Raw genomic sequence first — 55,872 nt, 5'->3', positions numbered from 1 at the left:
CGGGCCTGGGCGCGGGCGTCGCGCCCGCGGGCCGCGCCTGCTGCTCGATGCGCTCGGTCTTGAGCAGCCGCACCTGCACGGGCACGTGCACTTTCGCAGCCGACGGCGGCGCGCCGTGATGACGCTCGAACCACTCGGCGGCGAGCCAGTGCAGCGCCGTCACCGCGACGAACACGGCCACCCAGCGCCAGGGGCGCGCGCGGCTCGTTCCGGCGTGGTCGCTGCGGTGGTCGGTGGCGGAGGTGGACATCGGTTGGCGGTGGCGGCGTCGGATTGGGTGAGCGGTAGCGTGAGAATCGGTCGCTTGAGTCCTAGGCGTTACTGTGACACGGCGCGTCAGACCGCTGCAAAAAGGGCGCGTGAACGCGTCGGTGAGCGCGTTGGTGAGCGCGCCGGAAATGCGCCAGAAACCGCGTTGGTAAAAACGCGCACGGCTACACGCGCAAAACTGCAATTCGGGAGCACGTCGCGTGCCTTTGCCCTGAAGGCGCTCAGCGCTCCACAGGGCTGTACCCCAATTCGTACGAAAGCTTGTCGGCGCACGCGCGCAGCGCCATGTCCACCGCGCCGTTCCAGCCGATATCGAACGCGCCTTCGTGGCCGAGCGCGATCAGCCCGAGCGCCAGTTCGCCGCTCGCGTCGAACACCGGCGTGCAGAACGCGTGGATGGTCGGCAGCAGCATGCCTTCCACGCGCGCCGCGCCGTGCTCGCGCACTTCGGCGAGCGCGCGTTCGAGTTCCTCGGCCGTGCGCGGCGTCGAGCCATAGGAGAAGTGCTGCGCGCTGCCCAGTTCGCGCTCGATCATCGGCGCGGTCTTGCTGCGCGGCAGGTAAGCGGCGAACAGCAGGCCGGTCGCGGAGCTGAGCATCGGCATGACGTCGCCGAGCTTGAGCGACGCCTTGGCCGGATGCGTCGATTCGAGCCAGTGCACGACGGTCGGCCCCTGGTTGCCCCACACGGCGATGCCCACGGTGATGTCGAGCGCATCGCGCAGTTCGGTCAGCGCGATGCGCGCGAGCTTCACGCCGTCCACGCGCGCGAGCCGCGCAAGGCCGAGCTGCAGCGCGAAGCCGCCGAGTTCGTAGCGCCCGGAAAGCGGGTCCTGCGCGACCATGCCCAGACGCAGAAAGCTCACCAGATAGCGATGCGCCTTCGCCGGGCTCATGCCCGCGCGCTGCGCGAGGTCGCGCAGCATCATCGCGCGCGGCTCGTTCGTGAGCACTTCGAGCAGCCGGAAACCGACTTCGATCGACTGGATGCCCGAACGCTGCTTTTCCTCGCCGCCTTCGTCGCCGCTTTCACTGCTTTCACCGCTTTCGCCGCCTTCACCGGCTTCGTTGATGTCGTCGAGATCGGCATCGGCGAGCGGCTGGGCCGCAGTGGCGGCGAGAGGCGGGGCGCTGGGCGCGGGGCGGGCGGACTTCGGCATGAAAGCGTCGATGAGTGTCGATGAGTGTCGATGGATGGCGATGAAGCGTGAAGCGGCGCCGGAGGCGGCCGGCGCGAAGGGATTCAGTGCGCCGCTTGGGCCGCGCCGATTCACCATCGTAGAATACATTTCCTCTATCGTCATCCACGCCTCACCACATGAAACTTGCCACGCTGAAGGACGGCACCCGCGACGGCCAGCTGATCGTCGTTTCCCGCGACCTGCGCAGCGCCGCCATCGCCGATGCGATCGCGCCCACGTTGCAGCGCGTGCTCGACGACTGGCGCTTCTACGCGCCGCAACTGCTCGATCTCTACGAAGCGCTCAACCAGGGCCGCGCCCGCAACACCTTCAGTTTCGACGCCCGCGACTGCATGGCGCCGCTGCCGCGCGCCTATCAGTGGGCCGACGGCTCGGCCTACGTGAACCACGTCGAGCTGGTGCGGCGCGCGCGCGGCGCGGAGATGCCGCCCGAGTTCTGGACCGATCCGCTCATGTACCAGGGCGGCAGCGACGACTTCATCGGCCCGACCGACGACATCGTCTGCGCCTCGGAAGCCTTCGGCATCGACTTCGAGGCGGAAGTGGCGGTGATCACCGGCGACGTGCCGATGGGCGTGAGCGCCGAGGAAGCGCTCAAGGCCGTGCGCCTCGTCGGCCTCGTCAACGACGTGTCGCTGCGCAACCTGATTCCCGCCGAACTCGCGAAGGGTTTCGGCTTCTTCCAGAGCAAGCCGGCCACCTCGTTCTCGCCGGTTTTCGTCACGCCCGACGAACTTGGCGAGCACTGGCGCGAAGGCCGCGTGCATCTGCCGATGCTGGTCTACTGGAACAACAAGAAGGTCGGCCAGCCCGACGCGGGCACCGACATGGTGTTCCACTTCGGCCAGCTGATCGCGCACGCGGCGAAGACGCGCAATCTGCGCGCGGGCGCGATCGTCGGCTCGGGCACGGTCTCGAACAAGGACGCGAAGCGCGGCTACTGCTGCATCGCCGAGAAGCGCTGCCTCGAAACCATCGAGCACGGCGAGGCGAGCACCGGCTTCATGAAGTTCGGCGACAGCGTGAAGATCGAGATGCTCGACGAAGCGGGCAAGTCGATCTTCGGTGCGATCGATCAGGGCGTCGCGCCGCTCGGCGGCGAATAAGCGAGTTTGGGCGCGCATCGACGTATATCGTCGCGCGCAAGACGCCTGAAAGGGTTTCGCCGGATGCCGCGCGCGCCGCGTGCGGCTACACTGGCGAACGCGTTGGAGAACGCGCGCCGCCTGGCGCGGCGCGCGTCGACATGCCGGGGGAATCCCGGCGCAGAAAGTCGTAAAACAAGGCTGTAAAACCAGGCCGTAAAACAAGCTGGAAAAGCTGTAGCCGCATCGAAGCCGTACGCAGAATACGCTCGTCGAACATTACGCGATCCGCGCCGCCGCGAGGCCACCGCGCGATCGACCGGAGACACCATGCCGCGCTCTCGCACCCGCCGCTTTTCCCTGGGCTTTGCCCTGCCGCTCGCCGCTTTCATTGCATCGTTTTCCGTACCCTCGGTCGCGCTCGCGCAGATCAAGATCGGTCTCGTGCTCTCGCTGACCGGACCTGCCGCGTCGCTCGGCATTCCCGCGCGCGACACCGCCGCGATGCTGCCCACGCAGATCGCGGGCCAGCAGGTGCAATACATCGTGCTCGACGATGCGTCCGACACGACGCAAGCCGTGCAGGACACGAAGAAGCTCATCGACGAACAGCACGTGGACGCGATCATCGGTTCGTCGATCACGCCCAACACGCTGGCGATGCTCGACGTGATCGCGCAAGGCGAAACGCCGACGATCTCGCTGGCGTCGTCGGCGAAGATCATCGAACCCGTCGACGACAAGCGCCACTGGATGTTCAAGACGCCGCAGACCGACGCGATGATGGCGGGCGCGATCGCCGAACACGCCGCCGCGCACAACGTCAAAACGCTCGCCTACATTGGCCAGGCCGACGCGCTCGGCGACGCGTTCTACGCCGAAGTCGCGAAGGCGGCGCAGGCGCGCGGCATCCGCATCGTCGCGAACGAGCGCTTCAACCGCACCGATGCGAGCGTGACGGGGCAGGCGCTGCGCATCGTCGCCGCGAAGCCCGACGCCGTGGTGGTGGGCGCGGCCGGCACGCCCGCCGCGCTGCCGCCGAAGGCCCTCAAGGAGCGCGGCTACAAGGGCCTCGTCTATCACAATCATGGCGTGGGCAATCGCGATTTCCTGCGCGTATGCGGCGCCGACTGCAACGGCACCTTCCTGCCCGCGAGCCCGGTGCTGGTCGCCGCGCAACTGCCCGAGGACCGGCCCGAGCGGCGTCTCGCGCTCGACTACATCGCGCGATTCGAAGCGCGTTACGGCGCGGGCTCGGTGTCGGCGTTCGGCGCTTACACGTGGGACGCGGGCCTGCTGCTCGGCAGCGCGATTCCCGTCGCGCTGAAGTCGGCGGCGCCCGGCACGAGCGCGTTCCGCCACGCGCTGCGCGACGCCATTGAAGCGACGCGCGGGCTGCATACGACCAACGGCGTCGTCAACATGAGCACGACCGATCACCTCGGTCTCGATGCGCGCGCACGCGTGATGGTCGAAATCGAAAACGGCAAATGGATCTATCAGCCGCAGCGTTGACGCGCTCACGCACGCGGCGATTGGCGATTCGCCTGGTAATCCGAATCAATTGACGGGGCATTGACCATGCGCCTCGCGAAACCGGCAAGGAGCCGCTGATGAACGATCCTTTTTACGCCCGCTATCACGCCTTGCACGTGCGGCGGCACGAACACGGCATCGTCGAGATCGTGATGAGCGGCGCAGGCACCAACAAGAGCGGCCTCGCCACCGCCGACGCGAACATGCATCGCGAACTCGCCGAAATCTGGCGCGACGTCGACCGCGACCCGGACGCGCGCGTGGCCGTGATCCGCGGCGAGGGCAAGGGCTTTTCGGCGGGCGGCGATCTCGCGCTCGTCGAGGACATGGCGCTGCATTTCGACGTGCGCGCGCGCGTCTGGCGCGAGGCGCGCGACCTCGTCTACAACGTCATCAACTGCAGCAAGCCGATCGTTTCGGCGATGCACGGGCCGGCCGTGGGCGCGGGCCTCGTCGCGGGGCTGCTCGCTGATATTTCGATCGCCGCAAAGAGTGCGCGCATCATCGACGGACATACGCGTCTGGGCGTGGCGGCGGGCGATCACGCGGCGATCGTCTGGCCGCTTTTGTGCGGCATGGCGAAGGCGAAGTACTACCTGCTGCTGTGCGAGCCGGTGAGCGGCGAGGAGGCGGAGCGCATCGGCCTCGTGTCGCTGGCCGTCGACGAAAACGATCTGCTGCCGAAGGCGTTCGAGGTGGCGAAGCGTCTGGCGAGCGGCTCGCAGACGGCGCTGCGCTGGACCAAGTACGCGCTCAACAACTGGCTGCGGCAGGCGGGGCCGAACTTCGACACGTCGCTTGCGCTCGAATTCATGGGCTTCTCGGGGCCGGACGTGCGCGAGGGCGTGCAGTCGCTGCGCGAGCGTCGCGCGCCGGACTTTCCGGGCGGCGATCCGTTCTGAGCGGTGACGGGGCGAGGCGCGTCGCGCTTGTTATCGCTTTATCGCTTGTCGCCGCTTGTCGCCGCTTGTTTCCGCTTGTTGTCCCTGCTCACGCGCGCGGTATCATCGAAACGTGCTGTGCATACCATGAGTCACACGGGCGCGCCGCGCGCGAGCCCGTTCATCATTGCGAGGGAGATCCGCATGACCGATTCCGCAGGCGCCGTTCCGCCGTTCCCGGGCTTTCCCGGTTTTCCGCCCGCCGAAATGCTCGACCGCATGTGGGGGATGATGCGGCTCACGCCGTTCGGCAGCGCGTTTCCCGGCAGCGAGCCGGGCGCGGGCCAGGGGCTCGGGCCGTCGCTTTCGATGATGTCCGACATGATGACGCCGCTGACCAACATCGAGGAACTCGACAAGCGCATCACCGACCTGCGCGCCGTCGAGCAATGGCTCAAGCTCAATCTGAGCATGTTGCAGTCGGCGATCCAGGCGCTCGAAGTGCAGCGCGCGACGCTCTCGACGCTGCGCGCGTTCGGCGCGTTCGCGCAGGCGCAGATGAGCCCGCCGCCCGAGCCGGAGCGCGCCGCGCCGCATCAGGCCGAAGCGAAGCCGGGCGCGAGCGCCGACGGCGACGCCAACGCGCCGGACGATGCCGCGCCGCCGCCGGGCTTCGATGCGTCGGGGTGGTGGAATCTGCTGCAATCGCAGTTCAATCAGCTCGCACAGTTCGCGATGGCGCAGCCGGCCGCAGCGGCGCAGGCCGCGCAGGCGGCCGCCGAAGCGGCGGCATCGGCGGGGGCGGCTGCGGGGTCGGCGACAGCCGGTGCGCACGGCGGCGGCGAGCAGGCCGCGCCGCGCGCGAAGCCGTCGACGAGGCGTAGCGGCAGCAGCAGTACGGGTGGCGCGAGCCGTACGGCGGCACGCGGCACGAAGAAGGCGCCCGCGCAGCCCGGCGAGGGCTGAGGGCTTGGGGCTGAGGGCGCGCGCGGCTTCGGCGGCGCGCGCCGGAACATGAGGAACGGGGAGCGTCGGCATCATGCGGCTCGCGCTCGTGATGATGGGCGGCGGCGCACGCGCGGCCTACCAGGCCGGTGCGTTGCGCGCGCTCGCGGAACTCGCCGCGCAGGCCGAGCCGCTGCGCCGCGCCATGCCGTTCACGGTGATCTGCGGCACTTCGGCGGGCGCGATCAACGCCACTTCCATCGCCAGCCACGCCGACCATTTCCAGCACGGCGCGGCGCGTCTCGTTGACGTTTGGGCGGGTTTGAGCGCCGATAAGGTCTATCGCACCGACTGGCCCGGCATCGCGGCGGCGGGCGGCCGCTGGCTCGCGGCGCTCGCGTTCGGCTGGGCCACCTTCGGGCTCGGCGCGCGCCGCACGCCGCGCACGCTGTTCGACAACGCGCCGCTCGCGCACTTTCTCGCCGCCACGCTCGACTTCCATCGCATCGAGCAGATGCTCGACGCGCGCCTGCTGCACGCGCTTTCGGTCACGGCGCTCAGTTATTCGTCCGGGCGGCATCTGACTTTCTATCAGGCGAGCGAGCCGATCCAGGCCTGGCGGCGCGCGCAGCGCACGGCGCGCATGGTCGCGCTCACGCCCGCGCATCTGCTCGCGTCGGCGGCGATTCCCTATGTGTTTCCCGCCGTGCGCCTCGAACTCGACGGTCATCACGAGTATTTCGGCGACGGCTCGATCCGCCAGATCGCGCCGCTTTCGCCCGCGATCCACTTCGGCGCCGAGCGCATCGTCGTGATCGGCGCGAGCGCGCCGACGCCCGGTGCGCCCGCGCCCGAAGCGCCGGAAGTCTCGGTCGCGCGCCCCGACATCGACGTCTATCCGACGCTCGCGCAAGTCGGCCAGCAGGTGCTCGCGAGCGTGTTCCTCGATGCGCTCGGCGCCGACATCGAGCGCGTCGAGCACGTCAACCGCATGGTCCTGCAACTGCCGCACACGGTCGAGCCGGAAAGCGGCTGGCGGCATATCGAGGTGCTCGCGATCGGTCCGAGCGAGCGTATCGAGCTGATCGCGGCGCGCCATCTGCAGCGGCTGCCGCGTTCGGTGCGCATGCTGCTGGGCGCGGTGGGCGGCAACCGCGCCTCGGGCGCGGCGTTTGCGAGCTATCTGCTGTTCGAGCGCGAATTCACGCAGGCGCTGATCGAACTCGGCTACCGCGACACGCTCGCCCAGCGCGAGGTGCTTTTGAGCTGGTTGAAGACGCCGACAGCGGCGCCAGCAGCAGCGCCGACCGTGGCGCCGGCAGCGCCGCCGGACCCGCCGTCGGGCGTCGTCACGGCGCACCCGGAGGCGCCCCGGAACTGAAAGATCGGCGTGCTATCATGGTGTAAGGTTTTTCTGGCCGTCCAGTCAGAGCGTCGGAGCGCCGCGAGCCTTATGGCACGTGCCTCCACGCGATTTCCGATGCGATCATCGGGAGATGGCGCTGCGTCATTCTGTCGCAGCGCTGGGACGGTCCGCCGGGGCCGCCGCGTATCACGCGGGCGAGGCGGCCAGGCGGCGTGGGCATCGCGAACCGGCGGCCCCGCGGACATTTCGGCAGCCGGGTTCGAGGCACGGTGCAACTACCCAGAACCCACGACGGCGCCTTACACCCCGGCAGCGCGGATTGCCGCTCGACAGGAAACAATCTGTTTAGCCGCGGTGAGATTGCGTCCAGAGGGCCGGTTACCGCGTAAAATTAAACGCTTTTCGCCTGTGCGCCGCGTGATGGCACGCGCAGCAGGCGGCACGCTACAAGTCGTCATGCGCAGAACAGGGGCGGGACTATGAACACGATGCTTTATCCGGAACTTTACAAGTCGCTCGAATCGGTCCGATGGGACATGGAGAAGGACATTCCGTGGGACCAATTCGACGCGTCGCTCCTGACCGACGAGCAGGCCGCGACCATCAAGATGAACGCGATCACCGAGTGGTCGGCGCTGCCGGCCACGGAAATGTTCCTGCGTGACAACCATCACGACAGCGACTTTTCCGCGTTCATGAGCGTGTGGTTCTTCGAAGAACAGAAGCACTCGCTCGTGCTGATGGAATACCTGCGCCGCTTCAAGCCGGAAATGGTGCCCACGGAAGAAGAACTGCACGCTGTGCGCTTCGAATTCGATCCGGCGCCGCCGCTCGAAACGCTCATGCTGCACTTCTGCGGCGAGATCCGCCTGAACCACTGGTACCGCCGCGCCGCCGAATGGCACACGGAGCCGGTCATCAAGGCCATCTACGAAACCATTTCGCGCGACGAAGCGCGTCATGGCGGCGCGTACCTGCGCTATATGAAGAAGGCGCTCGTGAACTGCGGCGACGTCGCGCGCGCGGCGTTCGCGAAGATCGGCGTGCTGATGGCGTCGGCGCGCCGCACCGAAAAGCCGCTGCACCCGACCAACCTGCACGTGAACCAGGCGCTGTTCCCGCGCGACACGGTGCAATCGCGCCTGCCCGACCCGGAATGGCTCGAGCGCTGGCTCGACGAGCAGATCCGCTTCGACGACGGCTGGGAAAAGAAGGTCATCGAGCGCATTCTGCACAACCTGTCGATCCTGTTCGAACGCACGTTCAGCACGGCGCAGGAACTGAACCGCTACCGCAAGGAAGTGGTGCAGCGCCTGCAGGCCGAGCAGGGCACGCAGCAACCGGCCTGAGCGCCGGCGCCTTCGGGCGCGCGCCTCGCGGCGTGCCCCGAAGCGCAAAACGCATGAATCGAAAACGGCCCGGCACGCTTGCGCGTCCGGGCCGTTTTACGTTGTGAGTCCAGCGGCTAATCCCGCCGTCAGTCCCGCAGTTAGTCCCGCAGTCAGTCAACTTCTTTTCGAGTCACATCCGATGCCCGCTTCCTTCGAACGCAAGATCACGACGCGCGAGGCGCTCGCGCAGATGCGCGCCTCGCTGCCCGGTCCGGTGGTGTTCACCAACGGCGTTTTCGACATCCTCCATCGCGGTCACGTGACCTATCTCGCCGACGCCAAAGCGCTCGGCGCAACGCTGATCGTCGGCGTGAACAGCGACGCTTCGGTGAAGCGGCTCGGCAAGGGCGACGATCGTCCGATCAACAACGAAAACGACCGCATGGCGCTGCTGGCGGCGCTCGAAAGCGTGGACTGGGTGGTGCAGTTCGGCGAGCAGACGCCGATCGAGCTGATCGAGGCCGTGCGCCCCGACATCCTCGTGAAGGGCGGCGACTACGACATGGATGCGCTGCCCGAGTCGGCGCTCGTGCGCGGCTGGGGCGGCAAGGCGCTGGCGATCGCGTTCGAGCACGACCGCTCGACCACCAAGCTGTTGCAGAAGGTGCGCGCGCAATCCTGATCGATCGCGCGATGAGGTAAGCGACGCCGCGCCTGGTGTGTCACTACTGTGTAACCCCTACATGATCACTGCGTGAGCGTCGACGCCTGGATGGCCGGCTCGGCCACCGGGCCGCCGACCACGGGCACGTCCACGGACTCCGACGGCTTGATTGGCCGCACCGTAAGTCCTTCCGGGTGAATCTGCCGGTTCAGATGCTGCCGTTGCAGCGAGCCCGAAGCGGGCATGGGACCGAACAGGCCGCGTATCGCCGCGAAGGCGAGCAGGTTGGCGAGAATCAGGATGGCGATTAGCCAGCGCAGCATCGTGTGAAACTCCGTCGAAATCGTGGTTCGGATGGGCGGGCGCCGTGCAATGCGGCGTCCAGCAGGGCTTGGGCCGGGCTCAGGACTGCGCGATCAGCGCGAGGCCGGCGAGCACCAGCGCGTCGTGGCGAGTATGCGGCACCTTGAGCGCCGCTGTCACTTCGGCTGCCGCGCCGCCGCTCACCACCAGCCGGACCGGCATTGTCCACGCATCTTGCAAATCCGCCCACGCGCGCTCGATGAGGCCCGCCTGCGCGAGCGCGCAGCCCGCCGAGATCGAGCGCTTCGTGTCGGTGGCGAAAAGCGGGCCGGGCTGCTCGCCTGGCGCGCGCGCGGGCGCGTCGATCAGGCCGCGCGCGTGCTGCGCGTCGAGCACCGGCAGTTGCGCGGTGTGCTCGCCGAGCGCGCGCATCATCAGTGTCCAGCCGGGCGCGATCAGGCCGCCGACGAAGGTGCCGTCGGCGCGCAGCGCTTCGAGCGTGGTGGCGGTGCCGAAGGTGGCGATCAGGAGCGGTTCGCCGGGAAACGCCGCGCGCGCGCCGATCATGCCGGCCCAGCGGTCGCTGCCGAGCGCGTCGGGCGTGCTATAGCCGTTGGTCACGCCGCATTGGCGTTCGCAGGCGCGGATCACCGTGCGCGCGAGGCCGGGCCAGCGCGCGTCGAGCGCGGCGTCGAGGCGGCGCGCGACGGCTTCGCCGGCCACGTTCGAGATCCATGCGCCGCCGGGCGCGGGCAGCGTCGCCCAATCGGCGAAATCGAGACGGGGATCTTGCGCTTCATCGTGACTCGCATGATCCGCCGCGCCCGCGTGCAGACGCGCGCCGTCGGCGGCCACGAGGGCCCATTTGATGCGGCTGTTTCCGGCGTCGATCAGCAGAAAGGGCGCGGCCGCGCGGCTCATGCGCCGCCGCCCGCGAGACGCAGCGAGACGTCGCCGGTCGTGACCGCTTCGCGTCCGCGCGCGGTATCGACGAGCAACTGGCCGCGCTCGTCCACGCCCACGGCAATGCCGCGCATCAGCTCGGCGCCTTGTTCGTAGAGCGCGATTTCGCGGCCCGCGTAGGCGTGGCACGCGTTCCAGCGCGCCTGGAACGTGGCGAAGCCGCTTTCGCCGAAGCGCGCGAGCGCGTCTTCGAGCGCGTTGAGTTCGGCGGCCAGCACGTCGGTGAGATTGGCGCCGGGCCACACGCGCGAGAGCGCCGTGGGCGCCGCGCCGGGCACGGGCGCGGCCTGCTGCGCGGCGGTGTCGGCGTTGAGCGCCTGGACTTTCGCAACCAGCGCGTCCGCGCCGCGCACGTTGGTGCCGATGCCGATCACCACCGCCGTCGCGTCGGGCGTGCTCCACGCCGTTTCCACCAGAATCCCCACCAGCTTGTCGCCTTCGAGCAGCACGTCGTTCGGCCATTTCAGCGCGATCTGGCCGGGTGCGCTCACGGGCAGCGTGCGCAGGCCGTCGACGAGCGCCGAGCCGACCGCGAGGCTGAGCCCCGCGAGTCCTTCGATCGGGCGCGGGATCACGCAGGCGAGCGAGAAGAGCAGCGCGTCGCCGGGCTGGGCGACCCAGCCGCGGCCGCGCCGTCCGCGTCCGGCGGTTTGCAGATAGGCCACGCGCACGAGCGGGCGCGCGAGCGCGTTGGTGCGATGGGGCAGCGCTTTCAGGCGCGCCATCAGGTCGGCATTGGTGGAGCCGGTTTCCTCGACGATTTCGATCGGCCAGTCGTGTGCAGCCGGGCCGAACAGCGTCACCGCGCGGTCGCGGTCGATGCGCCAGTCGTCGGCGCGCGGAGCGGGGGTGGGGGGCGTCGCATTCATGGTGCGTATTGTAGTGGCTGGCCGTGGCTGTGCGGCGCGCGGGCGGCGCGGGAACGGCGCGGCCGATGGGCTGACAGAGGAGGCGGCCGACGCGATCCGTCCCTCGTGCGTTTTTATCGCCGGAATGCCCGCTTTTTAGGCAAATTCACAGCCCACCCACAGGCTGCCAACAGCTTATCCACGGATTCATCCACAGGCGCGAACGATTGTGATGATGAGAATCGCGCTGACGGTCCGCGAATTCCCCATCGTGCCCACAGGGTGCCAACAGGTCATCCACAGAATTGTCCACAGCCTCGCGCGCCCTCGCACGCACCCTCGTGGCGCGATGCGAAATCGGTGCGCGCTCGCACCGCCGAAACGGGGCGCGTTCGATACAATGTTTGATCATTTCTTCCGTCCGAGCGCCCCGCCTTGACTCAAGAGACGCCGCCTGGCCTCGAAATCGCGGCCGGCAACCAGGGAAAGATCGTGCGCCTGTCCGGCCAGTGGACCGCGCTCGCGCTCGCACGCGACCGCGATCAGGGCGGCGCGGCGCAGCGGCTGCGCGCGCTGCTCGGCGAGCGCGTCGGCCAGTGGGATCTGTCGCGGATCGAACGCATGGATCACGTCGGCGGCCAGGCGCTCTGGCGCGTCTGGGGCCACAAGCTGCCCGCCGATCTGGTCGCGCTCACGCAGACGCAGCGCGACATCTTCGAGCGCATCGCGCTGCTCGATTCGGTGCGCGAGGCGCCGGAGCGCGTCGTCAAGATCGATCCGGTCACGAAACTCGGCCTCGCGATCTTCTCGTTCTGGGATCACCTCTACGGCGGCATTTCGATGCTCGGCCGCGTGATCCTCGATCTGCTCTTTATCCTGCGCAAGCCGAAGGCCACGCCCTGGATCGAGATTTCCGCGAATGTCTACAACGCGGGCGCGCGCGCGCTGCCGATCACGGCGCTGGTGGCGTTCCTGATCGGCATCGTGCTGTCGTATCTCTCTGCGCAGCAGTTGCGGCTGTTCGGCGCGAACCAGTTCATCGTCAATATTCTCGGGCTCGCGGTGATTCGCGAACTCGGTCCCGTGCTTGCGGCCATACTGGTGGCTGGGCGCTCCGGTTCGGCCATCACCGCGCAGATCGGCGTGATGCGCGTGACCGAGGAGCTCGACGCCATGCGCGTGATGGGCATCTCGCACGGCCTGCGGCTGATCCTGCCGCGCGTGGTCGCGCTGGGCGTGGCCATGCCGCTGCTGGTGATCTGGACCGATATCATCGCGCTGCTCGGCGGCGCGCTCGCGGCCAAGGCGGTGCTGGGCATCGACGTGTCGTATTTCGTGCGTTCGCTGCCGGGCGTGGTGCCGATCGCGAACCTCTGGATCGGGCTCGGCAAGGGCGTGGCGTTCGGCATGCTGGTGGGCATCGTCGGCTGCCACTTCGGCTTTCGCATCAAGGCGAATTCGCAGAGTCTCGGCGAGGGCACGACCACCTCGGTCGTGTCGTCGATCACCATCGTGATCCTCGCCGACGCCGTGTTCGCCATCCTGTTCCAGAACGTGGGGCTGTCATGAACACGTTGACCACGACCGGCACGCTGGGCACGCCGCTCAAGGAAGCCGTCGAGGACCTGCCGCTGCCGGCGATCGGCGAGCCGATCATCGAGGTGCGCAACCTCACGAAGCGCTACGGGCGCAACATCGTCCATCAGCATCTGAATCTGGATATCCGGCGCGGCGAAATCGTCACGATCGTGGGCGGCTCGGGTTCGGGCAAGACCACGCTGGTGCGGCAGATTCTCGGGCTCGAACGGCCCACGTCGGGCACCATCAAGATGTTCGGCGAAGACATCACGACGACCGATCCCGAGCGCGCGCGCCTGATGCGCACGCGCACCGGCATGCTCTTTCAGCACGGCGCGCTGTTCTCGTCGCTGTCGGTGTACGACAACATCGCGCAGCCGGTGCGCGAGCTTGGCAAGGTGCCGGCCGACCTGCTGCGCGACATCGTCATGCTCAAGCTGGAGATGGTCGGGCTGCCGTGCAAGCACGCTTCGAAGATGCCGGCCGCGCTCTCGGGCGGCATGGTCAAGCGCGTCGGGCTCGCGCGCGCGATCGTGCTGGAGCCCGAACTGCTGATACTCGACGAACCGACGGCGGGGCTCGATCCGCGCTCGTCGGACGAAGTGGTGGAACTGATCAGCACGCTGCACCGCGCGCTGGGCCTGACCGTCGTGCTGATCACGCACGATCTGGACGCGATGGTCGCGCTCTCGACGCGCGTGGCCGTGATCGCGGAGCGCAAGGTGCTGGTGGCCGCGCCCGTGGAAGAGGCGGCCGGCGTGGACGATCCGTTCATCCGCGAATATTTTCTGGGCATGCGCGGACGGCGCGCGCTACAGGCGCTGCCGCCCGAGCGCCGCGCGAAGCTGCCGCCGGCGGCGCTGCTGCCCGCATCCGTGGGCGTGAAGCCGTGCTGACGCGCGGGCGTGTCACGAGGCGCAAGGTCGCCAACAAGGGAATCTGACGATGGAAAACAAACCGCATGCGTTCTGGGCCGGCCTCTTCACGATCGGCCTGCTGGCGGCCATCGCGCTGGCGGTCTTCTTCTTCAGCGCCAATCATTCGGTGCGCGTGCCGTACGACCTGATTTCGCGCAGCAGCGTCACGGGCCTGTACCCGGACGCGGCCGTGCGCTATCGCGGTCTCGACGTGGGCAAGGTGCAGTCGATCCGCTTCGACGCGGCGCATCCGGGCCAGATCCGCATCCGCGTGCTGGTCGACCAGAAGGCGCCGATGACGCGCTCGACCTTCGGCACGCTCGCGCTCCAGGGCGTGACCGGCATCGCCTTCGTGCAGCTCGACGACAACGGCCTCGACCAGTCGCCGCTCGCGTCGTCGGAGAAGAATGTGGCGGAGATTCCGCTGCGGCCCGGCCTGCTCGACCAGCTTCAGCGGCGCGGCGACGTGCTGCTGCGCAAGCTCGACAGCATCGCCACCGACGTCGACCAGATGCTCAGCGAGGAAAACCGCAAGCAGGTGATGGCGACGGTGGTCTCGCTCCAGCAGGCCGCCGACAGCGTGAACACGCTCGCGCAGCAGTTGCAGCCGACCGCGAAGCAGTTGCCGGGCGCGGTCGCCGATCTGCAGAAAACCTTGCAGTCGACCAATCAGCTCATCACCAGCGTGAACCGCCCGGACGGCCCGTTCCAGACCAATCTGAACAAGGCCGGCACGGCGGCGGCGCAGGCGGGGCAGGCGCTCGCCTCGATGGACATGTCGATCCAGGAACTCTCGGCGCGCGTGGGCTACGACACGCTGCCCCGCGTCGATTCGCTGACCGACGACGTGCGCTCGGCGATGCGCTCGGTGGACCGCGCGGCGGGCACCTTTAGCAGCAGCCCGCGCAGCGTGCTGTTCGGCGGCGCGCCGCAACCCGCGCCGGGGCCGGGCGAGCCGGGCTTCGCCTGGCCGGGCACGGGCGCGAAGTAAGTCCGCGGCGAGGCGGCACGACGCAGCGGCACGCGTTCTGGCCCCTCGCAAAAATCGCTATGCTGCTGCGCGCGCCGCGAACTGCTGCGCCGCAACCGAGTCGGAGTCCATTCGACCTGGGCGGCGCCTGTCAGAACGGCGCCGCATAACCGCAAGAACCGGAAGGAACCGCAATGTCACGCCAAGCCACCCCGTCACGCTCGCTCCTGCGGCTTTGCTGCGCCGCGCTCGCGGCGCTCGCCATCGGCACGCTGGCGGCGTGCGCCGGCAATCCGGCCGCGCTCTCGGACATCCGCTACGACCTCGGGCCGCAGGAAGCGCCGCCCGCGGCGCCCACGCTGCCGCCGCTCAAGGTGCTCGAAGTGAGCGCGCCGGCCACGCTCGATCACGACGGCATCGTCTATCGCATCGGCGGCGACTCGCAGCGCTCGGCGCGCTACGCCGACAGCCGCTGGACGATGTCGCCCGCGCGCCTGCTCACGCAGCGTCTGCGCACCTCGCTCGCCACGCGCGTGACGGTGCTCTCGGGCGCCGACGCCGTGCAGGCGCCGATGCTCAAGGTCGAACTCACCGAGTTCGAACAGGTCTTCGACACCCAGTCGGAAAGCTCGGGCGTGCTGGCCGCGCGCGCGACGCTGATGCAGGGCGGCAAGGTGATCGCGCAGCGTTCGTTCCTTGCGCGCGCGCCGGCGAGCACGCCGGATGCGGCGGGCGGGGCGGCGGCGCTGCGCACGGCGAGCGACGACTTCGCGAGCCAGATCGGCGCATGGCTGAGCGTGCAGGCATTCGCCGGCACGCCTTGAGGAACGCGGCGGGCGGCGCGCGCGGCGCGCGGCACGCGGCTCCAGTGGGACCGGTTGGATGAGCGGCAAAGCGGGTAAGGACGGCAAGGACGACGAGAGCGGCATCGGCGAATCCGGCGGCGGCGAGGCCCGCGCGCGGGAGGCGTCCGCTGCGTCTGCGCAATCCGGCTCGCTCGATCCTGCGCGCGATGTCGCCGTCGATTCGCGCGGCGGTTCCGCCAACAGTCCCCCCAACAGTTCATCCCGCAGTTCACCCGATCTTTCGCGCGAGAACCTGCCGCGCCAGGCCTCCACGCTCTCGCGCCAGGCGCTGGCGCTCTACACGGCGCTGATCGTCTACGGCTCGTGGTATCCGTTCTCGGGCTGGCGCTCGCTCGGCCTCGGTCCGTTCGACTTTCTCAACGATCCGTTTCCGCGCTACTGGACCGTCTTCGACGTCGTCACCAACGTGCTCGGCTACATGCCGTTCGGCGCGCTCGCGGTGCTGGCGGTCTGGCCGCGCTGCCGCGCGCTGGCGGCCGTCGCGCTCGCGACGCTGGGCGGCACGCTGCTCTCCAGCGCGATGGAAGCGGTGCAGACCTATCTGCCGACGCGCGTCGCGTCCAATCTCGATCTCGCCACCAATGCGCTCGGTGCGCTGCTGGGCGCGGCGCTCGCGGCGCCGCTCACGGGCGCGCTGCTCGAACGCGGCTTTCTGCGGCGGCTGCGTTTTCGCTGGTTCGAGCGCGATGCCGGCGCGCTGATGGTGCTCGCGGCGCTCTGGCCGTTCGCGACGATGTTTCCCGCGCCGCGCCTGTTCGGCATGGGCGACTGGCCGCGCGCGATCTGGCAGCGCTTCGACGCCTCGATGCAGGACGCCGTGCTCGCCTGGACGCCCGCCGCCTGGCATCTGCGCGCGCTGCCCGACGCGCTCGCCGCGCGCCTGCCCGACAGCAGCTGGGAAGCGCTCGTCACGACGCTGAACCTGTTCGGCGCGGCGGCCTTCGCCTCGCTGCCGATGCGCCAGCGCGCGCCGCGCGCGCGGATGATCGTCGTGCTGCTGGCGGCGACGCTGGTGGTCAAGGCGGGCGCGACCTTCCTGCAATCGCAAAGCGGGCTGATCTTCAACTGGGCGACGCCGGGCGCGCTCGGCGGCCTCGTCTGGGGCACGCTCGCGGCTTTTCTCGCGCTGCGCCTGCCGCGCGCGGCGCGCGCGGCGGCGGCGAGCGCCGCGCTGGCCGTGGCGCTCGTGCTGGTCAACGTGCTGCCCGTGAATCCGTATTTCGACGTGGTGCTCGCCGACTGGCGTCAGGGCCGCTATCTGCATTTCAACGGCCTCGCGCACTGGCTCGCGTGGAGCTGGCCGTGGGCCGCGCTCGGCTGGAGCGCGTTCTCGCTGGAGCGCGCGTGGCTCGCGCGGCGCTCGCTATAATCGACCGCACATTCCAGAACCGCCTTCAGCGATCCGATCAGGCACGCCGCGCGCGCATCGTCACCGGTTTCCGGTTCCGATCCTCCGGCAAGCGCCGCCCCCACTTTCACCGCCTTCACCGGTATTCAGCCATGACCGATTCCTTCTACAAACACCATGTGTTCTTCTGCCTGAACCAGCGCGAGCCCGGCGCCGAGCGTCCGAGCTGCGCGAACTGCAACGCGCAGGCGATGCAGGAATACGCAAAGAAACGCGTGAAGCAACTGGGCCTCGCGGGTCCGGGGCAAGTGCGCGTCAACAAGGCCGGCTGTCTCGACCGCTGCGAGGAAGGCCCGGTCGTCGTCGTGTACCCGGAAGGCACCTGGTACACCTATGTCGACGAAACCGACATCGAGGAAATCGTCGTGTCGCATCTGCAGAACGGCCAGGTGGTCGAGCGTCTGCTGATCGACCGTCCGTGATGCACGCCGGGATAAAAACGACTGTAAAAACGACAGCAAGGACCGTAGCCCGATGAACGCCCAGACGCAGAAATTCCATATCGACGGCCCGATCGGCCAGATCGAATGCGCGCTCGACACGCCCGACGCCGGCACGCCCGTGCGCGGTATCGCGCTCGTCGCGCATCCGCATCCGCTCTTTGGCGGCACGATGGACAACAAGGTCGCGCAGACGCTCGCGCGCACGCTCGTGCAACTCGGCTATACGACGTACCGCTCGAACTTTCGCGGCGTCGGCGGCACGGCGGGCACGCACGACAACGGCATCGGCGAGCAGGACGATCTGCTCGAACTGATCCGCTACATGCGCGCGCAGCCGGGTCAGGCCGATGTGCCGCTCGTGCTCGCGGGCTTTTCGTTCGGCACCTTCGTGCTCTCGCACGTCGCGAAGCGCTATCTGGAAGCGGGCGGCGAGATCGAGCGCATGGTGTTCGTCGGCACGGCGGCGAGCCGCTGGGAAGTCGCGCCGGTGCGCGAGGACACGCTCGTGATTCACGGCGAACTCGACGACACCGTGCCGATTCTGTCGGTGTACGAATGGGCGCGGCCACAGGAACTGCCCGTTGTGGTGATTCCGGGGGCGGAACACTTCCTGCATCGCAAGCTGCATATTCTCAAGCGCATCATCGTCGAGGCCTGGCGCTGAGCGCTGCGCGTTTGCATATCGGTTTCACCCGCGCACGTTTTTAGGGTCCACATCGTTCGCACGCAATGGCTGTAAGCCGTGCGTCGGACGATCGTGAGAAAACATCGCGCGGCGCCGCAAAAAATGCGCGCGAAGCGTTAAAAATGCACGACAGGTGCGCGCAAACGTGTGCCCACTTCGAAAAACGCCTGCACGCGACGCGTATAATGGGCGCTCTTTTTGCGGCCGCCGCGCCCGCCTGAAATCTCATCAGGCGTGTGAGCGAGGCGGCGCAATCCGCCTCACCCGACCGTGCGCCGCATGGCGCGCCACGTTCATCCCGACCCCAATCCCGTCCGACCTGAACCCATGCGTTTTCTCTCCAACGGCCAGCAGTCCTCCTTCGTTTCTCCCTCCATCGTCCGTAAAGTCACGCTCGGCGCGCTCGTGCCGGCCTCGCTGCTCGCGAGCGCCAGCGCCTTCGCGCAAGTGCCGCCGCCGGCCGTGAACGCGCGCTCGTGGGTGCTCGTCGACGCCACCGCGAACCAGGTGCTCGCCTCGGGCAACGCCGACGAGCGCGTCGAACCGGCCTCGCTCACGAAGCTGATGACGGCGTACCTCACGTTCGAGGCGCTGCAGTCGAAGAAGATTTCGATGGAGCAGATCGTCACGCCGAGCGAAGCCGTGCGTCGCGTGAAGACCGACGAATCGCGCATGTTCATCGAAGCGAACAAGCCGGTCTCGGTGCACGACCTCGTGTACGGCATGATCATCCAGTCGGGCAACGACGCGGCTATCGCGCTCGCCGAACTGGTCGGCGGCAGCGAAGCGAACTTCGTGAACATGATGAATGCCGAAGCGCAGAAGCTCGGCATGGCGCACACGCATTTCGCCGACGTCAACGGCATGCCCGACCCGAATCACTACACGACGGCCGGCGACCTCGCCACGCTGTCGGCGCGCCTGATTCGCGACTATCCCGAGTACTACAGCATCTTCTCGGTCAAGGAATTCAAGTACAACAACATCAAGCAGCCGAACCGCAACCGCCTGCTGTGGATCGACCCGACGGTCGACGGTCTGAAGACCGGCCACACGCAAGCCGCGGGCTACTGCCTGATCGCGTCGGCCAAGCGTCCGATGGCGGGCGGCGGCGATCGCCGTCTGGTCTCGGTGATGATGGGCGAGCAGAAAGAGCACGACCGGGTGCAGGACAGCCTGAAGATGCTCAACTACGGCTATAGCGCCTACGACACCACGCGCATCTACGGCGCGAACCAGGCCGTGGCCACGCCGCGCGTCTACAAGGGCGCGGCGGACGCCGTGAAGGTCGGCGTGAAGAAGGATCAGTTCGTTACGCTGCCGAAGGGCGCGGCCGACAAGGCCAAGCCGCAGATCGACATCACCAGCCCGCTGATCGCGCCGCTCGCGGACGGCCAGCAAGTCGGCACGGCGAAGTTCGTCGGCGCGGACGGCAAGGTGCTCGCGCAATTCCCGCTGGTCGCGCTCGAAGCGGTGCCGCAAGCCGGCATCGTCGGCCGCGTGTGGGATTCGCTCATGCTGATGTTCAACAAGAAGAAGTAAATGGCCGGGCCGACCTCGACTTCCGCGCCGCAAGACGGCGCGCTTGACCCGCACGACGAGCACGATGCCTTCGATGAGCACGATGCCGATGACGAGCACGATACCGGTGACGAGCACGAAGGCGAGCCCGTCGTCTGGCTGAACGGCGAGTTCACGCCGATCAGCCTGGCGCGCGTGCCGGTGCTCGACCGGGGCTTCATTTTCGGCGACGGCATCTACGAAGTGGTGCCGGTCTATGCGCTCGAAGTCGAGGGCGTCGAAAGCCACGATGACGATGACGACGCCGCGCCGCTGGTGCACGTGCCGTTCCGGCTCACGCAGCATCTCGCGCGGCTCGCGCGTTCGCTGGAGAAGGTTGGCATCGCCAATCCGTTCAGCGACAGCGGCTGGCGTGCGCTGATCGCGCGCGTGCTCGACGCCAACGTGCAGGCCGGCGCGCTCGCGCCCGATGCGCACGCGAACGTCTACGTGCAGGTCACGCGCGGCGTCGCGAAGCGCGCGCACGCGTTTCCGGCGGCGAGCGTGCCGCCCACGGTGCTCGTGATGGTGAACCCGCTCGTCATGGCGGGCGAGGCGCAGCGCGCGACCGGCGTGGGCTGCGTGACCGCCGAAGACCGCCGCTGGCTGCATTGCGACATCAAGTCGACGTCGCTGCTCGGCAACGTGCTGATGGCGCAGCATGCCGCCGAACACGGCGTGTTCGAAACGATCCAGCTGCGCGACGGTTGGGTGACCGAAGCATCGTCGTCGAATGTGTGGATAGCGAAGGATGGCGCGCTGTATGCGCCGCCGCGCAGCCACAAGATTCTCGAAGGCATCCGCTACGGGCTCGTCGAAGAACTGGCGCAGGAATGCGGGCTGCGTTTCGAGGCCCGCGAGATCGACGAGGCCACGCTGCGCGCCGCCGACGAGGTGCTCTTGACCTCGGCGACCAAGGAAGTGCTGCCGGTCGTGACGATCGACGGCCAGGCCGTGGGCGACGGCAAGCCGGGGCCCGTCTATGCGGCGATTTACGCGGCGTACCAGCGTGCGAAGGCGCGCGCGGCGCGTGAGGTTTATGAGGCGGAATCGCTGGCGCAATCGCACGCCGAAGCCGCCGCCTCGCTACAGGAAGTGGACAAATGAGTGCATCGCAAACGAACGGCGCGGCCAGCGCCGAAGAAAAGACCTCGCTGATCGAGTTTCCGTGCGACTTCCCCATCAAGGTGATGGGCAAGACGCATCCCGAGTTTCAGGACACGATCATTGCCGTGCTGCGTGAATTCGACGGCGGTTTCGATACCGCGACGATCGAAACGCGCCCGTCGAGCGGCGGCAACTACACCGGCCTCACGGTGACGGTGCGCGCGACGAGCCAGCCGCATCTCGATGATATCTATCGCGCGCTGACCGGGCATCCGATGGTCAAGATCGTGCTGTAAGGGCGCGCTCCCGCCACTCGGGATCGACATGAAGCAAGGGCCGCTTTCGAGCGGCCCTTGTTGCGTTTACCGGCTATTCAGGGCGCCTCGCCCGTCGTCGCGCGCATCGCCGCGGCGGCGGCCGTGATGACGGGGCCGGCCTCGCAGGCGTCTTCGTAGAGCCGGCGAAAGCGCGCCACCTCGTCGAACACCCAGTTGCGGAACGCGGTCACGCGCTCGGTTTGCAGGCGCTGCGGCTGGCAGATGAAGTAGTAGCGCCACGGGCTCGGGCCGTCGATGTCCTTGAAGAGGCGCACGAGGCGTCCGCGCGTGATTTCGTGCATCGCGAGCGAGCGGCGCACGAGCGCGATGCCCTGGCCGTCCATCGCCGCCTGCAGCAGATTCGACGAATCCTGATAGAGCACGCCGCGCTTGGGCTCGGGCAGATCCTGCAGGCCGGCGGCGTCGAACCACGGGCGCCAGAGCTCGTCGTCGGAACGCAGCAGCGGCAGCTTTGTCATCTCGCGCGGGTCTTCGGGCAGCTTGCCGCCGTTGAAGTCGGGCGCGCAGGCGGGAAAGAAGATCTCGTCGAGCAGCAGTTCGGTGTGCAGGCCCGGATAGTGGCCGAAGCCGAAGCGGATCGCCACGTCCACGTCGTCGCGCGCGAAATCGATCAGCGAATTGGTGGATTGCAACTCGACGTCCCACTGCGGATGCGCCTCGATGAAGCGGCCGATGCGCGGCGTGACCCAGCGCGCCGCGAACGACGACAGCATCGACACGACCAGCCGCCGCTCGCGGTCGCCCGCGCGGATTTCCTCGGTGGCGCGCGCCAACTGGTTGAGCGCGTCGCGCACCTGGGTGGCGTAGCGGCGGCCCGTGTCGGTCACGCGCACGCGCTTGCCGTCGCGCGCGAACAGCGCCACGCCGAGTTCCGCCTCCAGCGCGCGGATCTGATGGCTGACCGCGCCGTGCGTGACGAACAGCTCGTCGGCGGCGCGCGAAAAACTCTCGTGGCGGGCGGCCGCCTCGAAGGACTTGAGGGCATTGAGGGCCGGAAGCGTGCGCAGGTCCATCGTAATTTTTCTCACATAGCCGTGAAAAATGATCGTTTTGCTCGATCCCTTGCAGTGTCTAGGATTGTAGCCATTGGAGCAGGTCATTCGGAGTCGAAAATGAGAGAAATTTCTTCGGATATCACCTTCGAGGTGGAGGCGCATCAAGTGGCTTCGGTGCGGGTTTCGCGCAGCACGCGGCTGACGGTGCATTGCGGCGCGGTCTGGCTCACGCGCAGCGACGACACGGCCGACTACTGGCTCGAACCGGGCCAGACGGTGCGGCTGCGGCGCGGCGAGCGGCTGTGGATCGGCGCGGAGCAGGGCGCGCCCGCGTGGGTGGCGTTCGCGACGCCCCAGCGCGTGAGCGAGCGCGCGCTCGACTGGGCCGCGCGTACGGCGGCGCGCCTCGGCGTGCATACGGGCGACGGCTGGCGCACGGTTTGATGCGTCGTGCATAGGCGTGCGGAAATGCGCCTGGATCGTGCTGAAATCGCGCGAAAACCACGTTGAAACCGCGAAATCGGGCGATCCCGGCGCGATCCCTGCGCGATCCCGACGAGGCGCCGCTGCGCGCAGGCTGATCCCGGCCATGCCGCAGCGTCCTCGGCGCGCTTGTCCCGAATTGGGTAAACTTCGGGAATCATGTGTGCCACCCCGGTTTCACCCCTGTCCATGTCATCCGACCCCGCGCTCTCCGCGATTCCCACGATCGCCGAGGCGGCGTCCAGCAACGCATCCAGCGCACCGGTTTCCGCCGAGGTTTCACTCCGATTCGCCGCGCCCGTCGTGCGCTGGCGCGGCAACGAAGCCTACCAGGCGAGCTTCGACGCCATGCGCGCGTTCACCGAACAGCGCGACGCCGATACGCCCGACGAAATCTGGCTCGTCGAGCATCCGCCCGTTTTCACGCTCGGCCAGGCCGGCAAGCCCGAACATCTGCTCGTCGCCAACAGTGGCATTCCGCTCGTGCAGATCGACCGCGGCGGCCAGATCACGTATCACGGGCCGGGCCAGATCGTGGCCTATTTGCTGCTCGATCTGCGACGCCGGAAACTGATGGTGCGCGAGCTTGTTACGCTCATCGAGCAGGCCGTGATCGACACGCTGGCGGCGTATAATCTCGCGAGCGAGCGCAAGGCCGGCGCGCCCGGTATTTACGTGCCGGAACACGCGCAAGGCGCGGCCGCGACGCACCGTGGCGCGAAGGTCGCGGCGCTCGGTCTGAAGATCCGCAACGGCTGCTCCTATCACGGCGTCAGCCTGAATGTGTCGATGGATCTGAGCCCCTTCCTCGCAATCAATCCGTGCGGCTACGCGGGCCTCGAAACCGTCGACATGGCGTCGCTCGGCGTCGCGGCGGACTGGCGCGAGGTGGCCGCCACGCTGGCGGCGCAGCTCGAGACGCAACTCGCTGCGCACGCGGCAACTCTTCCGGTGGCCGAAGCGGCCGCCACAGACCCGGCGGCCGAAGCGGCTGCAGTGGACCCGGCTGCTCAGGCGGCCTCAGGCGGGCAACCGCCGCAACCGCAGGCTGGCGCTGTTCCGGCGGCCTGACTGGATCGAACGAATGACTGATGTAACCGCGAACCCCGCCGCGAATTCGGTGCCGAACCCGGCCACGAGCCCGGTCCCCGCCGACGTCCCCTACGACGCCACCGCGAAACAGAAGGCGCAGGCCAAGACCGCGCGCATTCCGATCAAGGTCATCCCCATCGAGAAGCTCAAGAAGCCCGACTGGATCCGCGTGAAAGCGGCCACGGGCACCTCGCGCTTCTACGAGATCAAGAACATCCTGCGCGAGCACAACCTGCATACGGTGTGCGAGGAAGCGAGCTGCCCGAACATCGGCGAATGCTTCGGCAAGGGCACCGCGACGTTCATGATCATGGGCGACAAGTGCACGCGCCGCTGCCCGTTCTGCGACGTCGGCCACGGCCGTCCCGATCCGCTCGACCCGGACGAACCGGCGAACCTCGCGCGCACCATCGGCGCGCTCAAGCTCAAGTACGTCGTGATCACGAGCGTCGACCGCGACGATCTGCGTGACGGCGGCGCGGGCCATTTCGTCGAATGTATCCGCCAGGTGCGCGAGCATTCGCCGGAAACGCGCATCGAGATTCTCACGCCCGACTTCCGCGGCCGTCTGGACCGCGCGCTCGGCATCCTCAACGCCGCGCCGCCCGACGTGATGAACCACAACCTCGAAACGGTGCCGCGTCTGTACAAGGAAGCGCGCCCGGGTTCGGACTACGCGCACTCGCTGAAGCTCCTCAAGGACTTCAAGGCGCTGCACCCGGAAGTCGCGACCAAGTCGGGCCTGATGGTCGGTCTGGGCGAAACCGAGGAAGAGATTCTTCAGGTCATGCGCGACCTGCGCGCGCACGACGTGGACATGCTCACGATCGGCCAGTATCTGCAGCCGTCGGAGCACCATCTGCCGGTGCGTTCGTACGTGCACCCGGACACCTTCAAGATGTACGAGGAAGAGGCGTACAAGATGGGCTTCACGCACGCGGCCGTCGGCGCGATGGTGCGTTCAAGCTATCACGCCGATCTGCAGGCGCACGGCGCGGGCGTGGTCTAAGCCGCATCGCTTCGCTGCATCGTTCAAGCTGCATCGCTTCGAAAAAAGCCCGCTGAAAAGCGGGCTTTTTCGTTGGCGCGCGGCATACGCCGGAACACGCAAAGCAATGCTCCAGCAGCGTCATTAGCTATCGCGGATAAATTAGAACCGGACGCCGCGAGACTCCCTATAGTCGGAACCTTCCATTCAACCTCAGTGGTTCCGCCGGAGTCTTTCGATGAGTCATCGCGCCCGTCAACGTGTCCTTTCCTCGCAACGTCCGCGCGGGCTCGCCGCCGCGCTGGCGGCCACGGCGCTGTTCGCCGCGTTCGGCGCGCCGCGCGCGCAGGCCGAGACGCGCGAAGTCGTGATCGCGTATCAGGACATGGTGGTGCCGTGGCGTTACGCGCAGGCGACCGGCGAAGTCGAAAAGGCCACCGGCTACAAGGTCACGTTCCGCAAGCTCGCGAGCGGCGCCGATGTGATCCGCGCGCTCGCCTCGGGTTCGGTGCAACTCGGCGAAGCGGGGTCGAGCCCGATCGCGGCGGGGCTCTCGCAGGGCGTCAATCTCTCGCTGTTCTGGATTCTCGACAACATCAACGATGCCGAAGCGCTGGTCGCGCGCGACGGCTCGGGCGTGACGAGCATCGCAGGGCTCAAGGGCAAGACGATCGGCGTGCCGTTCGTGTCGACCTCGCACTTTCATGCGCTGGTGGCGTTGCAGAACGCGGGCGTGAATCCCGCCGACGTGAAGATCGTCAACCTGCGTCCGCCTGAAGTGGCGGCGGCCTGGCAGCGCGGCAACATCGACGCCACCTATATCTGGGACCCGGTGCTCGCGCAGGTGAAGAAGAACGGCAAGGTGCTGATCACGTCGGGGCAGGTGGCGAAGGCGACGGGCAAGGCGACCTTCGACGGCTTCGTGGTCGATCGCGGTTTCGCGAAGGATAACGGCGACTTCGTGGCGAAGTTCGTGCAGGTGCTGGCCGCCGCCGACGCCGATTACGGCGCGCATCGCACCGCGTGGAACGCCGCCTCGCCGCAGGTGCAGGCGGTGGCGAAGGAGTCGGGCGCGAACCCCGACGAAGTGCCCGCGAGCCTCGCGCTCTACGCGTTCCCCACGCCGGCCGAGCAGGCGTCGAAGACCTGGCTGGGCGGCGGTGCGCAGTCGGGCGCGGCGCAATCGCTGCTCGCGACGGCGACCTTCCTCAAGCAGCAGGGCACGATCCAGAACGTGCTGCCCGATTACTCGGTCGGCATCGATCCGCGTTACGTGCAGCGCGCCGCGGCGCACTGAGATCGGCATTCATCACCGCACGCACGCGAAGGAGGCGAGCATGAGCGCACTGGATATCCGCGATCTGAGCGTCGCCTACGCGGGCGCGCGTCGCGGCGACGCGCCCAGCGTGGCGCTCGCGAACGTGAATCTGCAAGTGGAAAGCGGCGAGTTCGTGGTCGCGCTCGGCGCCTCGGGCTGCGGCAAGACCACCTTGCTGAACTGCATCGCGGGCTTCATCGAGCCGACCGGCGGCGAGGTGCGCGTGAACGGCGCGCGCGTGGCCGGGCCGGGCGCGGAGCGCGGCGTGGTGTTTCAGAAGCACGCGCTGCTGCCGTGGCTGAACGTGCTCGACAACGTCGCGCTGGGCCTGCGTTTTCGGCGCGTGCCGAAGGCCGAGCGCGAACGCATCGCGCGTGCGCAACTCGCGCTCGTCGGGCTCGACGAGCATGCGCGTTCGCGCGTGGATGCGCTCTCGGGCGGCATGCAGCAGCGCGTGGGGATCGCGCGCGCGCTCGCGAGCGATCCGCAAGTGCTGCTGATGGACGAGCCGATGGGCGCGCTCGACGCGATGACGCGCGAATCGGTGCAGACGCTCGTGCTCGACGTCTGGGCGCGCACGCAGAAGACGGTGTTCTTCATCACGCACAGCGTGGAGGAGGCGCTTTTTCTGGCGACGCGCGTGGTGGTCATGACGCCGGGGCCGGGGCGCATCGAGCACGCGTTCGAGGTGCCGTTCGCGCGCCGCTATCTGCGTACGCGCGACGCGCGCGCGGTGAAGTCGGCGCCCGATTTCATCGAATGGCGCGAGCGGCTCGTGAGCCTGCTGCACGCGGATGCGCGCGAGCCGGCGCTGACTTGAGCCGATCCACGAGTCGATCCACGAGTCGATCCATGAAGCCCAAAGTGAAGGTGATGCGATGAGCGTGCCGCAAGAATCGTTGGAAGCGCTGAACGCACGCGCCTCAAGTCATTTCGACGGCGCTGAAGTCGCGCCGCAAGTCGCGTCGCAAACCGCGTCGCAAGCCGCGACTGCTTCGTCCGCGCATTCGCGCGCCCGCGTCTGGCGCATGCCCGGCGAAGGGCCGACGGCCGCGCTGAGCGCCGCGTCGGTCGCCGGGCTGGCCGCGCTCTGGTGGCTCGCCACGCATCTGCACTGGCTGCCGCCGCTCTTTCTGCCGACGCCCGAGGCGGTCTGGCACGCGTTCGTCGACGCCTGGCACGGCCGCATCCAGGGCGGTCTGCCGCTCTCCGAGCATCTGTTCTGGAGCGCGCTGCGCGTGTTCGGCGCGTTCGCGCTCGCGGCGCTGACGGCGATTCCCGTCGGCATCCTGATGGGTGTGTCGCGCGTCGCGCGCGGCCTGCTCGATCCGCCGCTGGAGTTCTACCGGCCGCTGCCGCCGCTCGCCTATCTGCCGCTCGTGGTGATCTGGTTCGGCATCGACGAGACCGCCAAGATCGTCGTGATCTGGCTCGCCTGCTTCGCGCCCATCGCGATGGCCGCGCGCGCGGGCGCGAAAAGCGCCACGGTCGAGCAGTTGCGCGCGGCGGCGTCGCTGGGCGGCAGCTTCGCGCAGATCGTGCGCTTCGTGGTGCTGCCGGCCGCGTTGCCCGAGATCCTCACCGGGCTGCGCATCGCCATCGGCTTCGGCTGGACCACGCTGGTGGCCGCCGAGATGGTCGCCGCCACGGCGGGTCTCGGCCAGATGGTGCTCAACGCGTCGAGTTTCCTGCGCACCGATGTCGTGGTGATGGGCATCGTGCTGATCGGCCTGATCGCCTGGGGTTTCGACCTCGGCATGCGCGCGCTCGAACGCCGTCTCGTGCCGTGGAAAGGGCGCGGCTGAGGCGCGCGTTCCCGACCTGTTTAGACCCTTTTCCATCCCGCACCCGCGCGCCTGGATTTCCGGATTCCCGTACACATCCAATCCGCATTTCTGGAAATCCAGATTGCGGGCGCGCGGTCGCGCTAAAAATCCCTTGTAAATCAAGGGTGAAGGCGCGCTGCGCAGCTGGCATCAACCTTGCAAAATAAAGCGCGCGGCCACCCCGGCCGCGACAAAAAAAAGCAAGGAGACAGCCGATGTCCGATCCCCTCGTCCGGTTTCGCTGATTCCCCCGTTTCGACCTGTCGCGGTTCGGCGCGTATCTGCGCGCGGCCATCGGCTTAACTCATTGCAGGCATCCAAAGTGAAGAAACCTCTCCACAAAGTGCTGTATTTCCAGGTGATCGTGGCGATTATCATCGGCGTGATCCTGGGCCATTTCTCGCCCGCCCTCGGCATCGACATGAAGCCGCTCGGCGACGCCTTCATCAAGCTGATCAAGATGGTGATCGGCCCGATCATCTTCTGTACCGTCGTGACCGGCATCGCCGGCATGGAAGACATGAAGAAGGTCGGCCGCGTGGGCGGCAAGGCGCTGCTCTACTTCGAGATCGTCTCGACCTTTGCGCTGGTGCTCGGCCTGATCGCCACGCACGTGCTGAAGCCGGGCGCGGGCTTCAACGTCGACGTGGCCACGCTCGACGCCAAGGCCGTCGCGAGCTTCGCGGAGAAGGCGCACGGTCAGACCACCGTCGACTTCCTGATGCACATCATCCCGGACACGATGTTCTCGGCGTTCGGCCAGGGTGAAATCCTCCAGATCCTGCTGATCGCGCTGCTCTTCGGCGCAGTGCTCGCGCAACTGGGCGAGCGCGGCCGCGTGGTGACCGATTTCATCGACAGCCTGTCGGGCGTCCTGTTCGGCATCGTCAAGATCGTCACGAAGCTGGCGCCGATCGGCGCGTTCGGCGCGATGGCGTTCACCATCGGCAAGTACGGCGTGGGCTCGCTCGTGCCGATGCTCAAGCTGATCGGCACGTTCTATCTGACGTCGATCGTGTTCGTGCTCGTGGTGCTCGGCGCCATCGCGCGCTTCACGGGCTTCTCGATCATCCGCTTCGTTTCGTACATCAAGGAAGAACTGCTGATCGTGCTGGGCACGAGCTCGTCGGAATCGGCACTGCCGCAACTGATGCAAAAGCTCGAACGCATGGGCTGCCCGCGCTCGGTCGTGGGTCTCGTGGTGCCGACCGGCTATTCGTTCAACCTCGACGGCACCAACATCTACATGACGATGGCGGTGCTCTTTATCGCCCAGGCGACCAACACCGACCTCACGTGGACCCAGCAGCTCACGCTGCTCGCGGTGACGATGCTCACCTCGAAGGGCGCGAGCGGCGTGACCGGCGCGGGCTTCATCACGCTGGCGGCGACGCTGGCCGTGGTGCCGACCATTCCGCTCTCGGGCATGGTGCTGATTCTCGGCATCGACCGCTTCATGAGCGAATGCCGCGCGCTGACCAACATCGTCGGCAACGGCGTGGCGACGGTCGTGGTGTCGGCATGGGAGAAGGAACTCGACCGCAACAAGATGCGCGCGGCGCTCTCGGGCAATCCCGAGGAAGTGAAGGAAGGCGCGGGCGTCTAAGCGTTTTTCTCGGGCGGAGGGCACATGCGCTTCGCCCGGATTGCATCTACGATTGCAGTAACGGTTGTACCTGCGCTTTACCCAGCATCATGTCCTTTAACGGCCTCGTGCCGTTGGGCGGCGCGCTGTTTCCCCTGCGGCGCGCCGCGCCTCTTTTCCCCTTCCGCTCAAGCCGTCGGCCGCCTCGCGCGGTAAGCGTGTGCCACAATTCTCCCCATCTCTGTCCGATTCCCCGGAAGCCTTATCCGTGACGCGCCGTCTCATTGTGTTCATCGTGCTCGCCGTCGGGCTCGCGGTGGTTTGCGCGCTCGCGTGGTCGCTCGCCTGGCAGACCGGCATCGACGCGCTGCGCCGCAACGCCGCCGTGCGCGGCGACCGCACGACCGCCGCGCTCAAGAGCACGCTGGAGCGCTACGAATCGCTGCCTTATCTGGTCGGCGCGCATCCGCTCGTGCAGGACGTGCTGGCCGATCCGCGCCCCGACTGGGTGGCCGAGGCGAACCGCTATCTCGAGGATGTGAACCGCCACGCGCGCGCGACCACGACCTACATCATCGGCGCCGACGGCCGCTGCATCGCCGCGAGCAACTGGCGCGGCGCGGACAGCTTCGTCGGCAGCGAATACCGCTTCCGCCCGTATTTCATCGAGGCCGCGAAAGGCAACGTCGGGCGCTTTTTCGGCATCGGCACGATCTCGCACGATCCGGGCTACTACATTTCGCAGCCGGTGCGGCGCGGCGACAAGATCGTCGGCGTGGCGGTGGTGAAGCTCAATCTCGAATGGTTTCCGGGCTCGGATGCGTCCGAGCCGCTGCTCGTCACCGACGATCACGGCGTGATCTTTCTGTCTTCGGTGCCCGCGTGGAAGTACCGCACGGTGCGGCCGCTGCCCGCCGAGATCGTCCGCTCGATCGACCAGACGCGCCAGTACGCGCGCCAGGACATCGCGCCCTTGCCCGCGAGCGTGGAGCGCGTGCTGCCCGGCGACGCCGATATCGTGCGCATCGGCAGCGGCCTGCGCGCGCCGCGCTATCTGGAAACGCGCCGCGCGCTCGGCGAGCCCGACTGGCATCTGGTGACGATGTCGCCGATCGATCCGGTGCTCGACGCCGCGCGCAACGCCACGGTCATGACGGGCTTCGGCTATGTGTCGCTGTGCCTGCTCGGCTTCTACTGGCGCATGCGCCGCGCGCGCGTGCGCGAAGTGCTGCGCAGCCGCGCGATGCTGCAAAAAGCCTACGCGATGCTCAACGACCGCGTGGCCGAGCGCACCGCCGATCTGTCGCAGGCCAACGAGCGTCTGCAACGCGAAGTGGCCGAGCGCACGCGCGCCGAACAGGAATTGCGCGCGACCCAGGACGAGCTGATCCAGGCGAGCAAGCTCGCGGCGCTCGGGCAGATGGCGGCGGGGATCACGCACGAACTCAATCAGCCGCTCGCGGCGCTGCGCAGTTTTTCCGACAACACGCGCGTGTTTCTCGCGCGCGGCCAGTACGATTCGGCGCACGAAAATCTGGAGGCGATCGGCTCGCTCACCGAGCGCATGGGCAAGATCGTCAATCAACTCAAGCTGTTCGTGGGGCGCGCGAAGCCCAGGAGCCAGCGCTCGCCCGTGGCGCGCGCGCTGCGTAATGCGCTCGCGCTGCTCGGCAAGCGGCTCGAAGGCGTGCGCGTCGAACTCACCCTGACCGACGGCGAGGCCGCGCCGGTGCCGCTCGATCCGCACGGCGAGTATCCCGAACTGGTCGCGCAATGCGACGACCTGCGGCTCGAACAGGTGCTGATCAACCTGATCGGCAATGCGCTCGACGCGGTCGCGGGGCTGCCCGATCCGCGCATCGTCATCGACATTCAGGCGCTGCCCGCGACGCTCGCGATTGCGGTGCGCGACAGCGGCCCCGGCATTCCCGACGACGTCATGCCGCGCCTCTTCGAGCCCTTCTTCACGACCAAGGAGATGGGGCAGGGGCTCGGTCTCGGGCTGGCGATTTCGTCGTCGATCGCGCGCGATTGCGGCGGCGCGCTGGCCGCGCACAACGGCCCGGACGGCGGCGCGTGCTTCGTGCTGACGCTGCGGCGCACGCGCATGGGTGCGACCGAGCCGAAGCCGCAGAATCAGGAGAATGCGCGCGGCGCAGACAAAACCAGCAGCGCATCGCGCACCTCCAATCAGGAAGGCGAACGAACATGATCGACACGACGCCCGGCCGGGTGCTCTATATCGAGGACGACGAACTGGTGCGCCGCGCCGGCGTGCAGAGCCTGCAACTCGCGGGCTTCGACGCCACCGGTTTCGCGAACGCCGAAGCCGCGCTGCCGCTCGTCGATGCCGAATTCGCGGGCGTGGTCGTCAGCGACATCCGCCTGCCCGGCATGAGCGGGCTCGACCTGCTCGCGCAGTGCCACGACCGCGCGCCCGATGTGCCGGTGATTCTCGTCACCGGTCACGGCGATATCTCGATGGCCGTGCAGGCGATGCGCGACGGCGCTTATGACTTCATCGAGAAACCGTTCGCGTCCGAGCGGCTGATCGAAACGGTGCGCCGCGCGCTGGAGCGCCGCACGCTGATGCTCGAAAACCTCGCGCTGCGCCGCGAGCTGGCGGGGCAGAACGCGCTCGCGCCGCGCATCATCGGCAGAAGTCCGGCGATCGAGCAGGTGCGCAAGCTGATCGCGAACGTCGCGCCGACCGACGCCTCGGTGATCATCAACGGCGACACCGGCGCGGGCAAGGAACTGATCGCGCGCAGCCTGCATGAGCTTTCGCCGCGCCGCGATAAACCGTTCGTGGCCGTGAACTGCGGCGCGCTGCCGGAGCCGATGTTCGAGTCGGAGATGTTCGGCTACGAGCCGGGCGCGTTCACGGGCGCGGCCAAGCGGCGTATCGGCAAGCTCGAACACGCGGCGGGCGGCACGCTCTTTCTCGACGAAATCGAAAGCATGCCGCTCGCGCTTCAGGTGAAGCTGCTGCGCGTGCTGCAGGACGGCGTGCTGGAGCGGCTGGGTTCGAACCAGCCGGTGCGCGTCGATCTGCGCGTGGTCGCGGCGGCCAAGGGCGACATGCTCGAACACGTCGCGGCGGGTACGTTCCGGCGCGACCTGCTGTATCGGCTCAACGTGGTGACGATCGCGCTGCCGCCGCTCGCGGAGCGCCGCGAGGACATCGTGCCGCTGTTCGAGCACTTTCTGCTGGACGCGGCGGTGCGTTACCAGCGGCCCGCGCCGCTGCTCACCGAGCGCGACCGCATGCGTCTCGCGCAGCGCGACTGGCCCGGCAACGTGCGCGAACTGCGCAACGCGGCGGACCGCTATGTGCTTGGGATTCCCGACGATGTCGCGCCGCCCGCCGCGAACGGCGCCGACGACGCGCAGCCGCTCAAGGAGCGCGTCGAGCAATACGAGCGCGCGCTGATCGCCGACGCGCTCCAGCAATCCAACGGCGCGGTCGCGCAAGCGGCCGAGCGCCTGCAGATGGCGAAGGCCACGCTCTACGAAAAGATCCGCCGCTACGGCCTCGTGGCGCGCGGCGAGCACGAACCGCGCGCATAAAAAAACGGCAGCGAATTTCGCTGCCGTTTTTTATTGGGCGATGCGTTCTGTGCGGCTCAGGTCGCGAGCGCCTTTTGCAGCAGCTGATCGAGTTCCGCGAACTGCGGCTCGCCCACATAGCGCTTGAGGATCTTGCCGTTACGGTCGACCACGAAGGTCGTCGGCGTGAGCTGCACGTTGCCGAACTGCTTCGCGGCGGAGCCGTCGTCCATCGCCACCTTGAACGGCAGCTGGCGCGTTTGCGCGTAGTTGGCGACGTACATCGGCGCGTCGTAGTTCATCGCCACGGCGACGAATTCGAGGCCTTCGCCCTTGTAGCGGTTATAGGTCTGAACCATCTGCGGCATTTCCTGCATGCAGGTCGCGCAGCTGGTCGCCCAGAAGTTGATCAGATAGACCTTGCCCTTGAGATCGGCGGTCGAGACCTTCTGGCCGGACAGCAGCGTGAAGGTGGCGTCCGGCACGCGCTGCTGGCTGCCGAAGAACGCGAAATAGCCGGCCACGGCGATCGCCAGCACGACGACGGCGGCGGCGATGTTGCGCAGCGCGCCGGAGCGCGCCTTCGGTGAATTCGGGGATGCGGACATGGGTTGGTGCCTCGAGCGCCCACGGGCGCGGAAAGAGCCGGACTGCGTCTGGCAAAACTGCGGACAAAACCGCCGGCAAAAAACAGGCAAAACTTGAGCAAAGGCATTGTAGCGCTGAATTTCCCGGCATAGCGGCTACGCAGGCACATGCCCGGCATCGCAGCGGATAATGATGCGAACCTTCGCTCATTCCCGCACTTTTATGCCGCCACGCCAGCGTTTTCCGGGTTTTCCAACTGTCACCGCGTTTTTCGCGGGGTTTCGCGCGCGGTCTGCGCGGGAGTTGCCGCTTTCACTGTCAGGATCGCGATGGCGCGCGCGTGTGCGCCGCGGCGGCGCGTGCATGCTGGGCGCGGCGCTCGTCGCGGGCGTGCTGGCGTGCTCGCCGACCTACGACTGGCGCACGGTGTCGAACAACGCGAGCGGCTATAGCGTCGACTTGCCCGCAAAGCCGGGCGCGGATCAGCGCAGCCTCGACGTCGGCGGCACAACCATGCGCATGCGCGTGCAGACCGCCGAAGTGGGCGGTGCCGTATTCGTGGTCGGCACGCTCGATCTGCCCGACGCACAGCCCGCCACCCAGCAAAAAGCGCTCGATTTCCTGCGCGACGGCCTCGCGCGCAATCTGGGCGCGCCGCCCGCCGCGCGCGCAGTGGACGTGCCGCTGGCGGCGGGCGGCGCAGTGCAGGGCATCGAACTCGATCTCACTGGCAAGGCCGATAACCCGGCAGGATTCGGCAACGCGGGTGGCAAGGCCGAAGCGCGCACGATTCACGCGCGTCTTGTCGCCAGAGGAACGCACGCGTACCAGCTCGCGATCGTGGGCCGCGAGCAGCCGCCCGTGGAACAAGTCGATCAGTTCTTCCAATCTTTCAGACTGTATTGAGGATAACGGAGCGACGGGCGCTGGCGGCCCGAAGTGAATGTGCTCTCCTGGGTTTACCGGCTAACACACGGATTTGATTGAGGGTTTACGGGTTACCCACAGAGCCTGTGGGTAACTTTGTGGAAAAAGCCGCGCCGCCAGCCGCAAAAGGCCGCCCTGTGGGCTTTTTGTTAGATCTGAGCGCTTTCCGGTGGTTTGCTAATTACTGAAGAATCAATGACTTGCGGTATGAATAAAAACTGAATGCGAATCGTGCACATAAACGGGTCGAACACGACGTTGTGTGCATAAGTCAAGTCTTGACATGCATTTTTTGATCCGTCTGACGAGTGACGCCGTGCCGCCGCTGTCTGGAACGCTCGTGCGCCGCGTGGCGCGGCGCACGAGCGTTCGCGTCGCGCAATTCGTGCGCACTACTGATCGGCGAGCGCGCGGCGATACTGCACGGCCTCCGCGATATGGGCTGCCGAGGGCATGGCGGCGCCGTCGAGATCGGCGATCGTGCGCGCCACCTTGAGCGCGCGATAGTAAGCGCGCGCCGACCAGCCGAAGCGCTCGCCCGCTTCGCGCAGCAGCGCTTCGCCAGCGGCATCGGGGCGGCAGACGGTGTCGGTTTCGCGTCCGCTCAATTCACGGTTGGTCTTGCCCTGACGCGCGATCTGCCGCTCGCGCGCGGCCGCCACGCGCTGCGCGATGATCGCGCTGGCCTCGCCGGGTGCGCTGGCACGGCCCGCGAGTTCGGCGGGCGGCAGCGCGGGAATCTCGATCTGGATGTCGATGCGGTCGAGCAGCGGCCCGGACAGCTTGCGCCGGTAGCGCGCCGCGCCTTCGGGCGTGCAGCGGCAACGCCCGGACGGATCGCCGCGCCATCCGCACGGACATGGATTCATGGCCGCGACCAGTTGGCAGGCGGCGGGGAAGTCGGCCTGCCACGCCGCGCGCGAGATGGTGATGGAACCGGCTTCCAGCGGCTCGCGCAAGGTCTCCAGCACATGGCGGTCGAACTCGGGCAACTCGTCGAGAAAGAGGACACCTAAATGTGCGAGCGTAATTTCGCCGGGCTGCGGCGGATTGCGCCCGCCGATCAGCGCCGCCGCGCTCGACGAATGATGCGGTGCGCGAAACGGCCGCCGCCGCCACTGCTGCGGCGAGAAGCCGATCGCGCTCGCCGAGAGCAGCGCGGCGCTAGCGAGCGCTTCGGTGTCGGTCATCGGCGGCAACAGGCCGGGCAGGCGCGCGGCGAGCATGGACTTGCCCGCGCCGGGCGGCCCGACCATCAGCAGATGATGACCGCCCGCCGCCGCCACTTCGAGAGCGCGGCGGGCGCCGCGCTGGCCGATCACGTCGGCCATGTCGGGCAGGGCGGTGCGCGGCGTGGCGTCGAGCGCGCTGGCGCGCACGGGCGCGAGGCGCGCGTCCTCCGCACCCTCCGCGCCGGAGAGATGCGCGCACAGTGCGCGCAAGTCGGTGACTGCGTAGACATCGACATCGGGCACGAGCGCGGCTTCGGCGGCGTTATCGGCGGGGAGATAGAGCTGCGGCGTGCGTGGTGCCGCGTGATCGGCGGCGGCTTCGTCGTTGTGCTCAGCGGCGGCGGCGGCCGCAGCAGCGGAATGCGCATGTGCGCGCGCCGTGCCGCACGCCATCGCGAACGCGCCGCGCATCGGCCGCACCGCGCCGGTGAGTGACAGTTCGCCCGCGAACTCGCGATCGGCGCTGAGCGAAGCGGCGGGAATCTGCCCGCTTGCCGCGAGAATGCCGAGCGCGATCGGCAAGTCGAAGCGTCCCGATTCCTTCGGCAGATCGGCGGGCGCGAGATTGACGGTGATGCGGCGCACGGGAAAGTCGAAGCCGCAGTTGCAGAGCGCGGCGCGCACGCGCTCGCGGCTTTCGCGCACTTCGAGATCGGGCAGGCCGACGATCGAGAACGACGGCAGCCCGTTGGCAAGATGGACTTCGACGGTGACGTCGGGCGCGCGGCCAGCAGCCGGCGCGCGGCTGCGCACCACGGCAAGCGACATGGGGATCTCCGAGAGACGGCACACGCGCGCCGCACGCGCGACGTGGATGTCGCGCGCGGCCCATGCGCCAGGCTGGTGAGGCGCGTGCCCCTTTACGGTTCCTTTGCGAAACCGTTACGGCTCGCTTGCCTTAAGCAAACACAGAATTGTTCAGGACGACTGGCCAGTGACCGGCAGCTTCTGTTCGAGTTCGGCCACGCGGCGTTCGAGTTCTTCGAGGCGCGCGCGCGTGCGGGCGAGCACTTGCGCTTGCGCGTCGAACTCCTCGCGCGTGACGAGTTCGAGCTTCGAAAAGCCCTGCGAGAGCATCGCGCGCACGTTGCGCTCGACGTCGCGCGCGGGCGAGTTCTTCAGCAGATCGCTGACCTTCGACTGAATGTCGTTGAATACATCGTTCGGTTGTTTCATTCGCTTCCCCTTCGTTGCACAAATTTTGTGCAAGTTTCGTTTCGACTGTGCCTCGCTTTGGGTCGTGACCGATCTTGGTGCGCAACCCGCAAGTCGGGCCATACCCGTGTGCGCATCTGGTGCGTGGCGCGCGCGATGTTGCCTGCGGGTGCGTGCGAGGCACCGGCAAGGCACCCGCGAGGCGCCGGCGCGCGGCCTGCAAACTCGCGCCCAAGCGGCTTTGCGCGGTGCTCGCGCACCTGCGCCATGACGCGAGACCTGAGAACACTCTAGCAACGATCCCAGGCCGCCGCCACCGCGCGGACCCCACGTTGGCCATCCGGCCAGGACCTGCGCCGGCCGTGCCCGCGCCCCGCCTGGACCGCGTTTGGCGTCGTCGGCAGGTCGTTCGCGCGCGGGCCTGCGCACGCGGATCGCGCATTGTCCACGGGATGCGCCAATCCTGCATCGAACTCTGTCAAAAACTTCGGCCGATCGAATTGGCACGGGTGTTGCTAATACCGTCCCGCGCACCGAAAAACGGCTGGCTCGCGGTGCGCCAGCGGGGCGAGACCCGCACCGCAGGCGCCCGTTGCAGAAATAAACACGGGATGAAGCAACTACAGCGAGGACTACATGAAACTGATTACAGCAATCATCAAGCCGTTCAAGCTCGATGAGGCGCGCGAGGCCCTGTCGGCCATCGGCGTCTCGGGGATCACGGTCACCGAAGTGAAAGGCTTCGGCCGTCAGAAGGGCCACACCGAGCTGTATCGCGGTGCGGAGTACGTCGTCGACTTCCTGCCCAAGGTGAAGATCGAGGCCGCCGTGTCCGACGACATCGTCGACCAGGCGATCGAGGCGCTCGAACGCGCCGCGCGCACGGGCAAGATCGGCGACGGCAAGATTTTCGTCACCCCCATCGAACAGGTCATCCGTATCCGCACCGGCGAGACCGGCGCAGACGCGCTCTGACCACCAGCAGCACACGCGATAGTCGATAGACGAGAGAGACAAGAGGAAACCGAGATGCGCAAACTTTTGATGTCCCTGCTGATGGCCGGCTCGCTGCTCGCCGGCGGCATCGGCGCCGCCCTCGCGGACGACGCTTCGGCGCCGGCCGCGGCGTCGGCTCCCGCAGCTTCCGCTGCCCCTGACGCTTCGGCGGCCGCAGCAGCGCCTGCCGCCTCCGCACCCGCCGCCGACGCGGCATCCGGCGCCGCCGCCAGCGCGCCGGCCGCCGACGCCGCGCCCGCCGCACCGACCGCGCCGTTCTCGGTCGATTCGTCGAAGATCAGCTCGGGCGACACCGCCTGGATGCTGACCTCCACGGCGCTCGTGCTGTTCATGACGATCCCGGGTCTCGCGCTGTTCTACGGCGGCATGGTCCGCAAGAAGAACGTGCTCGCGACGCTGATGCAAAGCTTCGCGATCACCTGCGTCGTCACGGTGATCTGGACGGTGATCGGCTACTCGCTGGCGTTCACGCCGGGCGGCTCGTTCATCGGCGGCTTCTCGCGCGTCTTCCTTGAAGGCATGAACTACATCAAGGGCGACAAGGCGACGACGCTGACGGTCAGCCACCTCGCGCCGACCATCCCGGAAAGCGTGTACTTCGTGTTCCAGATGACGTTCGCGATCATCACCCCGGCGCTCATCACCGGTGCGTTCGCGGATCGCATGAAGTTCTCGGCGATGCTGGTGTTCATGTCGCTCTGGTCGGTCATCGTCTACGCGCCGATCGCGCACATGGTCTGGGAACCGACCGGCTGGCTCGCCAGCGCAGGCATCCTCGACTTCGCAGGCGGCACGGTGGTGCACATCAACGCCGGTGTGGCCGGTCTCGTGTGCTGCCTCGTGCTCGGCAAGCGTGTCGGTTATGGCCGCGAAGTGATGGCTCCGCACAACCTCGTGCTCACGCTGATCGGCGCGGCCATGCTGTGGGTGGGCTGGTTCGGCTTCAACGCGGGTTCGGCAGTGGCGGCTGACGGCCGTGCCGGTTTCGCGATGCTCACGACGCAGATCGCCACGGCATGCGCGGCGCTCGGCTGGATGTTCGCGGAGTGGATCGCCAAGGGCAAGCCTTCGGTGCTCGGTATCGCTTCGGGCGCGGTGGCAGGTCTGGTTGCGGTGACGCCGGCTTCGGGCTTCGTCGGCGTGATGGGCTCGATCGTGATCGGCGTGGTGGCAGGCGTGGTCTGCTTCTGGTCGGCTACGTGGCTCAAGCACAAGTTCGGTTATGACGACTCGCTCGACGCATTCGGCGTGCACGGCATCGGCGGCATCATCGGCGCCATCCTGACCGGCGTGTTCGCGGTCAAGGACATCGGCGGCGCCGACGGCAGCGTGATCCTGCAGATCAAGGGCGTCGCGACGACCCTGATCTACAGCGGCGTGGTCAGCTTCATCCTGCTGAAGGTCATCGACATGGTGATGGGCCTGCGCGTCACGGAAGAAGAGGAACGCGAAGGTCTGGACGTGATCCTGCACGGCGAGCGCGTCGAATAAGCGTTCGATCACGGATCCGATTCATGGTTTAAGGTTGTAGGGCAGTACAGGCAGTAAAGGCAGTAAAGGCACTACTGGAGCACAGCGACTTGGGCCCGTCCTCGTGACGGGCCCTTTCTTTTTTTGCGAGCTTTGTGCGTGCGATGGCTGCCGCAACGCGGGCGCGCGGTTTGCTCCCTCGTTTCGCGATGTGGGAATAAAGGCGCGCGGCGCGCGTTAGCTGCGTATGGGGGAAATTGCGGGGACGTTGCGGCGAAGTTGCAGGCAAGTTGCCGAGAAAGTGTCCCTTCATTTCGTGGGACTCCATTGCGCGCGACGGCGCACGCGGTCCAGAATGGATATTCACCAGGAATGAAGGGAGGGCCGGCGGCGCGCCGGGGTGACGAACCGCCCGAGGCCTGGCCGCGCATCACCCTACATGGCGTAAGGAGAACGCGTCTTGCATCCGGCGCAATCGTCCCCAGATAGACCACCGGTTTCCCTACAATCCAATAAGCTTTCGTCCGCGAGTAATCCCATATGGTCCCGCATCTGGTCACGGCGTTGAATGGCCCGCTCCTCGAACTGGAGCAGCGCATCCTCGACGCGACGCCGGCCATCGAGCGCTGGTTCCGCCTCGAATGGCAGGAGCACACGCCGCCGTTCTACTGTTCGGTGGATCTGCGCAACGCCGGCTTCAAGCTCGCGCCGGTCGACACCAATCTGTTCCCGGGCGCCTTCAACTGCCTGCCGCAGGAAGTGCTGCCGCTCGCCGTGCAGGCCGCCATGGCCGCCATCGAGAAGATCTGCCCGGACGCCAAGAATCTGCTCGTGATTCCCGAGCAGCACACGCGCAACGCGTTCTATCTGGAGAACGTCGCGCGGCTCGCCACGATCATGCGTCAGGCGGGCCTGAACGTGCGCTTCGGCACGCTCGACGAAACCATCGCCGGGCCGGTCACGATCTCGCTGGCGGACGGCCAGAAGATCGTGCTGGAGCCGCTCGAACGTTCGCAGCGCCGTCTCGGCCTGAAGAACTTCGACCCGTGCTCGATTCTTCTGAACAACGATCTGTCCGGCGGCATTCCGCCCGTGCTGGAGAACCTGCACGAGCAGTATCTGCTGCCGCCGCTGCACGCGGGCTGGGCGGTGCGCCGCAAATCCACGCACTTCTCCTGCTATGACGACGTGGCGAAGAAGTTCGCGAAGATGGTCGGCGTCGATCCGTGGATGATCAACCCGTACTTCGCGCACGTGGAAGGCGTCGACTTCGAGGCGCGCACGGGCGAGGAGCAACTGGCGACCGCCATCGACGCAGTGCTCAAGAAGATCGCGAAGAAGTACCGCGAGTACGGCATCACCGAAAAGCCCTACGTGGTGATCAAGTCCGACGCGGGCACCGACGGCCGCGGCGTGATGACGGTGCACGACGCTTCGGAGGTCGCCGCGCTCACCAAGCGCGAACGTGCGAAGATGTCGGCCACGAAGGACGGGCTCGAGGTGCACGACGTGATCGTGCAGGAAGGCGTCTACACCTTCGAGCACATCGGCGACGAAGTGGCCGAGCCGGTCGTCTACATGATCGACCGCTACGTGGTGGGCGGTTTCTACCGCGCGCACGGCAGCCGCGAGCGCGACCAGAACCTGAACGCGCCCGGCATGCACTTCGTGCCGCTCGGCTTCGAGCACACGGCGCTGCCCGACACGCGCGCGAAGCCGGGCGCGGCGCCGCCGAACCGCTTCTACATGTACGGCGTGGTCGCGCGCCTCGGATTGCTGGCGGCATCGGTCGAGCTCGAAAAGACCGACCCGGAAGCGATCCAGGTCTGATGGCCGGCGCGGACCGGCGCCAGGCACGACACGACGGATAACACGACGCTGCGCCCGCCCTGTGCGGGCGCAGCTGTCATCACATCACGAAACAGCACGGATACAGCAGGGACGACATGGACATTCTCTTCATCGCCGATCCGCTCGAGCGGTTCAAGATCTACAAGGATTCGACCTACGCGATGATGGCCGAGGCCGCGAAGCGCGGCCACACGCTCTATGCGTGCGAGCCGCAGCAGCTCGCCTGGGTGAACGGTCGCGTGGAAGCCGACGTGCGGCGCGTCGAGATCGTCGGCGATACGGCGGACCTGCATCGCGCGCCGTGGTTCACGGCCACGGACACCACGCGCGCGCTCACGGAGTTCGGCGCGGTGCTGATGCGCAAGGATCCGCCGTTCGACATGGAGTACGTCACGTCCACGTGGCTGCTGGAACTGGCCGAGCGCGCGGGCGCGAAAATCTTCAACAAGCCGCAGGCGATTCGCGATCACTCGGAAAAACTCGCGATCGGTGAATTCCCGCAGTTCGTCGCGCCCACGCTGGTCACGCGCGACGCCGCGCGTCTGCGCAAATTCCACGAAGAACATCAGGACGTGATCCTCAAGCCGCTCGACGGCATGGGCGGCATGGGCGTGTTCCGCGTGAAGGCGGACGGCATGAACCTCGGCTCGATCATCGAGATGCTGAGCGAAGACGGCCGCCGCAGCGTGATGGCGCAGAAGTTCATCCCCGAGATCAAGGACGGCGACAAGCGCATCCTGCTGATCGGCGGCGAACCGGTGCCGTACTCGCTCGCGCGCATTCCGCAGGGCAACGAGGTGCGCGGCAATCTGGCCGCGGGCGGTCTGGGCCGCGCGCAGCCGCTCACGGCGCACGACATGGAGATCGCCAAGGCGCTCGGGCCGACGCTGGCCGCGCGCGGGCTGCTGCTCGTGGGTCTCGACGCGATCGGCGACTGGCTCACCGAAGTCAACGTCACGAGCCCGACCTGCTTCCGCGAGATCATGGAGCAGACCGGCTTCGACGTGGCCGCGATGTTCATCGACGCGCTGGAGCGCGCGGCGGCTTGAGTCTGCGTCGGTTTGATGGCTTCATGCCGCGTTTCGAGGAGACGCTCGAAACGCGGCAGCGCGGCGCTTGATTCCGGGCGCCGCGACGGCATCTGAGGGGTGAGGGCGCGTAGCGCGGTGCTGCAAGGCACAAAAACTGCGCTGCACGTTGGGTGAGGTTGATGCGAGCGGAATGAAAACCGCGAGCAAAACCGCATGGTCTGCGCGAAAATGAGCCTGCTACAATGCCGCGAGTCCGTCTCCGGGACGCGCGTGCTGCATCGCCAGAAAGCGCGCCCGAGCACGTTCCGACCCTGATGGCCCACGGCTGGCCACCGGTCGGCGCCAGCATCATCCGAAGCCGTTTATTGCAGTCAAGCTGACATGGCAGGGATTCTCATCATCGCCCACGCACCGCTCGCCACCGCGCTGCGCGAGTGCATTGCCCATATTTACGGCGGTTGTCCGGCGCGCATCGGCGCACTCGACGTGCTGCCCGACAGCGACCCCGCCGAGGTGGTCGCCCGGGCCAACGCCGAAATCGAGCGTCTGCGCGAGGAAAACGGCGCGCTCGTGCTCACCGACATGTTCGGCGCCACGCCCTCGAACATCGCCGCGCGTCTCGCCACGGTGCCGCAGGTGCGCGTGCTCGCGGGCGTGAATCTGCCGATGCTGGTGCGTGCGGTCTGCTACCGCGCGACGCCGCTCGACACGCTCGTCGAAAAGGCGCTCGCGGGCGCGAGCAAGGGCGTGCAGACCATCGGTCCGTGCACGCCGCCACCCGTGAACGACTGCGGCTGCGCGCCCACGCCGTGCGCGGAAGCGGCTTCCGACGCGGCCGCCGACATGGCGAAGTCCGCCGTGGCGGGCGCGAGCTGCGCAACGGCTGCAACGGCAGCGCCAGTACTCGCCGAAGCCGGCTGCGGCGACCTCGCGAGCCGTCTCGCCGATGCGCTCAAGCCCGCTGGCACAGCCTGAGGCGGCATCCGCATCACGGCGGCGTGGCGCGAGCCGCGCCGCAGCGCGCGCGGCGCAGGCCGCGCAGCGAGCACGCCGGGCCACGGCGTCGCACAATCTCACCGCATCACTCCAACCTACACTGCGTCTGGATCGACCTATGCTGCAACAAGAAACGACCATCGTGAACAAACTCGGCCTGCATGCGCGCGCGTCGGCGAAGCTGACGCAACTGGCCGGTAACTATCAGTCGGAAATCTGGATGAGCCGTAACGGCCGCCGCATCAACGCCAAGAGCATCATGGGCGTGATGATGCTGGCCGCGGGCATCGGCAGCACGGTGCTGATCGAAACCGAAGGCCCCGACGAGCAGGACGCCATGAGCGCGCTGCTCAAGCTGATCGCCGATAAGTTCGGCGAAGGCCAGTGAAGCACGAATGAGCGTGTCCGGCGCGGTCCTCTTCCTGCGCCAGCCGCCTCGGCTTTGAGCGGACGACAGCAGCGCTTCGGCCAACGCTTCGTTCAACGCTTTACCCCCTCTCCACGCCGCGTTCCGACGCGGCGTTTTCATTGCTGCACCGATCTGCGCGCGCGCCTTCATGTCAGACGAATGCGCGAGGCATCGGCACGCGCCGCAAGCCGTTGTGGCGTTGCAAAACACGTATCGCAAGGGAACATCGGCACGCGGCGGAATTTATAATGACGGTCGGGGTCAGAGAGTGCGCATTGCAGCGGTTTGCCGCGGCATCACATAACCAGAGGAGGTGCGCGTGCCGTTCACGCTGCATGGAATTCCCGTATCGCGCGGTATTGCCATCGGGCGGGCGTATTTGATCGCTCCGGCCGCGCTCGACGTCGATCACTATCTGGTCGAGCTGTCGCAGATCGAAGCCGAGATCGAACGCTTCCGGGTCGCGCTCAAGCTCGTCGAGCAGGAGCTCGACACCTTGCGCGCCGACCTCGCCGCCGACGCGCCCAGCGAAATGGGCGCCTTCATCGGCGTGCACCTCATGATCCTGAACGACGTGATGCTCGTGCAGGAGACCATGGACCTCATCCGCACGCGCCGCTTCAACGTCGAGTGGGCGCTCACCGAACAGCTCGAACGCCTCACGCGCCACTTCGACGAAGTCGAGGACGAATACCTGCGCGAACGCAAGGCCGACATCGAGCAGGTGGTCGAACGCGTGCTCAAGGCGCTCGCGGGCGCTTCGCCCACGCCGCTGCACGGCAGCTGCGACGAGATGATCGTGGTCGCGCACGACATCGCGCCCGCCGACATGCTGCAGTTCAAGGGCCAAACCTTCCAGGGCTTCGTCACCGATCTGGGCGGCCGCACTTCGCACACGGCGATCGTCGCGCGCAGCCTCGGCATTCCGGCGGCTGTCGGCGTGCAGCAGGCGAGCGCGCTGATCCGCCAGGACGACCTCATCATCGTCGACGGCGATCACGGCGTGGTGATCGTCGATCCCGCGCCCATCGTGCTGGAGGAGTACACCTACCGGCAAAGCGAAATGGCGCTCGAGCGCCGCAAGCTGCAGCGTCTGAAGTTCTCGCCGACGCAAACGTTGTGCGGCTCGCGCATCCAGCTTTACGCGAATATCGAACTGCCCGAGGACGCCCAGGCGGCGCTCGAAGCGGGCGCGACCGGCGTGGGCCTGTTCCGCACCGAGTTCCTGTTCATGAATCACAAGGACCAGTTGCCGGAGGAGGACGAGCAGTTCGAGGCCTACAAGCGCGCGGCCGAGCTGATGAACGGGCTGCCCGTGACCATCCGCACGATCGACGTGGGCGCGGACAAGCCGCTCGATTCGCTCAGCGGCGACGGTTACGAGACCGCCGCGAACCCGGCGCTGGGTCTGCGCGCGATCCGCTGGAGCCTCTCCGAGCCGCAGATGTTCCTCACGCAGTTGCGCGCGATCCTGCGCGCGTCGGCGTTCGGCAACATCAAGATCCTGATTCCGATGCTCGCGCACGCGCAGCAGATCGACCAGACGCTCGACCTGATCCGCGAAGCGCGGCGTCAGCTCGACGACGCGGGCCTCGGCTACGATCCGAACATCCAGGTCGGCGCGATGATCGAGATTCCGGCGGCGGCGCTCGCCTTGCCGATGTTCCTGCGCCGGCTCGACTTTCTCTCGATCGGCACCAACGATCTGATCCAGTACACGCTCGCGATCGACCGCGCCGACAACGCCGTGGCCGACCTCTACGATCCGCTGCATCCGGCCGTGCTTCAGCTGATCGCGCACACGCTGCGCGAGGCGAAGCGCGCGGGCGTGCCGGTCTCGGTGTGCGGCGAGATGGCGGGCGATCCGCAGCTCACGCGTCTCTTGCTCGGCATGGGCCTGACCGAGTTCTCGATGCACCCGAGTCAGTTGCTGGTGGTGAAGCAGGAGATCCTGCGCTCGCAGTTGAAGGCGCTTGAAAAGCCGGTCGCCGATGTGCTGGCGGCTTACGAGCCTGAGGAATTGCAGGCGGCGTTAGGACGTCTCGCGCAGGCGTGACCTGCGCCGTCGAGTGCTTCAAAAGTGAAAAAGCCCCGGCATGCCGGGGCTTTTTCATGGGCGCTCAAACGTGCCGCTCGCCGTGTCGCTCGCTGCAAACGGGGCAGTCGGGCTGGCGCGCGATGCGCATCGTGTTCCATTCCATCCGCAGCGAATCGAGCATCATCAGCCGCCCGACGAGCGGCGTGCCGATCTCGCCGACCACGCGCAGCGCTTCCGCCGCCTGCATCGCGCCGATGATGCCCACCGTGGGCGCGAACACGCCCATCGTCGAGCACGCGACTTCCTCGAACGGCTGATCCTCGGGAAACACGCAGGCGTAGCAGGGCGAGTCCTCGCGGCGGAAGTCGAAGGTGCTGATCTGGCCGTCGAAGCGCAGCGCCGCGCCCGAGACGAGCGGCACGCCATGCTTCACGCAGGCGCGGTTGATCGCGTGGCGCGTGGCGAAGTTGTCGGTGCAATCGAGCACCACGCTCATCTTCGGCACCTGCTCGTCGAGCCAGGCGTCGTCGATACGCGCCTGCACGGCGTTCACCGTCACCTCGGGATTCAGGCGCGCGACGGCCTCGCGGCCCGACTCGACCTTGGCGCGGCCCACCGACGCCGTCTCGTGCATGATCTGGCGTTGCAGATTGGTGAGATCGACCGTGTCGTTGTCGACGAGCGTGAGCGTGCCGATGCCCGACGCCGCGAGATACATCGCCGCGGGCGAACCCAGCCCGCCCGCGCCGACCACGAGCGCGTGCGCGTCGAGAAAGCGCTGCTGAGCCTCGATGCCGATCTCGTCGACGAGGATATGGCGGGAATAGCGGAGGAGTTGGTCGTCGTTCATTGCGGGGCGCACGGTGCGAGGCGCAGCGACAAGGCCGGAGGGCCGCGACGTGCGCCGTGGGTACAGGTTGCCTATTGTACCGGCGCTGGCGCAGATGGCCTTGCGGCCCCTGACGCGCGAAGCGCCAGGGGCCGCAAGGAGGGTGCTACGGGATGCTGCGTGTTACTTCGCGGGGGCCGAGGCCGGAGCCGGTGCCGAAGCGCCCGGCGCCATGATCAGCGCGCCCGGTTTGACGGCGATGGGCGCCGAAGCCGAGGTGGGCGGCTTCTGCTGCGACAGGCGGCGCTCCATCGGCGACTTCGATTCCGTCACCGGCTTGCCCTGGAGCTTGTTCAGCGCCTGCTGGAGCATGAAGTCGTCAGTCGAACCGAATTCGACCGGCTTGCGCTCGCGATCCTTCTGGCGCTGTTCCGGCGTCTTCTTGTCGTTCTGCTCCTCGAGCTGACGCAGCATGTCCATGCGTTCCTGCTCGCGCAGATCCTGCTCCTTCTTCTCGTCCGGGTCCTGCGTGTTCGCAAGGTGGTTCGAGTAGTCGACTTCGCGCGTGACGAGTGCGTCGTCCGGATCGCCGTCTGCGTACTGGTCGACCGCGACGTCAGGACGGATGCCCTTGTTCTGGATCGAGCGGCCGCTCGGCGTGTAGTAGTACGCCGTGGTCAGACGCAGCGCCGTGTCGGCCGTCATCGGACGCACGGTCTGCACCGAGCCCTTGCCGAACGTCGTCTTGCCGATGATGAGCGCGCGCTTCTGGTCCTGCAGCGCGCCCGCCACGATTTCCGACGCCGACGCCGAGTAGGCGTTGGTCAGCACGATCATCGGCACGGTCTTGAACTCGGCCGCCTCGCCCTTGAGCGGATCGCCGTCGAACGACGGCAGACGGTAGTTCTCGTAGTTGTCGCGATAGACCTGCTTCGAGTCGGGGATCTGGCCGTTCGTGGAGACGACAACCGAGTCCGCCGGCAGGAACGCGCCCGCGACGCCGACCGCGCTCTGCAGCAGGCCGCCGCCGTTGTTGCGCAGGTCGAGGATGAGGCCCTTGAGGTTCGGCTCCTGGCGCGCGATGTCCTGCAGCTTGGCTGCGAGGTCAGGCGTGGTGCGTTCCTGGAAGCTCGTGATGCGGATGTACGCGTAACCCGGCGCGAGGATCTTCGACTTCACGCTCTGCACCTTGATGATGGCGCGCGTGATCGTGAGCGGGAAGGTGCGGTCGTCGGTCTTGCGGAAGATCGTGAGCGTGACCTTCGTGCCCGGGTCGCCGCGCATCTGCTTGACCGCCTGGTCGAGCGTCATGCCGCGCACGGGCTTGTCGTTGATGCGCGTGATGAGGTCGCCCGGACGGATGCCGGCGCGGAACGCGGGCGTGTCTTCGATGGGCGAGATCACCTTGATCAGGCCGTCTTCCGAGGAGATCTCGATGCCGAGGCCCGCGAAGCGGCCCTTGGTCTGTTCCTGGAGTTCCTGGTAGTCGGTCTTGTCGAGATACGACGAGTGCGGGTCGAGGCTCGACACCATGCCCTTGATGGCGGCGGTGAGGAGCTTCTTGTCGTCGACCGGCGTGACGTACTCATGCTTGATCTGACCGAAGACTTCGGCAAAGAGCCGCAGCTGGTCGAGCGGCAGCGGCTCGATCACGGTCTGCTGGGTCTGCTGCGCCGAGGCGGAAATCTGCAGGGTGGCAAATACGCCGGTCGCGAGGCCAGCGGCGATCAGGCCGATGTTTTTCAGGTTCTTTCGCATAGAGGTTGTTGCGTGCGGTCGAGGCGCGTTAGAAAAGGCGCGTGGCAGCGTCTAATGGAAAAGCGACGGACAAGTATAACTGCACAGTTGCCGCGTCTGTGTACAAGGCGCGTTCAGCGTCGGGTTCGACGAATGCGCGGGCGTGAATCGAAGCTCGCGGCGAGGCTGAACGTTGCGGGTTCGACAACCGCGCAGCGGGCGGGTTCGCAAGCCGCGTGCCGTGAATTGTGCCGTGAAATTCGCCGCGAGTGCTTGCCGGACGCGGGCGTGGCGGAGAACTGGCGCGAAGCTGGCGGCGCCGTCAGCGAGGCCGCGAGCAGCGCGGAGTGTGGCCGACGTTGCCGGCCGCCGCGCGGGTGGGCGGGTACGTGGGGGCGCGCACACGTGCTTACGCGGTTACGCCGGTAAACGGCCAGCGCCCGCTCGGATGAGCGGGCGCTGGTGAGTGTCATGCGCGGGCAGGACGGGAGGGACGGCGATTAGCCGGCCTTTTTGCCCTGGTTCGCGACAGCGGCCTGGGCCGCCGCGATCGCCTCGGCGTCGCCGAGGTAGTAATGCGTAATGGGCTTGAGGTTCTCGTCGAGTTCATAGACGAGCGGCACGCCGTTCGGAATGTTCAGGCCGACGATGTCGCTGTCCGAGATGCCGTCCAGATACTTCACGAGCGCGCGGATCGAGTTGCCGTGCGCGGCGATCACGATCTTCTTGCCCGACTTGATGGCCGGCGCGATCGACTCGTTCCACAGCGGCAGCACGCGCGCGACCGTATCCTTCAGGCATTCGGTCAGCGGCAGCTGCTCGCGCGGTACCTTGGCGTAACGCGGGTCGTTGTAGGCCGTGCGGTCATCCGACGGATCGAGCGCGGGCGGCGGCGTGTCGTAGCTGCGGCGCCAGACGAGCACCTGTTCGTCGCCGTACTTCTCGGCCGTTTCCGCCTTGTTCAGGCCCGAAAGCGCGCCGTAATGGCGCTCGTTCAGACGCCACGAGTGGACCACCGGGAGGTACATCTGGTCCATCTGGTCCTGGACGTGCCAGAGCGTGCGGATCGCGCGCTTGAGCACCGACGTGTAGGCGATGTCGAACGCATAGCCCGACGCCTTGAGGAGCTGGCCGGCCTGCTGGGCTTCGCGGTTGCCCTGTTCGGTCAGGTCGACGTCCACCCAGCCGGTGAAGCGGTTTTCCTTGTTCCACGTCGATTCGCCGTGGCGGATGAGTACGAGTTTGTACATGAGGATGCCGGTCGGTAGTGAAGAAGCGGTAATCGGGGACGGGAACGGCCAGCAAGCCAGGGCGGCCCGGTCCATCGGGTTTCGCGCCCGGGCTGGGGGCGTCAACCCTGCGACAAACGGTTATTTTATAATGAGCGGATTGTCCGAACTCGATTTCCCACGATTTCTCTTTTTCCCGGCGGCCCCTCCGTGACGTTCTTCACCAATTACATCAACCTTGTTCTCATCGCGATCGTCCTCATCTCAGGAGGGTTGCTCCTGTGGCCGACGCTCAAGCGCGGCGGCCGCGGCGGTATTTCAGCCGCCGAAGCCACGCAGATGATCAACCGCCGCAACGCGGTAGTGATCGACGTGCGTTCGGCCGAAGAGTTCGCGAAGGGCCATCTGCCCGCTGCCCGTCACCTGCCGGTGGGCGAGCTGCAAGGCAAGATCGGCCAGCTCGTGAAAAACAAGAGCAACCCGGTGCTGCTGGTCTGCCAGACGGGCCAGCACTCGAACAAGGCCGCAAGCCTTGTGAAAGAAGCCGGTTTTGCCGAAGTCCACGTGCTGGACGGCGGCGTGAACGCCTGGCAGCAGGCCGGTATGCCGGTCGTGAAACAAGGAGGTTCGAAGTGAACAAGGTGGTCATGTACAGCACCCAGGTGTGCCCGTATTGCCAGATGGCCGAACGTCTTTTAAAGTCGCGCGGCGTCGAACACATCGAGAAGGTGCTGATCGACCGGGATCCGGCGCGCCGTGAAGAAATGATGACGCGCACCGGCCGTCGCACGGTGCCGCAGGTCTATATCGGCGAGACGCACGTGGGCGGTTACGATGACCTCTCCGCGCTCGATCGTGCCGGCGGCCTGATGCCGCTGCTCGAAGCCACGGCCTGATTTTTCGGGCTGAACGTCGGTCCGATGCATCCGCCGCCCCGAAAGGGCGGCTTGGGCGCGGTAAAAGCGCCCCAGGTTTCGCCCGCGCGAGCCGAAACGGTTCGCGCGGGCGTGTTGTCGTTTGTTGCTGCTCAGTGCGGCTGCGCCGTGCAGGCTCGCATCATTGCGAGACCTTGCGATACTGTGCAGCCGCAGTTCAATCAATCAGGAAGCCAAACACCATGTCTGACGAGAATAACCAGCCGTTCTTCAACATCCAGCGCATCTACCTCAAGGACCTGTCGCTCGAGCAGCCGAACTCGCCGGCCATCTTCCTTGAGCAGGACATGCCGTCGGTGGAAGTGGAAGTCGACGTCAAGGCCGAGCGCCTCGCGGAATCGGTGTTCGAGATTCTCGTCACCGGCACGGTCACCGCCAAGGTCAAGGACAAGGTTGCGTTCCTGATCGAAGCCAAGCAGGCCGGCATTTTCGACATCCGCAACATCCCGGCTGAACAGGTCGATCCGCTCGTCGGCATCGCTTGCCCGACCATCCTGTTCCCGTACCTGCGCTCGAACATCGCCGACGCGATCACGCGTGCGGGCTTCCCGCCGATCCATCTCGCCGAGATCAACTTCCAGGCGCTCTACGAGCAACGCCTGCAGCAGATCGCGCAGCAGCAGGACGGCGCCAGCAACGCCACGCATTAATCGTTTTTTGATCGCTGATCGAACCAACCGGTGCGGAGTATCGGAATGAAAGTCGCCGTTCTCGGCGCCGGAGCGTGGGGCACCGCGCTGGCAGGGCATCTGGCCCAGGCGCATGACACGGTGTTGTGGGCGCGCGATGGCGCGCTCGTCGACGCCCTGCGCAAAACGCACGAGAACGCCCGCTATCTCGCGGGCGTCTCGCTGCCTGAATCTCTTCAGTACGAAACCGACCTCGCCGCCGCGCTCGACCACGGCGCGGGCGAGGCCGATCTCGTCGTGCTCGGCACGCCCGTGGCGGGCCTGAGCGACATGCTGCGCACGATGCGCGACCTGGGCCGCGTGCCCGCGCATTTCGTCTGGCTCTGCAAAGGCTTCGACGCCGGCTCGCAACTGATGCCGCATCAGGTCGTGGCGGCGGAATTGCCCGAGCACGCGAGCAACGGCGTGCTGTCCGGCCCGAGCTTCGCGCGCGAAGTGGCCGAGGGCCTGCCCGTCGCGCTCACGGTCGCGAGTACTTCGGCCGACTGCCGCGAGCGCACGCTGGCCGCGTTCCATCACCGCGCGATGCGCATCTATACCGGCGACGACGTCGTGGGCGTGGAAGTGGGCGGCGCGGTCAAGAACGTGCTGGCGATCGCCACCGGTATTTCCGACGGTCTCGGGCTGGGCCTGAACGCGCGCGCCGCGCTCATCACGCGCGGGCTCGCGGAAATGACCCGTCTGGGCGTCACGCTCGGCGGCCGCGCGGAAACCTTTACCGGTCTCACGGGCCTCGGCGACCTCATCCTCACCGCCACCGGCGACCTCTCGCGCAACCGCACCGTCGGCAAGCAGCTGGCGAGCGGGCGCACGCTCGACGACATTCTCGGCGCGCTCGGCCATGTGGCCGAAGGCGTGCGCTGCGCGCGCGCCGTGCTGGCGATCGCGCGCGCGCATCAGATCGACATGCCGATCACCGAGGCGGTATGCGCCGTGCTGTTCGACGGCGTGGCGCCGCGCGACGCCGTGAGCGCCCTGCTCAGGCGCGACGCGAAGGCGGAGTAGTCCGGAGCGGCGCATGATTCATGCGCCGATTTGCGTGCGGCGCGGGGCGCGTGGTGTGTTGCGCCTTCGCCGTGAATGCGCAACGTTGCGCGTGATCGCGCAAGGAGGACCGTCATGCTCACCATCGGACATTGCACGCTGGAGGCGCGGGTCGTGGACATCACGACGCTCGCCGTCGATGCCATCGTGAACGCCGCCAACACCTCGCTGCTCGGCGGCGGCGGCGTGGACGGCGCGATCCACCGCGCGGCCGGCCCCGATCTGCTGCGCGAGTGCGAGACGCTGCACGGCTGCCCGACCGGCGACGCCAAACTCACCGCCGGCTACCGGCTTCCCGCGAAACACGTGATTCACACCGTCGGCCCGGTCTGGAACGGCGGCGCGCGCGACGAGGCGTTTCTGCTCGCTTCGTGCTACCGGCGCTCGCTCGACGTCGCGCGAGACGCGGGCGTGACGAGCATCGCGTTTCCGGCGATCAGCTGCGGCGTGTATCGATTCCCGCCCGACGAAGCGGTGACGATTGCGGTCGCAACCGTGATCGACGCCTTGCCCGCGTATCCGGCGCTCGACCGCGTGATTTTCGCGTGCTTCGACGACGCGATGCTCGCGCGGTATGCGCGCGAATTGCGTGCTCAATAAGCACGCATTCGATCGATCCGTCCTTATTCCCCGCCTTCGAAACCGGCCTGACGCCACGCCTCGAACACCACCACCGCGACGGTGTTCGAGAGGTTCAGGCTGCGGTTGCCAGGCCGCATCGGCAGACGCACGCGCTGTTCGGGCGCGAAGCGCTCCAGCACGCCGTCGGGCAGGCCGCGCGTCTCCGCGCCGAACACGAACCAGTCGCCGGGCAGGAACGCGTGATCGTGAAAGCGGCCCGAGCCGCGCGTGGTGAACGCGAACATGCGCGCCGGATCGGGCGTTTCCTTCGCGACGAACGCGTCCCAGTTGGCGTGCACGTGCATCTGCGCGTATTCGTGATAGTCGAGGCCCGCGCGGCGCATCTTCGTGTCGTCGAGCGGGAAGCCGAGCGGCTCGATCAGATGCAGCCGCGCGCCCGTGTTGGCGCACAGGCGAATGACGTTGCCGGTGTTCGGCGGGATTTCCGGTTCGACGAGAACGACGTTGAACATGATGATGAAACTCGTGAAAAGACAGTAAAAGACGATAAAAACGATGCGGATGGCGAGCCGTGAGCGCTCAGTCCTTCGGCGTCCGAAGCGCGACGAAATTCGTCACGCGCCGCGCGCCCGCGGCCTTGAGCGTGTGGGCGAGGGCGTCGAGCGTGGCGCCCGAGGTCATCACGTCGTCGACCACGCCGAGGTGCAGGCCGCGCAGATCGGCCCGCGTCAGTGCGAACGCGCGGCCCACGTTGCGGCGGCGCGTTTCGCGGTCGAGCTTCGATTGCGGCGCCGTGTGCAGCGTGCGGCGCAGCAGTGTGGCGCTGGCGCGCGTGCCGAGCGCGCGGGCCAGCGGCTTCGCGATCAGCCACGCCTGGTTGTAGCCGCGCTCGATCAGGCGCTCGCGCGAGAGCGGGACGGGCACGATCAGGTCGGGCACATCCGGGTTCGAGTCGACGTCGAGCGCGTCTTCGGCGGCGAGCGCGAGCCGCCGCGCGAATTCTTCACCCAGCGCAAGCCGTGCGCGGAACTTCAGCCCGCGCGCGAGACCGTCGAGCGGCGCGCGATAGTCGGCGAGCGCGAGCGTCGCGTCGAACGCGGGCGGGGTTTTCACGCAAGCGTCACAACAATACCGGCCGCGTGTCCCGTCCGCCGCGTCCGCCGTGTTCTTCGTGCGCCGGGCGCTCGCCAGCGGCAGCGCGCAGACCGCGCAGCGCAGCCGCGCTTCGTTCCAGTACGCGGCATCGCACCCTTCGCAGAGCACGCTGCGCACGCTGGAAGCGCCGGACACGCTGAAACTGCCTCGCGTCAAATTGCCGCATAATGGGCACGGATTGGGCAGCACGAAGTGGGCGAGCCGCGGCCAACGCGCTCGCACGCTCTGACAGACGCGCGGCAGGGCCTGAAATCGGCTCCAGACACAGGCGCGTCGCCAGGCGGGCGACTCAAGAGACGTCGAAGGGGACGTCGAAGCGGGCGGCGGCGGCATCGAAGGGCGGCCCGAAGCGGGCTCGTGAACTGAAAGGATGGGAGTGAGCGAGTATACTTCGCAGACTTCGCCAATACGACCGACATGTCCCCGTCTCACCCCAGACCCGGCCGTCCGGCCTATGATCCGCGCCATGTGCAGCGGATTTTCGATCGTCGCGCGGCGGCGTTCGACGAGGTTGCGTTCCTGCCGCGTGAAATCGCGAGCCGCATGCGCGAGCGCCTCGACTACATCAAGGTGAGCCCCGCAGCCGTGCTCGACCTGGGCTGCGGCCCCGGTGACGACCTCCCGAATCTGCGCGAGCGCTTCCCCGAAGCGCCGGTATTCGGCGCCGACCTCTCGTTTGCCATGCTCGAGCGCGCCTGCGCGCACGACGCCGGCGACACCAGCTGGCGCCGCTTCCTTCCCGCCTCGATCGGCCGGGCGCTCGGCGCACGCGGTCCGCGTTTCGCGCAGGCCGATTTCGCCGAACTGCCGTTCGCGCACGGCGCGTTCGAGCTGCTCTGGTCGAACCTCGCGCTGCACTGGCATCCGCGCCCGGACCTCGTGTTCGGCGAATGGCAGCGCGTGCTCAAGGTGAACGGCCTGCTGATGTTCAGCACGCTCGGCCCCGACACGCTCAAGGAGCTGCGCGGCGCCTATGCCGAAGTCGAGGCCGCGCACGGCGTGCCCACGCAGCCGCACGTGATCGATTTCGTCGACATGCACGATCTCGGCGACATGCTGGTCGAAAACGGCTTCGAGATTCCGGTGATGGACCAGGAGACGCTCACCGTCACCTACAAGTCGCCGGAGAAACTGCTCGCCGATGTGCGCCGCTGGGGCGCTTATCCGTTTGGTTCGGAAGCGTTCGGCACGGAGGCGTCGGATGCCGGGAAGCTCGCGCCGCGCAAGCTGTATCGCGCGTTGCTGGAGGCACTGGAGGCGCGCCGCCTGAAGGACGGGCCGAACGCCGGGACCATCCCGCTCACCTTCGAGATCATCTACGGACACGCCTGGAAGGCCGTCCCGCGCACGACTGCGGAAGGCCACGGGATCGTGCGGATCGAAGATATCGGACGCGGTCCGACAAGGAATCGCTGACGTGGTAAGGGGGCTTTCGTTATGCCTGAAATTAGCGCCTGAAAAGCCCCCGAAATTTTGTTGAAAAATCGCTGGAAGTGCCGTCTGGTAAGGGTTTTAGGCAGATCGGGGCTTGCTTGTGAGGGCTGGGGTTCGCGCCTATAATGCGTCAGCTTGTTGCACGGACAGACCCCAAATCCGACACGGCAAGTCCAGATCTCCCGCAGTTGTGTAAGGCGCAAAGCGGCGATAGTCTGAGGATGTTGCAGTGGGGGAAGCGAGCGATGCAGACATCTGATCTGCTGGCGAGTTCGGCGGAGCCGGTCCTGCAAGACTGGACCATGAAGCGCAATTGTTCGGTTTCGCCCAGGCAATTCGTGTTGTTCTATGTGTCGCTGGCGCTGGTCTCCATCGCGATCGCCGTTCTGCTGTTGATCCACGGCGCCTGGCTGGTTTTGCCG

Annotated in this window: 55 protein-coding genes (2 of these 55 cut by a window edge); 41 read left to right on the top strand and 14 right to left on the bottom strand. The window is 67.3% G+C overall.

Annotated features, from left to right (window positions below; all coding sequences use genetic code 11):
* Positions 1-250, bottom strand: the 5' end (the start) of a protein-coding gene (locus U4Y88_RS18765; protein WP_321785607.1) for a DUF3108 domain-containing protein. The gene continues 1,199 nt to the left of window position 1, outside the view; 250 of the gene's 1,449 nt are visible here — the first part of the coding sequence; its start codon is at positions 248-250; the stop codon falls past the left edge of the window.
* 241 nt (positions 251-491) lie between these two features.
* Complete coding sequence (locus U4Y88_RS18760; protein WP_415774459.1) at positions 492-1,574, bottom strand: IclR family transcriptional regulator; 1,083 nt, start codon at positions 1,572-1,574, stop codon at positions 492-494.
* 14 nt (positions 1,575-1,588) lie between these two features.
* On the opposite strand from U4Y88_RS18760, the gene U4Y88_RS18755 reads away from it, so the two are divergent.
* The 7 genes from U4Y88_RS18755 (at position 1,589) to rfaE2 (ending at position 9,298) form a co-directional block, all read left to right on the top strand.
* Positions 1,589-2,578: a fumarylacetoacetate hydrolase family protein gene (locus U4Y88_RS18755; RefSeq protein WP_321785605.1), complete on the top strand. Its 990-nt coding sequence runs from the start codon at positions 1,589-1,591 to the stop codon at positions 2,576-2,578.
* 309 nt (positions 2,579-2,887) lie between these two features.
* Positions 2,888-4,072, top strand: a complete 1,185-nt coding sequence (locus tag U4Y88_RS18750) for an ABC transporter substrate-binding protein (RefSeq protein WP_310630276.1) — start codon at positions 2,888-2,890, stop codon at positions 4,070-4,072.
* A gap of 98 nt (positions 4,073-4,170) precedes the next feature.
* The gene (locus U4Y88_RS18745) at positions 4,171-4,995 is read left to right on the top strand and encodes an enoyl-CoA hydratase/isomerase family protein (RefSeq protein WP_224012522.1); all 825 of its coding nucleotides are present in this window, start codon (positions 4,171-4,173) and stop codon (positions 4,993-4,995) included.
* Positions 4,996-5,178: 183 nt separating this feature from the next.
* Entirely contained in the window at positions 5,179-5,940 is a 762-nt protein-coding gene (locus tag U4Y88_RS18740; protein WP_321785603.1) for a PhaM family polyhydroxyalkanoate granule multifunctional regulatory protein, read from the top strand.
* 73 nt (positions 5,941-6,013) lie between these two features.
* Positions 6,014-7,300 (top strand): patatin-like phospholipase family protein, encoded by a 1,287-nt coding sequence (locus U4Y88_RS18735; RefSeq protein WP_321785601.1) that lies wholly within the window; start codon positions 6,014-6,016, stop codon positions 7,298-7,300.
* Between the two features lie 464 nt (positions 7,301-7,764).
* Entirely contained in the window at positions 7,765-8,634 is an 870-nt protein-coding gene (locus tag U4Y88_RS18730) for a ferritin-like domain-containing protein (RefSeq protein WP_224010254.1), read from the top strand.
* A 181-nt stretch (positions 8,635-8,815) separates the two neighbouring features.
* On the top strand, positions 8,816-9,298 hold the full coding sequence (gene rfaE2, locus U4Y88_RS18725) for a D-glycero-beta-D-manno-heptose 1-phosphate adenylyltransferase (protein WP_205997738.1): 483 nt from the start codon (positions 8,816-8,818) through the stop codon (positions 9,296-9,298).
* Positions 9,299-9,363: 65 nt separating this feature from the next.
* Here rfaE2 and U4Y88_RS18720 read toward each other — a convergent pair whose 3' ends face one another.
* From U4Y88_RS18720 to U4Y88_RS18710, 3 genes are all read right to left on the bottom strand, one after another.
* Positions 9,364-9,603 (bottom strand): hypothetical protein, encoded by a 240-nt coding sequence (locus U4Y88_RS18720; protein WP_224010255.1) that lies wholly within the window; start codon positions 9,601-9,603, stop codon positions 9,364-9,366.
* Between the two features lie 79 nt (positions 9,604-9,682).
* Positions 9,683-10,504 carry a type III pantothenate kinase gene (locus U4Y88_RS18715; RefSeq protein WP_321785600.1) on the bottom strand — a complete coding sequence of 274 codons (822 nt, stop codon included), beginning with the start codon at positions 10,502-10,504 and terminating at the stop codon, positions 9,683-9,685.
* Positions 10,501-11,415: a biotin--[acetyl-CoA-carboxylase] ligase gene (locus tag U4Y88_RS18710; protein ID WP_321785598.1), complete on the bottom strand. Its 915-nt coding sequence runs from the start codon at positions 11,413-11,415 to the stop codon at positions 10,501-10,503. Before U4Y88_RS18710 ends, U4Y88_RS18715 begins: the two co-directional genes overlap by 4 nt.
* 414 nt (positions 11,416-11,829) lie before the next feature.
* Here U4Y88_RS18710 and U4Y88_RS18705 point away from each other — a divergent pair, with 414 nt between their 5' ends.
* The 10 genes from U4Y88_RS18705 (at position 11,830) to U4Y88_RS18660 (ending at position 21,224) form a co-directional block, all read left to right on the top strand.
* Positions 11,830-12,963: an MlaE family ABC transporter permease gene (locus U4Y88_RS18705; RefSeq protein WP_224010261.1), complete on the top strand. Its 1,134-nt coding sequence runs from the start codon at positions 11,830-11,832 to the stop codon at positions 12,961-12,963.
* Between the two features lie 23 nt (positions 12,964-12,986).
* The gene (locus tag U4Y88_RS18700; protein WP_224010478.1) at positions 12,987-13,868 is read left to right on the top strand and encodes an ABC transporter ATP-binding protein; all 882 of its coding nucleotides are present in this window, start codon (positions 12,987-12,989) and stop codon (positions 13,866-13,868) included.
* Between the two features lie 49 nt (positions 13,869-13,917).
* Entirely contained in the window at positions 13,918-14,880 is a 963-nt protein-coding gene (locus U4Y88_RS18695) for an MlaD family protein (protein WP_224010263.1), read from the top strand.
* Positions 14,881-15,053: 173 nt separating this feature from the next.
* Entirely contained in the window at positions 15,054-15,683 is a 630-nt protein-coding gene (locus tag U4Y88_RS18690; RefSeq protein WP_224010265.1) for an ABC-type transport auxiliary lipoprotein family protein, read from the top strand.
* A 58-nt stretch (positions 15,684-15,741) separates the two neighbouring features.
* The gene (locus U4Y88_RS18685) at positions 15,742-17,094 is read left to right on the top strand and encodes a VanZ family protein (protein ID WP_321785596.1); all 1,353 of its coding nucleotides are present in this window, start codon (positions 15,742-15,744) and stop codon (positions 17,092-17,094) included.
* A gap of 131 nt (positions 17,095-17,225) precedes the next feature.
* The gene (locus U4Y88_RS18680; protein WP_224010269.1) at positions 17,226-17,555 is read left to right on the top strand and encodes a (2Fe-2S) ferredoxin domain-containing protein; all 330 of its coding nucleotides are present in this window, start codon (positions 17,226-17,228) and stop codon (positions 17,553-17,555) included.
* 52 nt (positions 17,556-17,607) lie between these two features.
* Positions 17,608-18,240: an alpha/beta hydrolase gene (locus U4Y88_RS18675; protein ID WP_310633170.1), complete on the top strand. Its 633-nt coding sequence runs from the start codon at positions 17,608-17,610 to the stop codon at positions 18,238-18,240.
* 348 nt (positions 18,241-18,588) lie between these two features.
* Positions 18,589-19,803, top strand: coding sequence for a D-alanyl-D-alanine carboxypeptidase family protein (locus U4Y88_RS18670; protein WP_224010273.1), 1,215 nt, complete (start codon positions 18,589-18,591; stop codon positions 19,801-19,803).
* On the top strand, positions 19,804-20,928 hold the full coding sequence (locus U4Y88_RS18665; RefSeq protein ID WP_321785594.1) for a D-amino acid aminotransferase: 1,125 nt from the start codon (positions 19,804-19,806) through the stop codon (positions 20,926-20,928).
* The gene (locus U4Y88_RS18660) at positions 20,925-21,224 is read left to right on the top strand and encodes a DUF493 family protein (protein ID WP_224010277.1); all 300 of its coding nucleotides are present in this window, start codon (positions 20,925-20,927) and stop codon (positions 21,222-21,224) included. The genes U4Y88_RS18665 and U4Y88_RS18660 overlap by 4 nt, the downstream gene beginning before the upstream one ends.
* Positions 21,225-21,301: 77 nt before the next feature.
* On the opposite strand, the gene U4Y88_RS18655 is transcribed toward U4Y88_RS18660, so the two are convergent.
* Entirely contained in the window at positions 21,302-22,279 is a 978-nt protein-coding gene (locus tag U4Y88_RS18655; protein ID WP_224010279.1) for a transcriptional regulator GcvA, read from the bottom strand.
* A gap of 99 nt (positions 22,280-22,378) precedes the next feature.
* Between U4Y88_RS18655 and U4Y88_RS18650 the strand changes: the two genes are divergently transcribed.
* The 9 genes from U4Y88_RS18650 (at position 22,379) to U4Y88_RS18610 (ending at position 33,123) form a co-directional block, all read left to right on the top strand.
* A complete protein-coding gene (locus U4Y88_RS18650; RefSeq protein ID WP_321785592.1) occupies positions 22,379-22,705 on the top strand; it encodes a DUF2917 domain-containing protein in 327 nt (108 codons plus the stop codon).
* A 198-nt stretch (positions 22,706-22,903) separates the two neighbouring features.
* Positions 22,904-23,815 carry a lipoyl(octanoyl) transferase LipB gene (gene lipB / locus U4Y88_RS18645; RefSeq protein WP_415774458.1) on the top strand — a complete coding sequence of 304 codons (912 nt, stop codon included), beginning with the start codon at positions 22,904-22,906 and terminating at the stop codon, positions 23,813-23,815.
* A gap of 13 nt (positions 23,816-23,828) precedes the next feature.
* A complete protein-coding gene (gene lipA / locus U4Y88_RS18640) occupies positions 23,829-24,845 on the top strand; it encodes a lipoyl synthase (protein ID WP_224010285.1) in 1,017 nt (338 codons plus the stop codon).
* A gap of 217 nt (positions 24,846-25,062) precedes the next feature.
* Positions 25,063-26,121, top strand: coding sequence for a taurine ABC transporter substrate-binding protein (gene tauA, locus U4Y88_RS18635; RefSeq protein WP_224010287.1), 1,059 nt, complete (start codon positions 25,063-25,065; stop codon positions 26,119-26,121).
* Between the two features lie 40 nt (positions 26,122-26,161).
* Positions 26,162-26,962: a taurine ABC transporter ATP-binding protein gene (locus tag U4Y88_RS18630; RefSeq protein WP_224010288.1), complete on the top strand. Its 801-nt coding sequence runs from the start codon at positions 26,162-26,164 to the stop codon at positions 26,960-26,962.
* 58 nt (positions 26,963-27,020) lie between these two features.
* Positions 27,021-27,947, top strand: a complete 927-nt coding sequence (locus tag U4Y88_RS18625; protein ID WP_321785588.1) for an ABC transporter permease subunit — start codon at positions 27,021-27,023, stop codon at positions 27,945-27,947.
* Positions 27,948-28,290: 343 nt separating this feature from the next.
* Positions 28,291-29,574, top strand: a complete 1,284-nt coding sequence (locus U4Y88_RS18620) for a dicarboxylate/amino acid:cation symporter (RefSeq protein ID WP_310633177.1) — start codon at positions 28,291-28,293, stop codon at positions 29,572-29,574.
* 199 nt (positions 29,575-29,773) lie between these two features.
* Positions 29,774-31,765, top strand: coding sequence for a sensor histidine kinase (locus U4Y88_RS18615; protein WP_415774457.1), 1,992 nt, complete (start codon positions 29,774-29,776; stop codon positions 31,763-31,765).
* Positions 31,762-33,123, top strand: a complete 1,362-nt coding sequence (locus U4Y88_RS18610) for a sigma-54-dependent transcriptional regulator (protein ID WP_205994580.1) — start codon at positions 31,762-31,764, stop codon at positions 33,121-33,123. The genes U4Y88_RS18615 and U4Y88_RS18610 overlap by 4 nt, the downstream gene beginning before the upstream one ends.
* A gap of 56 nt (positions 33,124-33,179) precedes the next feature.
* Here U4Y88_RS18610 and U4Y88_RS18605 read toward each other — a convergent pair whose 3' ends face one another.
* A complete protein-coding gene (locus tag U4Y88_RS18605) occupies positions 33,180-33,710 on the bottom strand; it encodes a TlpA disulfide reductase family protein (RefSeq protein WP_224010291.1) in 531 nt (176 codons plus the stop codon).
* A gap of 322 nt (positions 33,711-34,032) precedes the next feature.
* Between U4Y88_RS18605 and U4Y88_RS18600 the strand changes: the two genes are divergently transcribed.
* Positions 34,033-34,596: a hypothetical protein gene (locus tag U4Y88_RS18600; protein ID WP_310633178.1), complete on the top strand. Its 564-nt coding sequence runs from the start codon at positions 34,033-34,035 to the stop codon at positions 34,594-34,596.
* Between the two features lie 413 nt (positions 34,597-35,009).
* On the opposite strand, the gene U4Y88_RS18595 is transcribed toward U4Y88_RS18600, so the two are convergent.
* Positions 35,010-36,617 carry a YifB family Mg chelatase-like AAA ATPase gene (locus tag U4Y88_RS18595; protein WP_321785586.1) on the bottom strand — a complete coding sequence of 536 codons (1,608 nt, stop codon included), beginning with the start codon at positions 36,615-36,617 and terminating at the stop codon, positions 35,010-35,012.
* Between the two features lie 150 nt (positions 36,618-36,767).
* On the bottom strand, positions 36,768-37,025 hold the full coding sequence (locus U4Y88_RS18590) for an accessory factor UbiK family protein (RefSeq protein ID WP_065062099.1): 258 nt from the start codon (positions 37,023-37,025) through the stop codon (positions 36,768-36,770).
* 615 nt (positions 37,026-37,640) lie between these two features.
* Here U4Y88_RS18590 and U4Y88_RS18585 point away from each other — a divergent pair.
* From U4Y88_RS18585 to ptsP, 7 genes are all read left to right on the top strand, one after another.
* On the top strand, positions 37,641-37,979 hold the full coding sequence (locus U4Y88_RS18585) for a P-II family nitrogen regulator (RefSeq protein WP_006048089.1): 339 nt from the start codon (positions 37,641-37,643) through the stop codon (positions 37,977-37,979).
* A gap of 54 nt (positions 37,980-38,033) precedes the next feature.
* Positions 38,034-39,512 (top strand): ammonium transporter, encoded by a 1,479-nt coding sequence (locus U4Y88_RS18580; RefSeq protein ID WP_321785584.1) that lies wholly within the window; start codon positions 38,034-38,036, stop codon positions 39,510-39,512.
* 519 nt (positions 39,513-40,031) lie between these two features.
* Entirely contained in the window at positions 40,032-41,321 is a 1,290-nt protein-coding gene (gene gshA / locus U4Y88_RS18575) for a glutamate--cysteine ligase (protein ID WP_065062103.1), read from the top strand.
* A gap of 116 nt (positions 41,322-41,437) precedes the next feature.
* Positions 41,438-42,391 carry a glutathione synthase gene (gshB, locus tag U4Y88_RS18570; protein WP_310630736.1) on the top strand — a complete coding sequence of 318 codons (954 nt, stop codon included), beginning with the start codon at positions 41,438-41,440 and terminating at the stop codon, positions 42,389-42,391.
* A gap of 363 nt (positions 42,392-42,754) precedes the next feature.
* Entirely contained in the window at positions 42,755-43,348 is a 594-nt protein-coding gene (locus tag U4Y88_RS18565) for a PTS sugar transporter subunit IIA (protein ID WP_224010296.1), read from the top strand.
* A gap of 139 nt (positions 43,349-43,487) precedes the next feature.
* Positions 43,488-43,757: an HPr family phosphocarrier protein gene (locus U4Y88_RS18560; RefSeq protein ID WP_065062107.1), complete on the top strand. Its 270-nt coding sequence runs from the start codon at positions 43,488-43,490 to the stop codon at positions 43,755-43,757.
* A gap of 340 nt (positions 43,758-44,097) precedes the next feature.
* Entirely contained in the window at positions 44,098-45,834 is a 1,737-nt protein-coding gene (gene ptsP / locus U4Y88_RS18555) for a phosphoenolpyruvate--protein phosphotransferase (RefSeq protein WP_224010298.1), read from the top strand.
* A gap of 64 nt (positions 45,835-45,898) precedes the next feature.
* Here ptsP and U4Y88_RS18550 read toward each other — a convergent pair whose 3' ends face one another.
* From U4Y88_RS18550 to gpmA, 3 genes are all read right to left on the bottom strand, one after another.
* Positions 45,899-46,666: a HesA/MoeB/ThiF family protein gene (locus tag U4Y88_RS18550; protein WP_224010300.1), complete on the bottom strand. Its 768-nt coding sequence runs from the start codon at positions 46,664-46,666 to the stop codon at positions 45,899-45,901.
* A 162-nt stretch (positions 46,667-46,828) separates the two neighbouring features.
* Positions 46,829-48,403, bottom strand: a complete 1,575-nt coding sequence (locus U4Y88_RS18545) for a S41 family peptidase (protein ID WP_310630733.1) — start codon at positions 48,401-48,403, stop codon at positions 46,829-46,831.
* Positions 48,404-48,882: 479 nt separating this feature from the next.
* Positions 48,883-49,632 (bottom strand): 2,3-diphosphoglycerate-dependent phosphoglycerate mutase, encoded by a 750-nt coding sequence (gene gpmA / locus U4Y88_RS18540; RefSeq protein WP_224010302.1) that lies wholly within the window; start codon positions 49,630-49,632, stop codon positions 48,883-48,885.
* Positions 49,633-49,821: 189 nt separating this feature from the next.
* Here gpmA and U4Y88_RS18535 point away from each other — a divergent pair, with 189 nt between their 5' ends.
* The 5 genes from U4Y88_RS18535 (at position 49,822) to U4Y88_RS18515 (ending at position 52,879) form a co-directional block, all read left to right on the top strand.
* A complete protein-coding gene (locus tag U4Y88_RS18535; RefSeq protein ID WP_224010303.1) occupies positions 49,822-50,247 on the top strand; it encodes a rhodanese-like domain-containing protein in 426 nt (141 codons plus the stop codon).
* On the top strand, positions 50,244-50,507 hold the full coding sequence (gene grxC / locus U4Y88_RS18530; protein WP_205996396.1) for a glutaredoxin 3: 264 nt from the start codon (positions 50,244-50,246) through the stop codon (positions 50,505-50,507). Before U4Y88_RS18535 ends, grxC begins: the two co-directional genes overlap by 4 nt.
* Positions 50,508-50,728: 221 nt before the next feature.
* Positions 50,729-51,196 (top strand): protein-export chaperone SecB, encoded by a 468-nt coding sequence (gene secB, locus U4Y88_RS18525; RefSeq protein WP_065062119.1) that lies wholly within the window; start codon positions 50,729-50,731, stop codon positions 51,194-51,196.
* Positions 51,197-51,241: 45 nt separating this feature from the next.
* Positions 51,242-52,240 carry an NAD(P)H-dependent glycerol-3-phosphate dehydrogenase gene (locus U4Y88_RS18520; RefSeq protein ID WP_224010304.1) on the top strand — a complete coding sequence of 333 codons (999 nt, stop codon included), beginning with the start codon at positions 51,242-51,244 and terminating at the stop codon, positions 52,238-52,240.
* Between the two features lie 114 nt (positions 52,241-52,354).
* A complete protein-coding gene (locus U4Y88_RS18515; RefSeq protein WP_310630732.1) occupies positions 52,355-52,879 on the top strand; it encodes an O-acetyl-ADP-ribose deacetylase in 525 nt (174 codons plus the stop codon).
* A gap of 23 nt (positions 52,880-52,902) precedes the next feature.
* Here the strand turns inward: U4Y88_RS18515 and trmL are convergent, their stop codons facing one another.
* A complete protein-coding gene (trmL, locus tag U4Y88_RS18510) occupies positions 52,903-53,373 on the bottom strand; it encodes a tRNA (uridine(34)/cytosine(34)/5-carboxymethylaminomethyluridine(34)-2'-O)-methyltransferase TrmL (protein WP_065062125.1) in 471 nt (156 codons plus the stop codon).
* Positions 53,374-53,440: 67 nt separating this feature from the next.
* Positions 53,441-54,259, bottom strand: a complete 819-nt coding sequence (locus tag U4Y88_RS18505; protein ID WP_321785839.1) for a ComF family protein — start codon at positions 54,257-54,259, stop codon at positions 53,441-53,443.
* A gap of 174 nt (positions 54,260-54,433) precedes the next feature.
* On the opposite strand from U4Y88_RS18505, the gene U4Y88_RS18500 reads away from it, so the two are divergent.
* Positions 54,434-55,432, top strand: coding sequence for a methyltransferase domain-containing protein (locus tag U4Y88_RS18500; protein WP_321785582.1), 999 nt, complete (start codon positions 54,434-54,436; stop codon positions 55,430-55,432).
* A 263-nt stretch (positions 55,433-55,695) separates the two neighbouring features.
* A protein-coding gene (locus U4Y88_RS18495; RefSeq protein WP_224010307.1) for a DUF2244 domain-containing protein crosses the window boundary here: on the top strand, positions 55,696-55,872 show its start. It continues 303 nt past the right edge of the window; the window shows 177 of its 480 coding nt (coding positions 1-177); it begins with the start codon at positions 55,696-55,698; its stop codon lies off the right edge, out of view.

The organism is Paraburkholderia sp. J94, assembly GCF_905220285.1.
GTDB classification, from domain to species: Bacteria; Pseudomonadota; Gammaproteobacteria; order Burkholderiales; family Burkholderiaceae; genus Paraburkholderia; species Paraburkholderia tropica_A.
This window is presented reverse-complemented; position numbering and strand designations above follow the sequence as displayed.

What these genes read in the sequence shown, in the direction of transcription:
- U4Y88_RS18760 (WP_415774459.1), bottom strand. Translation starts at nt 1,574, where the DNA reads ATGACGATAGAGGAAATGTATTCTACGATGGTGAATCGGCGCGGCCCA.
- U4Y88_RS18665 (WP_321785594.1), top strand. Translation starts at nt 19,804, where the DNA reads ATGGCCGGGCCGACCTCGACTTCCGCGCCGCAAGACGGCGCGCTTGAC.
- U4Y88_RS18550 (WP_224010300.1), bottom strand. Translation starts at nt 46,666, where the DNA reads ATGAACGACGACCAACTCCTCCGCTATTCCCGCCATATCCTCGTCGAC.
- lipA (WP_224010285.1), top strand. Translation starts at nt 23,829, where the DNA reads ATGACTGATGTAACCGCGAACCCCGCCGCGAATTCGGTGCCGAACCCG.
- U4Y88_RS18710 (WP_321785598.1), bottom strand. Translation starts at nt 11,415, where the DNA reads ATGAATGCGACGCCCCCCACCCCCGCTCCGCGCGCCGACGACTGGCGC.
- U4Y88_RS18675 (WP_310633170.1), top strand. Translation starts at nt 17,608, where the DNA reads ATGAACGCCCAGACGCAGAAATTCCATATCGACGGCCCGATCGGCCAG.
- U4Y88_RS18585 (WP_006048089.1), top strand. Translation starts at nt 37,641, where the DNA reads ATGAAACTGATTACAGCAATCATCAAGCCGTTCAAGCTCGATGAGGCG.
- trmL (WP_065062125.1), bottom strand. Translation starts at nt 53,373, where the DNA reads ATGTTCAACGTCGTTCTCGTCGAACCGGAAATCCCGCCGAACACCGGC.
- U4Y88_RS18520 (WP_224010304.1), top strand. Translation starts at nt 51,242, where the DNA reads ATGAAAGTCGCCGTTCTCGGCGCCGGAGCGTGGGGCACCGCGCTGGCA.
- U4Y88_RS18685 (WP_321785596.1), top strand. Translation starts at nt 15,742, where the DNA reads ATGAGCGGCAAAGCGGGTAAGGACGGCAAGGACGACGAGAGCGGCATC.
- U4Y88_RS18565 (WP_224010296.1), top strand. Translation starts at nt 42,755, where the DNA reads ATGGCAGGGATTCTCATCATCGCCCACGCACCGCTCGCCACCGCGCTG.
- U4Y88_RS18605 (WP_224010291.1), bottom strand. Translation starts at nt 33,710, where the DNA reads ATGTCCGCATCCCCGAATTCACCGAAGGCGCGCTCCGGCGCGCTGCGC.
- lipB (WP_415774458.1), top strand. Translation starts at nt 22,904, where the DNA reads ATGTGTGCCACCCCGGTTTCACCCCTGTCCATGTCATCCGACCCCGCG.
- U4Y88_RS18670 (WP_224010273.1), top strand. Translation starts at nt 18,589, where the DNA reads ATGCGTTTTCTCTCCAACGGCCAGCAGTCCTCCTTCGTTTCTCCCTCC.
- U4Y88_RS18580 (WP_321785584.1), top strand. Translation starts at nt 38,034, where the DNA reads ATGCGCAAACTTTTGATGTCCCTGCTGATGGCCGGCTCGCTGCTCGCC.
- U4Y88_RS18515 (WP_310630732.1), top strand. Translation starts at nt 52,355, where the DNA reads ATGCTCACCATCGGACATTGCACGCTGGAGGCGCGGGTCGTGGACATC.
- gpmA (WP_224010302.1), bottom strand. Translation starts at nt 49,632, where the DNA reads ATGTACAAACTCGTACTCATCCGCCACGGCGAATCGACGTGGAACAAG.
- U4Y88_RS18715 (WP_321785600.1), bottom strand. Translation starts at nt 10,504, where the DNA reads ATGAGCCGCGCGGCCGCGCCCTTTCTGCTGATCGACGCCGGAAACAGC.
- tauA (WP_224010287.1), top strand. Translation starts at nt 25,063, where the DNA reads ATGAGTCATCGCGCCCGTCAACGTGTCCTTTCCTCGCAACGTCCGCGC.
- rfaE2 (WP_205997738.1), top strand. Translation starts at nt 8,816, where the DNA reads ATGCCCGCTTCCTTCGAACGCAAGATCACGACGCGCGAGGCGCTCGCG.
- U4Y88_RS18750 (WP_310630276.1), top strand. Translation starts at nt 2,888, where the DNA reads ATGCCGCGCTCTCGCACCCGCCGCTTTTCCCTGGGCTTTGCCCTGCCG.
- U4Y88_RS18735 (WP_321785601.1), top strand. Translation starts at nt 6,014, where the DNA reads ATGCGGCTCGCGCTCGTGATGATGGGCGGCGGCGCACGCGCGGCCTAC.
- U4Y88_RS18680 (WP_224010269.1), top strand. Translation starts at nt 17,226, where the DNA reads ATGACCGATTCCTTCTACAAACACCATGTGTTCTTCTGCCTGAACCAG.
- U4Y88_RS18650 (WP_321785592.1), top strand. Translation starts at nt 22,379, where the DNA reads ATGAGAGAAATTTCTTCGGATATCACCTTCGAGGTGGAGGCGCATCAA.
- U4Y88_RS18500 (WP_321785582.1), top strand. Translation starts at nt 54,434, where the DNA reads ATGTCCCCGTCTCACCCCAGACCCGGCCGTCCGGCCTATGATCCGCGC.
- gshA (WP_065062103.1), top strand. Translation starts at nt 40,032, where the DNA reads ATGGTCCCGCATCTGGTCACGGCGTTGAATGGCCCGCTCCTCGAACTG.
- U4Y88_RS18720 (WP_224010255.1), bottom strand. Translation starts at nt 9,603, where the DNA reads ATGCTGCGCTGGCTAATCGCCATCCTGATTCTCGCCAACCTGCTCGCC.
- U4Y88_RS18745 (WP_224012522.1), top strand. Translation starts at nt 4,171, where the DNA reads ATGAACGATCCTTTTTACGCCCGCTATCACGCCTTGCACGTGCGGCGG.
- gshB (WP_310630736.1), top strand. Translation starts at nt 41,438, where the DNA reads ATGGACATTCTCTTCATCGCCGATCCGCTCGAGCGGTTCAAGATCTAC.
- U4Y88_RS18595 (WP_321785586.1), bottom strand. Translation starts at nt 36,617, where the DNA reads ATGTCGCTTGCCGTGGTGCGCAGCCGCGCGCCGGCTGCTGGCCGCGCG.
- U4Y88_RS18560 (WP_065062107.1), top strand. Translation starts at nt 43,488, where the DNA reads ATGCTGCAACAAGAAACGACCATCGTGAACAAACTCGGCCTGCATGCG.
- U4Y88_RS18730 (WP_224010254.1), top strand. Translation starts at nt 7,765, where the DNA reads ATGAACACGATGCTTTATCCGGAACTTTACAAGTCGCTCGAATCGGTC.
- U4Y88_RS18545 (WP_310630733.1), bottom strand. Translation starts at nt 48,403, where the DNA reads ATGCGAAAGAACCTGAAAAACATCGGCCTGATCGCCGCTGGCCTCGCG.
- U4Y88_RS18755 (WP_321785605.1), top strand. Translation starts at nt 1,589, where the DNA reads ATGAAACTTGCCACGCTGAAGGACGGCACCCGCGACGGCCAGCTGATC.
- U4Y88_RS18690 (WP_224010265.1), top strand. Translation starts at nt 15,054, where the DNA reads ATGTCACGCCAAGCCACCCCGTCACGCTCGCTCCTGCGGCTTTGCTGC.
- U4Y88_RS18630 (WP_224010288.1), top strand. Translation starts at nt 26,162, where the DNA reads ATGAGCGCACTGGATATCCGCGATCTGAGCGTCGCCTACGCGGGCGCG.
- U4Y88_RS18590 (WP_065062099.1), bottom strand. Translation starts at nt 37,025, where the DNA reads ATGAAACAACCGAACGATGTATTCAACGACATTCAGTCGAAGGTCAGC.
- U4Y88_RS18740 (WP_321785603.1), top strand. Translation starts at nt 5,179, where the DNA reads ATGACCGATTCCGCAGGCGCCGTTCCGCCGTTCCCGGGCTTTCCCGGT.
- secB (WP_065062119.1), top strand. Translation starts at nt 50,729, where the DNA reads ATGTCTGACGAGAATAACCAGCCGTTCTTCAACATCCAGCGCATCTAC.
- U4Y88_RS18655 (WP_224010279.1), bottom strand. Translation starts at nt 22,279, where the DNA reads ATGGACCTGCGCACGCTTCCGGCCCTCAATGCCCTCAAGTCCTTCGAG.
- U4Y88_RS18625 (WP_321785588.1), top strand. Translation starts at nt 27,021, where the DNA reads ATGAGCGTGCCGCAAGAATCGTTGGAAGCGCTGAACGCACGCGCCTCA.
- U4Y88_RS18610 (WP_205994580.1), top strand. Translation starts at nt 31,762, where the DNA reads ATGATCGACACGACGCCCGGCCGGGTGCTCTATATCGAGGACGACGAA.
- U4Y88_RS18660 (WP_224010277.1), top strand. Translation starts at nt 20,925, where the DNA reads ATGAGTGCATCGCAAACGAACGGCGCGGCCAGCGCCGAAGAAAAGACC.
- U4Y88_RS18695 (WP_224010263.1), top strand. Translation starts at nt 13,918, where the DNA reads ATGGAAAACAAACCGCATGCGTTCTGGGCCGGCCTCTTCACGATCGGC.